The organism is Spirosoma endbachense, assembly GCF_010233585.1.
In the GTDB taxonomy this organism is placed as follows: domain Bacteria; phylum Bacteroidota; class Bacteroidia; order Cytophagales; family Spirosomataceae; genus Spirosoma; species Spirosoma endbachense.
In genome coordinates this window covers 8,829,487-8,887,157 of sequence record NZ_CP045997.1, presented here as the reverse complement: position 1 = coordinate 8,887,157, position 57,671 = coordinate 8,829,487, and the positions used below count along the sequence as shown (strand labels likewise).

At 48.1% G+C, this 57,671-nt stretch carries 41 protein-coding genes (1 of these 41 running past the window's edge); 17 read left to right on the top strand and 24 right to left on the bottom strand.

What is annotated here, in order from left to right; genetic code table 11:
• A protein-coding gene (locus GJR95_RS35835) for a TonB-dependent receptor (protein WP_162390428.1) crosses the window boundary here: on the bottom strand, window positions 1–2,031 show its 5' portion. The gene continues 1,218 nt to the left of window position 1, outside the view; the window shows 2,031 of its 3,249 coding nt (coding positions 1–2,031); the start codon lies at window positions 2,029–2,031; its stop codon lies beyond the left edge, outside the window.
• A 276-nt stretch (window positions 2,032–2,307) separates the two neighbouring features.
• Window positions 2,308–3,363, bottom strand: a complete 1,056-nt coding sequence (locus GJR95_RS35830; protein ID WP_162390427.1) for a FecR family protein — start codon at window positions 3,361–3,363, stop codon at window positions 2,308–2,310.
• 441 nt (window positions 3,364–3,804) lie between these two features.
• On the opposite strand from GJR95_RS35830, the gene GJR95_RS35825 reads away from it, so the two are divergent.
• A complete protein-coding gene (locus GJR95_RS35825; RefSeq protein ID WP_162390426.1) occupies window positions 3,805–5,094 on the top strand; it encodes a nucleoside hydrolase-like domain-containing protein in 1,290 nt (429 codons plus the stop codon).
• A gap of 239 nt (window positions 5,095–5,333) precedes the next feature.
• On the opposite strand, the gene GJR95_RS35820 is transcribed toward GJR95_RS35825, so the two are convergent.
• Window positions 5,334–5,828, bottom strand: coding sequence for a YybH family protein (locus GJR95_RS35820; RefSeq protein ID WP_162390425.1), 495 nt, complete (start codon window positions 5,826–5,828; stop codon window positions 5,334–5,336).
• 261 nt (window positions 5,829–6,089) lie between these two features.
• On the opposite strand from GJR95_RS35820, the gene GJR95_RS35815 reads away from it, so the two are divergent.
• Together GJR95_RS35815 and GJR95_RS35810 are read left to right on the top strand one after the other, a co-directional pair.
• Window positions 6,090–8,105 carry a histidine kinase gene (locus GJR95_RS35815; RefSeq protein ID WP_162390424.1) on the top strand — a complete coding sequence of 672 codons (2,016 nt, stop codon included), beginning with the start codon at window positions 6,090–6,092 and terminating at the stop codon, window positions 8,103–8,105.
• An 80-nt stretch (window positions 8,106–8,185) separates the two neighbouring features.
• Complete coding sequence (locus tag GJR95_RS35810; protein WP_162390423.1) at window positions 8,186–8,926, top strand: LytR/AlgR family response regulator transcription factor; 741 nt, start codon at window positions 8,186–8,188, stop codon at window positions 8,924–8,926.
• Between the two features lie 76 nt (window positions 8,927–9,002).
• On the opposite strand, the gene GJR95_RS35805 is transcribed toward GJR95_RS35810, so the two are convergent.
• On the bottom strand, window positions 9,003–9,575 hold the full coding sequence (locus tag GJR95_RS35805) for an RNA polymerase sigma-70 factor (protein ID WP_162390422.1): 573 nt from the start codon (window positions 9,573–9,575) through the stop codon (window positions 9,003–9,005).
• A 289-nt stretch (window positions 9,576–9,864) separates the two neighbouring features.
• Between GJR95_RS35805 and GJR95_RS35800 the strand changes: the two genes are divergently transcribed.
• Together GJR95_RS35800 and GJR95_RS35795 are read left to right on the top strand one after the other, a co-directional pair.
• A complete protein-coding gene (locus GJR95_RS35800; protein ID WP_162390421.1) occupies window positions 9,865–10,785 on the top strand; it encodes an alpha/beta hydrolase in 921 nt (306 codons plus the stop codon).
• Between the two features lie 47 nt (window positions 10,786–10,832).
• Window positions 10,833–11,816: an alpha/beta hydrolase gene (locus GJR95_RS35795; protein WP_162390420.1), complete on the top strand. Its 984-nt coding sequence runs from the start codon at window positions 10,833–10,835 to the stop codon at window positions 11,814–11,816.
• A gap of 35 nt (window positions 11,817–11,851) precedes the next feature.
• Here the strand turns inward: GJR95_RS35795 and GJR95_RS35790 are convergent, their stop codons facing one another.
• The 16 genes from GJR95_RS35790 to GJR95_RS35715 form a co-directional block, all read right to left on the bottom strand.
• Complete coding sequence (locus GJR95_RS35790) at window positions 11,852–12,805, bottom strand: hypothetical protein (protein WP_162390419.1); 954 nt, start codon at window positions 12,803–12,805, stop codon at window positions 11,852–11,854.
• Between the two features lie 271 nt (window positions 12,806–13,076).
• Window positions 13,077–14,273: a glycoside hydrolase family 88/105 protein gene (locus GJR95_RS35785; protein ID WP_232540967.1), complete on the bottom strand. Its 1,197-nt coding sequence runs from the start codon at window positions 14,271–14,273 to the stop codon at window positions 13,077–13,079.
• Between the two features lie 78 nt (window positions 14,274–14,351).
• Window positions 14,352–16,058 carry a glycoside hydrolase family 43 protein gene (locus tag GJR95_RS35780; protein WP_162390417.1) on the bottom strand — a complete coding sequence of 569 codons (1,707 nt, stop codon included), beginning with the start codon at window positions 16,056–16,058 and terminating at the stop codon, window positions 14,352–14,354.
• A gap of 4 nt (window positions 16,059–16,062) precedes the next feature.
• Entirely contained in the window at window positions 16,063–17,070 is a 1,008-nt protein-coding gene (locus GJR95_RS35775; protein WP_162390416.1) for a pectinesterase family protein, read from the bottom strand.
• Window positions 17,071–17,257: 187 nt separating this feature from the next.
• Window positions 17,258–18,913 (bottom strand): glycoside hydrolase family 28 protein, encoded by a 1,656-nt coding sequence (locus GJR95_RS35770; protein WP_162390415.1) that lies wholly within the window; start codon window positions 18,911–18,913, stop codon window positions 17,258–17,260.
• Between the two features lie 108 nt (window positions 18,914–19,021).
• Window positions 19,022–20,671 carry a RagB/SusD family nutrient uptake outer membrane protein gene (locus GJR95_RS35765; RefSeq protein WP_162390414.1) on the bottom strand — a complete coding sequence of 550 codons (1,650 nt, stop codon included), beginning with the start codon at window positions 20,669–20,671 and terminating at the stop codon, window positions 19,022–19,024.
• Window positions 20,672–20,685: 14 nt separating this feature from the next.
• Complete coding sequence (locus tag GJR95_RS35760; RefSeq protein ID WP_232540966.1) at window positions 20,686–24,009, bottom strand: TonB-dependent receptor; 3,324 nt, start codon at window positions 24,007–24,009, stop codon at window positions 20,686–20,688.
• Between the two features lie 201 nt (window positions 24,010–24,210).
• On the bottom strand, window positions 24,211–25,233 hold the full coding sequence (locus tag GJR95_RS35755; protein ID WP_162390413.1) for a FecR family protein: 1,023 nt from the start codon (window positions 25,231–25,233) through the stop codon (window positions 24,211–24,213).
• 167 nt (window positions 25,234–25,400) lie between these two features.
• On the bottom strand, window positions 25,401–25,979 hold the full coding sequence (locus GJR95_RS35750; protein WP_162390412.1) for an RNA polymerase sigma factor: 579 nt from the start codon (window positions 25,977–25,979) through the stop codon (window positions 25,401–25,403).
• A 671-nt stretch (window positions 25,980–26,650) separates the two neighbouring features.
• Complete coding sequence (locus tag GJR95_RS35745) at window positions 26,651–27,472, bottom strand: alpha/beta fold hydrolase (RefSeq protein WP_162390411.1); 822 nt, start codon at window positions 27,470–27,472, stop codon at window positions 26,651–26,653.
• A 414-nt stretch (window positions 27,473–27,886) separates the two neighbouring features.
• Window positions 27,887–29,038, bottom strand: coding sequence for a hypothetical protein (locus tag GJR95_RS35740; RefSeq protein ID WP_162390410.1), 1,152 nt, complete (start codon window positions 29,036–29,038; stop codon window positions 27,887–27,889).
• Between the two features lie 81 nt (window positions 29,039–29,119).
• Window positions 29,120–30,493, bottom strand: a complete 1,374-nt coding sequence (locus GJR95_RS35735) for an FAD-dependent oxidoreductase (protein ID WP_162390409.1) — start codon at window positions 30,491–30,493, stop codon at window positions 29,120–29,122.
• Window positions 30,494–30,529: 36 nt separating this feature from the next.
• The gene (locus GJR95_RS35730) at window positions 30,530–32,011 is read right to left on the bottom strand and encodes a RagB/SusD family nutrient uptake outer membrane protein (protein WP_162390408.1); all 1,482 of its coding nucleotides are present in this window, start codon (window positions 32,009–32,011) and stop codon (window positions 30,530–30,532) included.
• Window positions 32,012–32,068: 57 nt separating this feature from the next.
• Complete coding sequence (locus GJR95_RS35725; RefSeq protein WP_232540965.1) at window positions 32,069–35,425, bottom strand: TonB-dependent receptor; 3,357 nt, start codon at window positions 35,423–35,425, stop codon at window positions 32,069–32,071.
• A gap of 202 nt (window positions 35,426–35,627) precedes the next feature.
• A complete protein-coding gene (locus GJR95_RS35720; protein WP_162390407.1) occupies window positions 35,628–36,653 on the bottom strand; it encodes a FecR family protein in 1,026 nt (341 codons plus the stop codon).
• A 123-nt stretch (window positions 36,654–36,776) separates the two neighbouring features.
• The gene (locus GJR95_RS35715) at window positions 36,777–37,352 is read right to left on the bottom strand and encodes an RNA polymerase sigma factor (protein WP_162390406.1); all 576 of its coding nucleotides are present in this window, start codon (window positions 37,350–37,352) and stop codon (window positions 36,777–36,779) included.
• A gap of 220 nt (window positions 37,353–37,572) precedes the next feature.
• Here GJR95_RS35715 and GJR95_RS35710 point away from each other — a divergent pair, with 220 nt between their 5' ends.
• From GJR95_RS35710 to GJR95_RS35685, 6 genes are all read left to right on the top strand, one after another.
• A complete protein-coding gene (locus tag GJR95_RS35710; protein WP_162390405.1) occupies window positions 37,573–39,255 on the top strand; it encodes a sulfatase family protein in 1,683 nt (560 codons plus the stop codon).
• A 139-nt stretch (window positions 39,256–39,394) separates the two neighbouring features.
• Window positions 39,395–40,231, top strand: coding sequence for a hypothetical protein (locus tag GJR95_RS35705; RefSeq protein WP_162390404.1), 837 nt, complete (start codon window positions 39,395–39,397; stop codon window positions 40,229–40,231).
• A gap of 330 nt (window positions 40,232–40,561) precedes the next feature.
• Complete coding sequence (locus GJR95_RS35700) at window positions 40,562–40,888, top strand: PadR family transcriptional regulator (RefSeq protein ID WP_162390403.1); 327 nt, start codon at window positions 40,562–40,564, stop codon at window positions 40,886–40,888.
• Window positions 40,885–43,542, top strand: a complete 2,658-nt coding sequence (locus GJR95_RS35695; RefSeq protein ID WP_162390402.1) for an ABC transporter permease — start codon at window positions 40,885–40,887, stop codon at window positions 43,540–43,542. The genes GJR95_RS35700 and GJR95_RS35695 overlap by 4 nt, the downstream gene beginning before the upstream one ends.
• A gap of 161 nt (window positions 43,543–43,703) precedes the next feature.
• A complete protein-coding gene (locus tag GJR95_RS35690; protein WP_162390401.1) occupies window positions 43,704–44,207 on the top strand; it encodes a DinB family protein in 504 nt (167 codons plus the stop codon).
• Between the two features lie 324 nt (window positions 44,208–44,531).
• Window positions 44,532–45,644 carry an alpha/beta hydrolase gene (locus tag GJR95_RS35685; RefSeq protein WP_162390400.1) on the top strand — a complete coding sequence of 371 codons (1,113 nt, stop codon included), beginning with the start codon at window positions 44,532–44,534 and terminating at the stop codon, window positions 45,642–45,644.
• 43 nt (window positions 45,645–45,687) lie between these two features.
• Here the strand turns inward: GJR95_RS35685 and GJR95_RS35680 are convergent, their stop codons facing one another.
• Complete coding sequence (locus tag GJR95_RS35680; RefSeq protein ID WP_162390399.1) at window positions 45,688–47,058, bottom strand: TldD/PmbA family protein; 1,371 nt, start codon at window positions 47,056–47,058, stop codon at window positions 45,688–45,690.
• Between the two features lie 11 nt (window positions 47,059–47,069).
• On the bottom strand, window positions 47,070–48,710 hold the full coding sequence (locus tag GJR95_RS35675; protein WP_162390398.1) for a TldD/PmbA family protein: 1,641 nt from the start codon (window positions 48,708–48,710) through the stop codon (window positions 47,070–47,072).
• A gap of 447 nt (window positions 48,711–49,157) precedes the next feature.
• Between GJR95_RS35675 and GJR95_RS35670 the strand changes: the two genes are divergently transcribed.
• The 5 genes from GJR95_RS35670 (at window position 49,158) to GJR95_RS35650 (ending at window position 53,545) form a co-directional block, all read left to right on the top strand.
• A complete protein-coding gene (locus GJR95_RS35670; protein ID WP_162390397.1) occupies window positions 49,158–50,657 on the top strand; it encodes a DUF952 domain-containing protein in 1,500 nt (499 codons plus the stop codon).
• Window positions 50,658–50,916: 259 nt separating this feature from the next.
• Window positions 50,917–51,558, top strand: a complete 642-nt coding sequence (pyrE, locus tag GJR95_RS35665; protein ID WP_162390396.1) for an orotate phosphoribosyltransferase — start codon at window positions 50,917–50,919, stop codon at window positions 51,556–51,558.
• A gap of 93 nt (window positions 51,559–51,651) precedes the next feature.
• Entirely contained in the window at window positions 51,652–52,110 is a 459-nt protein-coding gene (locus GJR95_RS35660) for an OsmC family protein (RefSeq protein WP_162390395.1), read from the top strand.
• Between the two features lie 5 nt (window positions 52,111–52,115).
• On the top strand, window positions 52,116–52,550 hold the full coding sequence (locus tag GJR95_RS35655; RefSeq protein WP_162390394.1) for a (4Fe-4S)-binding protein: 435 nt from the start codon (window positions 52,116–52,118) through the stop codon (window positions 52,548–52,550).
• 50 nt (window positions 52,551–52,600) lie between these two features.
• A complete protein-coding gene (locus tag GJR95_RS35650) occupies window positions 52,601–53,545 on the top strand; it encodes a hypothetical protein (protein ID WP_162390393.1) in 945 nt (314 codons plus the stop codon).
• Window positions 53,546–53,556: 11 nt separating this feature from the next.
• Here GJR95_RS35650 and GJR95_RS35645 read toward each other — a convergent pair whose 3' ends face one another.
• Window positions 53,557–54,903, bottom strand: a complete 1,347-nt coding sequence (locus GJR95_RS35645) for a dihydrolipoyl dehydrogenase family protein (protein ID WP_162390392.1) — start codon at window positions 54,901–54,903, stop codon at window positions 53,557–53,559.
• Between the two features lie 175 nt (window positions 54,904–55,078).
• A complete protein-coding gene (locus GJR95_RS35640; RefSeq protein ID WP_162390391.1) occupies window positions 55,079–56,710 on the bottom strand; it encodes an ABC-F family ATP-binding cassette domain-containing protein in 1,632 nt (543 codons plus the stop codon).
• A 159-nt stretch (window positions 56,711–56,869) separates the two neighbouring features.
• Between GJR95_RS35640 and GJR95_RS35635 the strand changes: the two genes are divergently transcribed.
• Entirely contained in the window at window positions 56,870–57,535 is a 666-nt protein-coding gene (locus GJR95_RS35635; RefSeq protein WP_162390390.1) for a DUF2461 domain-containing protein, read from the top strand.
• Window positions 57,536–57,671 lie beyond the last annotated feature (136 nt).

Here is a 57,671-nt window from a genome sequence, read left to right as displayed (position 1 = left end):
CGCGGTTAACAGATACCGATCTTTATATTTGTAGTTCAGGCGACCAAAAACCGATGCCAGCGAACTTTCGACCAGACTACTGTTTGTAATAATGTCTTTGGTGTTGGTATTCAGGTTGTAAAAAAGCGATGACGAAAACGGCTGATCTTTTCCTTCTCCCGAAAAATTAACGGTTCGGTAGCTAATCATACTTGTCCCAACCATGGCGTTAAGGGAGTGATCGCTGATGATTTTGGTATAATTCAGTACGTTTTCCCAGGTCCAGTTACGGTTTTTGATATCAGCCAACGCTGCCCGCGAATACCCGCTGTTGACCCCAGCCAGTGTTGTGTTTTTCCCTTCAAAAATACCCTGCTGACTGGTAGCGATATCGATACCAAAGCTCGAACGGAGCGACAGGTCTTTCAGAATCGACCATTCGCCAAAACCGAGCATAAATATTCGACTGCTTGACGTCAGGTTGGAATAATTGTCAGGGCTTTCATCAAGAAGCGGGTTATAGACCAGCGTACCCGGAAACGGATACGTTTTGATCGAACCATCATCATTGTAAGGAATTCCCAGCGGTGAGTTTTTCTGAAGATTCCAGAAACTGGTATTCCGTCGTTGCTGCGTTGACGAATTGAAATTCAGCACCATTCCAATTTTCAGGTTATTCAGGACCTGATGGTCGAGATTAAGGTGCTGAACAAACCGTCGTAGCTGATCATATTTGAGCAGACCGCGCTCGTTGAAATATTCGGATGACAGGCGAAATTTCGTTTTTTCGTTGCCCCCCGAAATCGCAATATGGTTGTTCTGAACGCTCCCGTTTCGCAGCATTAAACTAACCCAATCGGTATTGACTCCTTTTCGGATATTTTCCAGCTGCACATTGAAAACCTTCTCATCATCGGCTGGGCTACTCCACTGACCGGCTGCCCGATAGGCCTCACGAGTCATGGCAACATACTGATCTGTATTGGTAACGTGTTGATAATCAACCGGATTATTGATTCCGTAGTAGTTATTGAATTCAACTTTGGTTTTGCCGACCTTCCCGCTTTTGGTGGTGATCAGCACAACACCATTGGCCCCTCTCGACCCATAAATGGCAGTTGACGAAGCATCTTTTAACACATCGACGGAGGCAATATCATTCGGATTGATATCGATATACGACCCATACTGAATCCCATCGACCAGAATCAGCGGCTGGTTGGAAGCATTTAGTGACCGGTTTCCGCGAATGGTAAAATTGAGGGGTGCGCCCGTTTCACCACTGCTTCGGGTCAGATCCATACCCGCTACTTTTCCCTGTAGGGTTTCCAGCGCATTGACGACCGGAGTAGACGTAATCTGGGTTTCTTTGATGGATACTACCGACCCGGTCAGATCTCTTTTTTGCACCTGTCCGTATCCAACCACAACCACTTCATCCAGCGAATTGAGATCCGGCTGCATGGTCAGCGCCAGCGTGGTCTGATTGCCAATGACTACATCCTGGCTCTTATAACCGACAAACGAAAGCGTCAGCGTCACCCTCTCAGCCGGAACACTAAGTCTGAACTGGCCTTTTGCATCGCTGGTCGTTCCCCGCGCGGTTCCTTTGATAACAATGCTGACACCGGGAAGCTTTTCCCCTTTCTCATCGGTAACGGTACCGGTAATTACCTGATCGGCCGCTTCGGGCTCGGGCAAGGCATCCTCTATCTTTGTTTCAGCATCCTGAACAATACTGTCTAAAACAATATGTCCATTAATAAGCTGATAGGTCAGATTTAGTGGCCTAAGCAGTTGGTCCAGTGCATCGCCCAGCCGCACATTGTTCAGATGGATCGTGACGGGTCGGTCAACCCCAATATTGCGGGAACTGTACACGAACTTTATCGACGTTTGCTTCTCGATCTGTCCGATAACTGTTCGAAGGCGTTGCCCTTCGGTGTGCAGCGATATCGACTTATTGAGAAGCTCCTGCGCTTTGCCGTCGAAGCCATAGGACAGGCCCACAAACGTGATAAACAAAAAGAGTTGTACAACAGATAGTTTCATAAGCAGCAGAAAAAACGGTATACGTCGGCTGCATGACCAACTCAATAGAGCTGAATCAAATTTTTTCATACCTTTAAGGGTTTGTTAAATGGACGATTTGACAAATAAACCCCTCATTCACTGGGCAGTGCAATGCCACAGATGAATAGCTTACCAGGCTCCATGAGGGATGATTCCGAAGCTGAACATGGTGCAAACATGTTCAGCTTCTTTTTTCGACAGGGGTGTAATGAATCTACATAGGCATCAGGTTTAGCGATTGTTACATGAGTTTAACTAGAGATTGGCACATCCTTTTCCACTGATCACAATGGTCGTTCCCTGCACGGTGTAGCTGGATTTTGTGGCGGCACAAATCATATCTAATTGAGCATATAAAGGAAGGTTGGATAGATCGGCAGTTAGTGGGCATTCGTTCTGATTTTCATTTTCAAGGCTGATCGTTATGCCATAGGCTTCTTCCAGCTGATCGATTACCCGACGAAGCGGAACATCATCAAACTCAAACGAGCGAGCCACCGGTTCGGATCTGGTCGGTTGAATCAGTTGAGGATGCTCGACAAGACCCGTTACAAATTGTTGATTATCGGGCGAATAGGTTGCCTTCTGATTCGGATTCAACACAATTGCGTTCGTTGTGTCGATCGTTTCAATTTCCTTTGCCTGCTTATAAACGGCTACCCGACCAGTTGCTACTTCAACAACGACTTGTTTTGTCGTTGCCTGTGTTTTCACTAAAAAACTGGTTCCTAACACCTTGGTAACAATCGTGCCGGTGTACACGTAAAACGGTCTCGATGGCATTTTTTGAACCGTAAAAAAGCCCTCCCCCATCAATAAAATTTCTCGTTTATCAGCAGCGAATGCAGCCGGGAACTGAATCGAACTTTGGGGTGCTAATCGAACCTGGCTACCATCAGGAAGCTGAATCACTTCGGATTTGGCCGACGAGTTTGTCCGTAGTTGCCATCCGGCATGGGTAATTTCCGGCTGAAACCCGTTTCCTGATTTCGTTAGTCCGAATTGCTGCCGATAAAACCACCAGCCAGCCAGGAGTACCAGCACAACTGTGGCCGCAACCGCCATCCAAGGAAAGGAGAATTGACGGACTGGCTGGCTAACCGGCATCGGAATGACCTTCGGCGATTGCGTCCGGCTCTGAATTTGCTGCCAAAGCAGAGGTTCCAAATCCTGCAAATCCGTTTCCTGCAATGGTTCTCTGTCCTTGTTTTGTACGATCCCGTACCAATGCTCGACAAATGCTTTCTCTTCCTCAGAGCATTTCCCGTCTAGATACTGTTGCAGAAGAAAACCAAATTCCTTACGGCTCATACTGAGTGGAGTTAGTCATCATATACACGACAGCTTTCTCCTATATCGACCGCAAAAGGTTTTATTAAATAGTAAAATATTTATAATAAAAATTCACTTTTGCCAAATAATTCCCTGTATAATACAAAAAATTTTAGACTAAACGAATTAAGCTTTGGCTTTTTTTACAGTTGAGTTGCGGAAAACACTCCGTTGTTTGACATATAGAAGGCGGTAGAATGGAATCGAACTGGCTTTGATCGATAAGATACCATTTTATGGGAAAGCCATCCTCCATAAGGGGTATATTACGGCAATTCCCTGCTATTTAATTAATCATACTAGTGCTTGGCTTATAGGGTTGTAATCAACCACATGACTACTACGTAAAAAATAGAAATTGGAAGAGTACTCGCTAAACCTTATCCTGACAATCAACGATTGTTTAAGGAGAAACCGACTATGAAAAAAGTGTTTTTCAGTTACCTCCTGGCCCTGCTTCCCTTAGCGCTCATTGCCCAGAAACCCGTACCGCTCAAACCGCGCATTCTCATTAGCACCGACATCGGCGGCACGGACCCGGACGATAACCAGTCAATGGCCCATTTCCTGATGTACAGCAATATGTTCGAGACGGAGGGCCTTGTTTCGTCGCCCTCGTACGGCTTTGGCACAAAGCAGCATCTCCTGACCATGATTGACCTCTACGAGAAAGACCTGCCCAAACTGAGTCAACACCAGAAAGGCTATCCTATGCCGGATGCATTGCGGGCAGTTTGCAAACAGGGCCGTCAGGGGGCGGCTCCATTTAAAGGCTACACTACGGCCACCGAAGGGTCGGACTGGATCATCAAATGTGCCAAAAAGAAAAGCGATCAGCCGCTTTGGGTACTGGTCTGGGGCGGGTTGGATGATCTGGCTCAGGCGCTGCACGACGATCCTTCGATCCAAAGCAAGATCAAGGTGTACTGGATTGGTGGGCCAAACAAAAAGTGGTGTGCTAACCCCTATTCCTATATCGCCAAAAACTTCCCGAATCTATGGTTCATCGAAGCGAACGGCTCGTACAACGGCTTCTTTTCGAATAATGGCATGCCCGATAGCCTCGATACTCGTACTTATTATGACCGATATATTCGCGCTGCCGGGCATCTGGGCAAAGACTTTAAGAACTATTACAAAGGCAACGTCAAAATGGGCGACACGCCTTCGCTGCTCTACATGATGGATGGCGACCCAAATGATCCAGCCAAAGAAAGCTGGGGCGGTAGCTTCGAAAAATTTGACCACAGCCCACGTAGTATCTTTAACCGCAACACCACCCTTACCGATACGGTAGGCGTTTATTCGGTGATGGAATTTCACTTCAAAGGACCAAAGGTCGATATTCCGGCTGATTCTGCTTGTCTTACGATGACCGTACAAGCCCAGATTGGTGAGCAAAAATGGCCTGGTCATTACCTGGGTAACGGTAACTATGCGATCATGTATATCCCCAAACAGACCGAAACATTGAGCTACACAATTAACTCAACGATTCCGGGCTTTCCTCAACAGAGTGGGAAATTTGTTGTGAACAACATCTGGCCGGGCAAACGGGGTGCCAACGATTTTAAACTAGGCGCGAACTGGTACACCGACCGGGGCGATCCATCGCTTTTTGATGGCAGACAGCAAGGTGCTAAAACGGTACTCAAATGGCGTAGTGCCGCATTACTGGATTGGGCCAAACGGTGGTCATGGTTGTATTAGGTTTGGCCGATTTTGTACTTGTTTTACTCAGCTTTCCATTGAGCCTTAGGGCTCAATGGAAAGCTGAGTAAAACATAAAGCGTTATGTTTACTATCAAATTGATTACTAGCCTTCGGTTGGGGTTTTGAATAGATGGTCCGTTCTACTGAAAATGGCCGGGCCGTTGGGCGGATAATTCACGTCAGTACCTGCGGTCGTTTAGAATTTATGGGAATGAGCACCAAGGATAACCGTACAGTTATTTCACTACAACTAGTTTCCCCTCGGCATATGTCTGCGTGATCAACGCAGCAATCTTCCATTGGCCGGCTTGTTTCTGCAAAACCACGAAATCGCTACCTTTATAAACACCACCCGGCAATTCCCAGCGACTTGTCTGATTGACCCAGGCCATCTGGCCTTGCACATGAATTTGGAAATCAGACAGACTATGTTTACCCTTGAAGTCATTCGGATCGTTTTTCATGTGGTTACCCACCATGTGCGTCATTGCCTCCCATCCACGCGCGACAATAAGTTGACCTTCAATCGTATAGACCTGGTAAAAGAGGTCTGGTGATTTAACAAAATAAGCCGAAAAGCCAGTCAAATCGCGTTGACCAAACGCGTCAAATGACCTTGTTAAAACCTGTTGAATCGCGGTTTCCTCACCGGATTGTTGCGCGAACGTAACGGTTGTCGGGATGATTAGTGAAGCCACTGACAGGAGCACAGAAAGCAGAATCGTTTTCATGGGTCTTCGTATTTTTTGTGGTAAGTGATTGAAAAGTTCAGGCCATCCCTGAAATCGAAACGAAGGTATTGGTGCATCGGACCCTGTGCCACTAACCTTGGATGAAGCGTAGAAAAGACTATGTAGACGACGGCATTTCTGCGTGAATAGCTTCCCTCAATAATCCGGCTATTGATCAGGCAAAAGCTGCCATTCACAGGAAAGCAATAGGGTTGATGCAGGCAATTATCGATATTCGAAACTATATTTATCAGCCTGTCAATGAGAGGATTTAAACTGTTGTTAATTGGTTTACTGCTGAGTCGGCTGGCGATTTGCCAACCCATAATTCTCCATGGTCAGCCTGCAGCAAAGCAGGAAATCAACATCCGTCAACAAACCTGGTTTTACGAAGATCCAGCCAGCGATACACTTCAGGCCTTTGCATCCGTTCGACATCAGCATTTTGTTCCCCTATCCGTATCAGCTGTTCCAATGCTCCTTGGTCATAACTATCACATCAAATCGACGCGAATTATCTGGCTCCGTTTTCAGCTTGTAAATACCCACCCTACCGATACGGTACGTCTCTGGTATGAGCCCGGTACGCACGCCATCAGTACGCTTTATGATTCGACTGGCAGACTCATGGCACAAACAGGACTCTTTCGACGACAATCAGATAGCTGGCCTGAGAATTTACCCTTACGGGTTTCTCCCGAAAAGAGTATTACGTATTATGTCCGGCTTATCGATTACATCCGGGTTTTCGCAACTGAGTCTGATTTACTACGTACGCCGTTAGGTTATTCGGAAAGAAAGGTAACAGAAGCCAGTCGAACGAAATGGCTTTTAATTGCCATGGCGATGATTGTAGGTTGTTTGTTACTGATGAGCTTATATACGCTCTTTCAATACTACCTCAATCGGGATCGTGCATATTTATACTATGCATTTTATGCAGGCGCTGGTTTTTGCTGGATCGCAAAATTTGCCGACGCTCGGTTCGCATTGGGTTTGGCACCCGTTGATTTGCCTCAATTATTTCATCCGACCTGGATATCCATATCCTATTTGGTTAGTTTTTTCTATGCGCTTTTCCTGTCAAAACTAGTAAATCTCCGCAGCGAGCAGCCAATGATGTGGCGAGTAGTTGTCTTGCTCATGGGCGTCCTACTTGCGCAACAGGCAATGGCCTTTATCGAATTAGTTACCGGCCCTTGGTTTTATTACAATACGTACTATTTATTCAGCGATCTATTGGGTGTTTTTACAGGATTATTTCTAATTGTAGCGATTTTCCGCAGTCAGAGTCCAATGAAAAAGTATCTGCTGGCAGGTGGAGTCAGTTTATTTATTATTTCTATCTCACCTCTACACGGATTCATATTAGTTACCACCTTACCGGCTAAAGCCAGTGAGTTTATTAACTATCCTCCTTTCTTTATGGCATTGGGACTAGTCATTGAACTATTCTGTTTTGCGCTCGCCCTAGCGTACCGAAGCCGTTTGATTGAGATGGAAAATGCGTCATTACACGCTACGTACACACAGGATTTGGAGCGCAAACTGTCCCAACGTACCAAAGAAGTTCAGGAGAAAAGCCACTTGCTGGAAGAGCAGCGAATTCGTCAGCTTGAATTAGGTTTCGAGCAAAAATTGGCCCAAACCGAGATGGCAGCCTTACGCGCTCAGATGAATCCTCACTTTATTTTCAATTGCCTGAACTCCATTAAGCTCTACGCTACGGACAATAACGCAAAAAAAGCAGCCGAGTACCTCAGCCGATTTAGTCGATTGATTCGACTCGTTCTGGAAAATTCTCGTTCCGAACGGATTACGTTGCAGAACGAGCTGGACGCCTTGCAACTGTATCTGGAAATGGAAGCCATGCGTTTCAAAGATAAACTTCGCTTCCAGATTGACGTACACCCGTCGATTGACACCGAATTTGTCGAAATACCGCCCTTATTGCTACAGCCTTATGTTGAAAATGCCATCTGGCACGGACTGATGCAAAAGCACGAAGGTGGCAACGTATCGGTCCGAGTAGAGCACCTTCGGGACGATTGTTTGCAGATTACCATCACCGACGATGGAATTGGGCGAGCCAAGGCTGCCGAGCTAAAAAGCAAATCGGCGACACCCAAAAAATCGTTTGGCATGGACGTAACCAGTGAACGCATTACCCTGATCAATCAACTATACCAAACGCATACCCAACTCCAAATTCACGACCTCATGGACTCCAATGGCCAACCCGCCGGAACGGAGGTGGTGCTGGAGATACCGATTTAATTGTGAATGATTGAGTGATAGAATGATTGACCCGTCCGCTATTCAATCACTCTATCACTCAATTATTCTATCACTAATATATGCTCAAAGCGATTCTCATCGACGACGAACCTGACTGCGTGGAGCTTCTGGCCCGCGAGCTGTCCGAGTACTGTCCACAAGTGCAGGTGGTTGGCCGTTCGACCACTAGTGAAGATGGCTTGCGGCTAATTCAGATTCTGCAACCGGACATCGTATTTCTGGATATTGAAATGCCTCGCATGAATGGGTTTCAACTATTGGAAAAAATTGGCACTATTTCCTTCAATCTTATTTTCGTGACGGCCTATAACGAATTTGCCGTTAAGGCGTTTCGATTCAGCGCGCTAGACTACCTGCTGAAGCCAATCGATACGCTGGATTTACAGGAAGCGGTTCGAAAAGCAGAACGTCAGCAACGGGTAGACAGTCGCCAGTTGGATATGCTGAAAAGCCAGTTTCATAGCCGTCACTTAGCCGAAAAGATTGCAGTGCCTTACCAGCAAGGGGTAATTTTTCTGCCCGTTAGTGAGATTATCTACTGCGAATCCGACAGCAATTACACCAAAGTAATTGCGATACAGCATCGCCAATATCTACTCACACGCACGCTTCGGGAAGTGCAGGAAGTCCTGGAGGAACGGAATTTTTTGCGGATTCACCGCCAATACGTCATTAACCTCGATCAGATTAAGCTCTTCATGAAAGGTGAAGGAAGCTACGTGGTTATGACCAACGACATCAGCATTCCGGTAGCCCGCAATCAGAAAGAAAAATTAGTCCAGCGGTTTGGCTGGTTGTAAGCCTTTCGCCTACAATATTTACTTCATCTTCCTTAGTAGGTGGGCGACTCATTCTTTACAGAATGCAAATTCTATTTTAACAGTAATAGAGCACAATTGCCAGCACGAAGTAATCCTGAAGTAAAGGTCGAAGTAGTTTGAGCGCCAGACTGATGTGGTATTCGACGGTTCGTTCGGGAATGCCTAGTTGCACTGAAATTTCTTTCGCTGACTTATACTCCAGGCGATTCAGCCGGAAAATCTGACGGGTTTTCTCCGGCAGGTCATTCAGTTGCTGTTCAACCGTAGCCATCAGATCGTTCAGGGCAATTTGTTCTTCCGTAGTCTGTTCATTCGACGAAAAACTTTGCGCATGTTCAACGTACTTCTCACGGATCAGTCTCGCCCTGAACAGATTGATAATGGCGTTTTTGAGGGAGATATGTAAATAAGCACCCAGATTTTCGATGACCAGGTTTTCTCGCTGCTCCCATAACCGCACGAACAAATCCTGAACCATATCTTCGGGGCTATCCGTTGATGGGAGTTTGTTTCTGGCTATGGTGAATAACTTCCTCCAGTGACGCATATAGATTTCCTGAAAAGCGGATTCATCCCCTTTTTTCAGGTAAATCAATAAGGCAGTATCAGGAAGAGTTTTATAATCCATTTAAGCCCCTGGTATTACTGGAATTTGCTTCTAAAGTACATAATTTTATATGCATAATGATTTTATGTCTGTCCTATTGCCCCTGTTACCCTGTTCAATTCAAAGGCAGAAAAGCCAGTTCCTGCCAGCATAAGCGACGTTGCCATTACCCAATTAAGCTCGGGAACGTTCCCGGTAACGATTGCGTAAAATGTCACAATATTTCCTTTGCTAAATCTAACTGGCTTCTTTATTCTTGAACAAGTTTTCCTCCTGCCAGGCATTTACCGCCCTATATCTCCCCTTCCTTATGCGCAAAATTATTTTACTATTTATCCTTCTTTTAACCTCAGATTTCTACGCAACAGCCCAGGAGTTTATACCGCTTTGGCCAATGGGTAAAATGCCAAATACAAAAGGTGTGTCACTAAAGGATAGTATTGCCAATGAACGTGTTTACCGGGTTGGTACGCCAGGAATGTACGCTTTTTTCCCTTCGACCCAGGAGAATAAAGGAGCGGCCGTGGTGATTTGTCCAGGTGGTGGTTACGAACGTCTGGCGTATGTGATTAGTGGGTGGCAATTGGCGAAATGGTTCAATACAATGGGGATCAGCGCCTTCGTCCTCAACTATCGACTACCGAACTCGCCCGATCTGAAACAGCGTGAACTGGGACCGCTTCAAGACGCTCAGCGAGCGATACGATTTATCCGCAGCAATGCTAAAAAATGGAGAATAAAGCCAGATCGAATCGGATCTATGGGTTCATCAGCCGGAGGTCATCTGGCAGCACTGCTGGCAACCAATACGACCGATGTATCGGCCATTGGCGATTCAGTCAGCCGTCAGTCGTTCAGGCCCGATTTTGCCATTCTGGTCTCGCCGGTCATCACGATGGGCAACTATGCACACGCGGGCAGTCGAAAAAATCTGTTAGGGCCAAATCCCTCCGCCGATTTATTGAAAGCTTATTCGCTGGAAAACGCGGTAACCTCCACCACACCGCCCTGCTTTTTGACACATGCCTACAATGACACGGTTGTCGATCAACGGAATAGTTTGCTGTTTTATCAGGCATTGATTGACCAGAAAATTCCGGCCAGTCTCCATATATTTCCACAAGGTGGCCATGCGATTGCCCTTCGAAACAATCCGGGATCAACGCAACAATGGACAACGTTGTGTGAAAGCTGGCTCCTGGAAATGAATTTGATTTCAGATTCTAACTAGCACGTAAAGCTGTCCAAACCAGTCATTCCCGTCCTGACCAAACTTATATGAATCGCCCTTTTGTTTTACTCCTGATCACAGCCCTTTGTACGACCGTTACTTATGCCCAATTAAAACCGACTGGCGGAAAAGATACGTCATTTACCGTACAGGGTTCTTATTTGCGTGAGAAGAAATACCACCCCGAGATTACATTGGCCGATTCAACGCTGCCAGCCGGAATCCGGGTTGATAAAGCCATTACCTTCAGTACACCCGTCGATGGAAGAAATCTTCGGTTGGATATTTACGCTCGGCCAGCCGCTTCCGGGAATGCTCGTCCGGCAGTTGTCATGATTCATGGGGGTGGCTGGCGGTCGGGTGATCGGTCGCATAATAACACCCTGGCTGGACAGCTGGCAGCCAAAGGATTTGTGGCCATTCCTGTCGAATACCGGTTGTCGACGGAGGCTTTATACCCGGCCGCCGTTCATGATGTGAAAGCGGCAATTCGCTGGGTTCGGGCCAATGCCAAGAAATACGGCGTTGACCCCAACCGAATCGCGGTGCTGGGCTTTTCGGCGGGTGGCCAGTTAGCCGCTTTGGTTGGTACAACAAACGGGCAGGCAACGTTTGAGGGATCAGGGGGCAATGCGCGCTATTCAAGCGCCACTCAAGCCATTGTCGATATTGATGGAGTGCTTGCTTTTATTCATCCCGAATCGGGGGAGGGCGATGACTCGAAATCGATATCGGCGGCTACGTACTGGTTTGGTTATTCCAAAACGCAGCGGCCCGATTTATGGCAGGAAGCCTCGGCGCTTAACCACATTGACAAGCATACTCCCCCGATTTTATTCCTGAACAGTTCGGTGGATCGTATGCACGGCGGGCGTGATGATCTGATAAAGAAACTGAACGACCTGCGTATTTATTCAGAAGTGCATACGTTTCCCGACGCACCCCATACGTTCCTGTTTTTTGATCCCTGGTTCACCCCGACTCTGACCTATATCACTGACTTTCTGAATCGCGTATTGCCAGCAAAATGAGCCAGTTACAGTGCTTTATAGAATACACGTACCCATTAATTCGGCACCAGCCGTCCCTGAGCATCCTCTATGTGCAATCGGTTCAGATCCAGTCCGTCCAGGACTAAAACACCCTGTATAGACGACTGCTGTTTAGCATCCTGTTTCCACGACCAGACCAGTTTACCAGCCGGAGTGTATTCCAGAATCTGCGTACCACTGGCTCCGTGATCTGGCCCGTGTCCCTGCCAGTTTGCAACTACCCAGTTTCCATTCGTCAATATCTGAAAACCAGAAAAAAAGTGAGGATTGACATCGGGTGGGCCGCTTATGCTATCAACAAAAGCTCCTTTCCTGTCGAATTGCTGGAAATTAGCCGAATAACCTCCGCTCACCAATGTATTGCCGTTACCGAGTCGCTGGGCCTGCCAGGCATGCTGCGCTTTGTCCTGTTTCGTCAGCTGAGCCTGCCAGGCGATAGAACCATCGGGTTTACCTTCAATCACCCGGTCATTAGAAGTGAGCAGGAAATTGCCGTCGGCCGTTTCGCGAATAAGCCGGACATACGTAAAGTCTGGATAATTAATGGTTCGTTGCACCGTCTGTTTCTGATCCAGTTCAAGCAATACGATGCCTTTTTTCCCCTGCCAGTTTAAACCCACCAGCATTGTATGGCCATTGCGTAAGCGCCGGGCCGCAATCGTTCCGTCGTATGTGGTCAGCTCGGCTACTTTGTCTCCCGTTTTGATATCCCGTTCTTCGTAGCCCTTACCGGTGCCGATCATCACTCTCCCCTGCCCTATCAGTTGCAGATCCCGACCAGCCGGAACGGCCACAAAATAGTTTCGTTCGGGGTGAGCCAGATTGATGTAATTCAATTTGGAGAGTCCCTCATCGCGTAACAGCATCTGCCGGGATGCGTAACTACCGTTGGAAGGCTGGGCGGCACAATGCAGATACAACAGCAGTAAAAAGGCGGAGAGCAAGCTGGTGGTGAAATTCTTTTTCATGCGTTAAACGCGTTGCTTATTCGGGTAAAGTATAAGTTGAATCCAAAGCTATCAAATTCAACACTGATATGAATGATCAATTCTCACAATGAAATACATCAGCCCAGAAAAGGCTTCCTTCTGCCGATGTACTGTGATGTCGGTTACTTATAACCGACATGGTAGGTTTCTTAAAACCTACTTATATCTGACACCACAGCACAACGCCACGGAGACCGCCACTCGTCAATACGGGGCCACCACTTTAGGGACCCGTATATTATTCCTTCCTCTACTTTTCGCCCTCAAACTCAAGCGCCAGCAGGATAAAAGGGCCAACAGATTTGGGGTCATTATCCCGTTTCGCTTCCTGACAATAGTATTCGTAAGACCCATCGCGATAAGGCGTGCCACCCAAACCAGCTCCTGCACAGGCATCCGTGATCGTTACAACACCCGTAGGCTGTGTTTTGATAAAATGCGTTAAAATGCCATTGTACCCCTTTTGGGCAACGTCTTTGTATTTCGGGTCAATATAGCCCTTCCGGGTAGCTTTCATCAAAAAATAGACAAACATGGTCGAGGCCGACGATTCAACGTAATTGCCATCCTGTTTGCCGACGTCCATCACCTGATACCAAAGCCCGGTTGGCGAATCCTGATAGGTCGCCAGTGTTTGCGCCAGGTTCCGGGTAATTTCCAGAATCTGTTCCCGCTGAGGATGATCTGCCGGAAAATAGTCGAGCACATCCACTAAGGTCATGGCGTACCAGCCCATGCCGCGCCCCCACACGTGCGGTGATTTGCTGGTTTCCCTGTCCGCCCAACGCTGCTGTTTGCTTTCATCCCAACCGTGGTAATAGAGCCCAGTTTTCGGATCTTTGTTGTGCACGTCAATTAGCCGGATTTGATTGGCTACGTCAGCAAATAACTCGGGTTCATTGAAAACCTGCGCGTACTGAGCCAGAAACGGCGATGCCATGTATAACCCATCGAGCCACATCTGGTGCGGGTAATGCTTTTTATGCCAGAACCCGCCCTCACTCGTACGCGGATGCGTGAGCATCTGGCTGCGTAATAGTCGGATGGCTTTTTCATACTTGGGGTCATGCGTGCGCTCGTATAAGGCAAACAGAATTTTCCCGGAGTTAACAGCATCGATGTTGTACTGACTCAGGGTGTAGGTTTTTATGCTACCGTCCAGATTGATCATATCGTCGGCGTATTCCTTGATATAATCGTAGTATTTTTCCGTATGGGTCTGTCGCCACAATTTTTCAAGCGAACTGCATACCAACCCGTTACAATAACCCCAGCGGGGTACTTTCGAAAAATCAAGCATCCACCCTTTCGGATTCCGGCCCATATCGGAATCTGCCATACGCACCGACCAGGGCACATTCGTTTCAGCAGATGTTCTGGTTTGCTGCGCCAAAACGGATGCCTTCAATGAGGCTAGCAATACTACCCAGAGAAAAAATAGTCTCACAGGATGTATTTGTTTGGCTTTTTTAACGTCTTCCATTCGAGCGGTTGTATTGAATGACTAGGGGAATCGGGATATTGATCATGGATTTTCCGTGGGTACGGATTCGACCCGAAACCAGTCGAAGTCGGCATAGCCCGAATCGTTGATCTGGGTGGTCCGGGTACAGAAGATACCCATTTTAGCGCCGATCCAGCGCCCTACTTCCGCCTGAAACGGATCACCGGTTTTGGTAAAATTCTGCCCGTCAAGACTGTAACTGAACTGGCACCTGGCCCCCTCAGTCACCACCACACGGAGATATACCGGACTTCCGGCGTTAATTTTAGCAATCACGGTTTCGACTTCCGGTTTTCCTTCCGACGCCTTTTTACAGACGCCATACACCAGGTTGACACCATCCTTACCGCTTTTTAGAACTAGATTCGCATAGCTTAAACCCATGATGATCAATCCAGTCCGTTCGTTTTCCAGCTTCGGATTCGGCTTAAAGGTTAGCTTCGTGGTTGCCATAAACCGCTCGGCCGGAAACTTCTGCAACAACAGGTTTGGCACATCCCAGTTGTTTTTGATTTCCTCAGGTGCCTTGTAGGAATATAGTCGCAGAAAACCCTGGTTGCTTGTCGTTCCCCAGGTACCTTTCGGATTGGCCTGCCACTGCCACTGGCGTCCCAACATCGTTGAACTGAACTCGTCCGATTCGACGGGTGTACTAACTGGAAATTCTTTGCCCGGCGACGACCCTGCTATGGTTGGTTTTTTATACGTTAATACGGGTTCTCCTTTGCCATCGCCGTCGGCATCAATACCGATAACCGGCCAGTCGTTTACCCACTTCATCGGTTGCAGATGCACAACCCGACCGTAGGCTTCCTTATCCTGAAAATGCAAAAACCAGTCTTCGCCGGGCTTGCCATTGACCGGCTTCGTATCGACCCAGGCCCCCTGATGCGGGCCATTGATCGGGCTTTTACCCTGGTCCATCACCACTTTTCGTTCGTATGGCCCATAAATTTCCTTTGACCGGAGCACAAGTTGCCAACCCGTAGGCACACCACCCGCCGGGGCGAAGATGTAGTAATAGCCATTGCGTTTATAAATCTTCGGTCCTTCGATGGTTGGGTCCGTTTCGTGACCGTCATAGACGATGACGCCCTCATCCAGCACTTTGGTCCCTTCGGCATTCAGTTTTTTGACGGTAAGAATGCTTTTTATACCGGCCCTGCTACCGGCCCATCCGTGTACCAGATAAACCTGCCCGTTGTCGTCCCAAAGCGGACAAGGGTCAATCAGCCCCTTGCCACCCTCCACCAGTACCGGCTCCGACCAGGGTCCAGCCGGGTTGGTCGCTTTAGTCAGGTAGATCCCGAAATCAGGGTCCGGGTAATAGATGTAGAACTCGTTGTTGTGATAACGGATAGCAGGAGCCCATACCCCATTACCGTGCTGGGTTTTCTCGAAATGCTCGAATGGCGGCTGACGTTTCAGCGCGTGGCCAATAAGGGTCCAGTTGACCAGATCCTTCGAGTGCAGAATGGGCAATCCCGGAATGGCATCGAAACTGGATGCGACCAGGTAATAGTCGTCGCCCGACCGGCAGGCATCCGGATCGGAATAATCCGCGTTCAGGACCGGGTTTTTGTACGTTCCATTCCCTAAATCGGCGACCCATACCTTCGAAACATAGGGCGTTTCAGCCTCGGTTGAAGCCGGTTTCGGTCGGGGGGTCTGGGCTACAGCCGTAACTGTTGACAGAAAAAAGAAACTAATGATGCGTACCGAATTCATACGTTTAGGGACGGGCTGCGTTAGGCAACCAGACCGATTTTTCAGAAAAAATGGTTGCTAGTGTATAGGTGCTGGCCTCTTTATCCGTCAAATTTTTTGACCATACTGTCCGTTTCGATGAATTCCCTCCGGCTCCGGTATTCCCGTATTCAGCATATAATACGGTCTTTTCATTGGCCGGATTACCCCAGTTGTCCCAACCTACGGGCAAAATATGGTCACCCATATCGGTTCGAATGAATATCGTTTTGGCATTCGGTCGCCAGGGACGACCCAGATAGACTTTTTTAGCGGCCTGGTCGGCGATCAGTTTGCAATCAAAAAAAACGAATCCGTAGCGCTGATACCCTGGTGTAGCCGCTGCCGTAATGAATGAATCGGACAGGCTTTTGATCGTGCACGATTGAAAAACGGAGATCGATTTCCCGAAAATAAAGTCGGTAGTCCCTTCAATAAAACAGTTTTCGTAATACTGGCGACTCCCTTCAGCAGCGGCATACAGCGTATCCTGATTGCCGGACAGGATGCAGTTTTTGCAGACAAACCGATCACCCTCCACATGCAGTGCGACAGCCTGCCCAACACGCCCGGCGGTGTTTCGGATGGTCAGGTTTTCCAGAATAATATCCGGTGCGTCGACCAGCACGGTATAGGATGTATAGGTACTGTATTTGTCTTTACCGGTCCAGTCGTTGCCCCCAGGATAGGCTTTACCCGAATAGTCGTTGCCGGTGATCACAACGCCTTCTTTGCTTTCCCCAATGACATGAATGTTGGGTTTCCAGGAAGGAATGACGAGTTTTTCGGCGTAGACGCCATTTTTAACGTAAAGTGTTACCCGAACCTGTGAATGATCGCGAAAGCTATTGACTGCTTCCTGAATGGTTTTGAAATTGCCGCTCCCGTCCTGAGCAACCGTAAACGAAGACGGATACGTAGCGGGTGGCGTTGTCTGGCTCCATACATGACTTGTACAGACCAGCAGGCAACTAAGTAGAAGCAGTTGTTTCATTTGAGATTAAATAGAACGTTTAACAGGCCCTATACTCTTTCTAATTTCAGCTGTTTGATAGACATGGTCGAACACCGGCCAGATAAGCTGGAATCCTGTCAGAATGAGGTCATAAGTGGTGGGATAAAAACGAAAAGGGCCAATAGCACGATACCAAATTCTCCGAAAAAGGCTTCGGTTTATGACCTCATTTTGTTGAAGACAGGATCAGATTCTTTTCCAGGGCACCCTTGTTAAACTCCGCCCTGGTCTGGGCTTTAGCAACATCCGTGTTTTTCACCTGAATGCCCTGAGTCCGTTCGCCATTTATAGAAAACAGTAAACTGGCCTGGGGATCGTATTGGATCGTGTCGAACGTTAGATCACTGCTGTTGTCAACCAGAATAACGGGCTTTGTGCTTTTGGTGATCAACTGTACATTTTTGAATCGAATACCACTCGCATCGATTAACTCTACGCCCTTATCCGCCTGAAGCACCAGCCTGTCCATCGTAATATTTTTAACCGCCATTTCGGGTAAACCACGGATAAAAACGCCCTTTTTTGCGCCATGACAGACAATGTTCTCAAAATGCATATCCCGGAAAACGGGCGTACCTTCATTGACGATCGGGCGCTCGTCGCGCTCACTATCAGTAGCGAACTTGACGAAATAATACATGTCGAAGAAGATGGCTTCCTGCGCAATGTCTTTCATGAAAATATCTTTTGCATAGATATGCTCGACTACGCCACCCCGCCCCCGTACCGACTTGAAACGCAGGCCCTTATCGGTACCCATAAACGTGCAGTTGTAGACAAAGATATAGCGTGCTCCTCCGCTCATTTCGCTACCGACAACAAAACCTCCGTGCCCGTTATAGACCGTATTATTCCGAATAATACCATTCTCGGTAGGCATCCCGCGTTTACGTCCTTCTTCGTCCTTTCCTGATTTGATACAAATGGCATCGTCGCCCACATCAAGTGTACAACCTTCGATCAGGAAGTTCTTGCAGGATTCAATATCCATACCATCGCCGTTGTGCGCGTACTCCGGATTCTTGGTGGTAACATTTCGAATCGTCAGATCCTGACACATCAGCGGATGCAGGCACCAGGCGGGTGAATTCTGAAACGTGACCCCTTCCAGCAGTACTTTTTTGCAATTGGTCAGCACCACCAGATTCGGTCGCAGCACGTCCTTCATATCCGCAAAATCCTGAGGAGTTTTCCCGGCAACCAGCAACATGCTTCGGTTTTCGGTACTGGCCCGTTTGAACTGCTCACTTGGATACCAGGTTTTACCATCCTCTTTCAGAACACCACCCGAAGCTATTTTTTCCTGCCACTGGCTTTCGGTCAGCTGCCCTTTATGGACGGCTCGCCATACGTCTCCATTTCCATCGACAATGCCCTGACCGGTAATAGCCACATTTTCCAGATTGGCACCTGAGAGGGGGGATTGATTGCGGGCTGATCGTTTGCCTTCGTAGGTGCCTTCAACCAGGGCGTATTGACTTTTATCGGTCGTAAACAACAGGGTTGCTGCCTTTTTTAGATGCAGATTGACGTTACTTTTCAGTTCAATCGGCCCGGTGATCCATAAACCAGCGGGTACCAGCACCACACCGCCCCCTTTTTGGCTGCACGCCAGAATAGCCGCATTGATCGCGCTGGTGTTCAGTGTAACGCCATCCGGCTTTGCCCCATGCGCCATAATCGTTACCGTATCCTTCCGAAAAACGGGCTGGGCTATTTTCGGAAGATTGGCCCAGCTATAGGCTGGAGCGGTTTGCGCAGAAGCAGAAAACGGAGCCAGTATTGAGAACACAAGGCCCAGGAATCGATGATTTTTCGTCATAGTTTTATCATTCACCAGCTAGGCGATAGTACGCTGATCAGTAGGATTCAGATGATTTACGCGGATAAATTCATTCTGAATCCTACTGATCAGCGTTCCCTGTCTATTCTATTGATAACCCTGATTTTGGGTAAACTCCGTTTTGTTGGTAATAGCATCCAACTGCGTTTGCGGAATAGGCCGTAGCACATGATAATCCACAATATTGACCGCATTATCAGGCGCATCGGCACGAACACGCTCCAGCAGCTTTCCGGTTCGTTTGAGATCGAACCAGCGAATCTGCTCCCCTGCCAGTTCACGCGCCCGCTCATCCAAAATGAAATCAAGCGTTACCTGGGCCGAAGCAATCTGCATGGCAGCGGCTTTACCCGGCTTGGCCGCCCGTGACCGTACGGTGTTGATGTAATCGGCAGCAGCCTGCAAATTACCCAGTTTCATTTGGGCTTCGGCCGCAATCAGGTACACCTCGGCCAGCCGGATCACGAATACATCACGAGCGCTTTGTGCTTCATTCAAACTAGCCCGCGTCGGGTCCATAAACTTCGACAAGGTTGGGTAGCGCAGGTTGTCTTTTACCGTTCCGTTGGCGTTATAAATCTTACTTCGGTCGTAGGTCTGGTACTTCCGGGTTGCTTCAAACGCATCGGGAATTTCTTTTTTCGTGCAATACACCGCCGTATCACCCAGGTTCATACCCGCCGGACGCGAAGTGGCGTTAGCAAACCAAACCTGCTGAAACGAACCTTCGTAGCGGGCATCCTCATCGCTATACAGATCGAGCAGGAACCGGGTTGGCATGTATCGGTTGAATGGCCGCCCGTTGGCAATATCGCGTGTCATGCCCGGCCGATCGTCGTACTTCATCAAAAACAGCAGATGCCCATTGTTGCTGCCCCGGCTATGGCCATACGGATTGAAGGTTGTGTTTACGAGATCATTGATGGCCAGGTTCACGGAGTAATCGACGACATAAATGGCCTCTTTGGTCTTCATATTGCTCATTTTCCACAAGTCCGCATAGCTGGCTTCCAGTTTGTAGCCGTAATTACCCGTCAGCACGGCCTGCGCCATTTCCAGCGCTTCTTTGTTCATGCCGCGAGTCAGATACATTCGTGCCAGAAACGCCTGAGCAGCTCCCTTTGTCACTTTACCGTATTGAGGCTGCGTAGCGGGCAGGTTGGCTACGGCAATCTTCAGATCCTCGAAAATCTGGTTGTAAATGGTTTCAACGGAAGTCCGGTTAGCCGTCGCCACAATACCGTTCGTTTCCTGGGTGGTGAAATGAACACCACCCCAGGTTTCAACGATATGCCAGTAATAAAACGCCCGCAGAAACCGTAGCTCCCCTTCGCGAACTGGCCGTAAAGCCGCCGATAAACCTGCTTTATCGATGCGGCTAATTCCCCCGTTACACAGATTAATGGCCGCGTAGAACTCCCGCCACTCACTCGTAAGGGCCGCATTACTGCCCTGAAGGTTCAGGTATTGGGTTAAATCCCGATAGACCTCGCCCGATCCGCTCGTCCAGATATCAGTGCCAGTTTCGGCAATGTTATACCCTTCTTCTTTGCCATACCACCAGCGTTGATACGTATAGGCGGCATTGACCAGTGTTTCAAAACCTTCGGGCGTTGTGTAGACGGTTTCGGCGGTTAACCCACTGGGGTTATATTCTTCCAGCACATCTTTACACGAAAACAAGGTTAGCAGAGATAGTGCCAGTAACCCCGTTTTTTTGACAATGGATAAGTTCATAATGGGTTCAGGGGTTATAGGTTGACGTTCAGACCAAATACGTAGAGCTTTGTCATGGGGAAGTTCTCGGAACCACCCCGCTCAGGATCGTAGTTCAGGTTGGTGAAGGTGAACAGGTTTTTGCCCGTCACATACAGTCGAACGCCCCGAATGACCTTTGAGCGCAGGATGTTGGCAGGTACGTTGTAGGCCAGCGTAATGTTACGAATCCGGGCATACGTACCATCCACATACCCTAACGTAGAGAGGTATTTCAGCCCTCCGTTTTTATTGGGCCGGGGATAGGCATTGGTCGGATTTTCGGGGGTCCAGTAATCGAGTCCTGCTGTGCTGTTGCCAACGCCCTGTTGATCGAAACGGGCCGACCGGTCAGAATTGATCATCTGTCCGATGCGGGCATAGAGAAACACATTCAGGTCGAAGCCTTTGAATTTGATGGTGTTATCGAAACCACCACTCCATTTCGGACGGGGCGTTCCCAGGATAATCCGATCGTTCACCGCATCGATTTTACCATCGCCATTCTGGTCTTTCACTTTGATTTCTCCGGGCAACTGGGTGGGCGAAAGCTTGGCCGCGGCATCCGCTTCGGAGTTCTGCCAGATACCCAGTTTTTGGTAGTCGTAAAAGACATTGATGGGCGAGCCAATGAACCAGCCGTTACCAATGTCGTTGCCACCCGTTACCAGCTCCGTAATTTCTTCCTTGTTTTTGGTGAAGGTGACATTGCTGGTCCAACTGAAATTTGACGTGCGGATGTTGGTACTACCCAGCGTGACCTCAACACCCCGGTTACGCGTTTTACCGATATTCTGCTTAACCGTCGTCACCCCGGTCGTTGGTGGTAGCCCACGATCCAGCAGCAGATCAGACGTCCGGGTATCGTAATAATCGATCGACGTATTGATACGACCATTAAACAGGCCAAAGTCCAGACCGATGTTTTTAGTATTGGACAATTCCCACCCTAATTCTGCATTCCCTACGTTCCGCGAGAACGTGTAGGCTGGAACCGGTACTTCGTCATATCCAAAGGCCAGTCGGGTCAGCGTTGTTTGGGTTGCATAAGGACCAGATGGGTCATTACCGGCAACGCCATAACTGACGCGAAGTTTCAGGTCGCTAAGCCCTTTCAGGCCCTGCATGAATTTTTCTTCGATAATTCGCCATGCGAATGCAGCCGAGGGGAAGAATGTCCATTTATTGCCCGTTGCCAGTTTAGAAGAGCCATCTTCACGGGCAGTCAGCGTAAGCAGATACCGTTCGCGGAAGGAATAATTCAACCGGCCCGCAAATGAAATGAGGTCATTCTGCGAATAGGCGGAGTTGATCTTGATTTCTTCCGTTGCACTACCCAGCGAGTAGAATAACTGCGATGGAAGCAGTTGATTGACGCCCGAAGCCGCTGCGTTATCGGAGGTATTCCCGATATAGCTGGCAATACCAGTGAGCGTAAATGCGTGTTGGCCCATACTTCGCTGGTAGGTTACTACATTTTCCCAGTTGAGGCTACGGCTGCTACTGGTATTATAGGTAGCGAGCGATTTACCGGTCAGCGATCGATCGATGGATTTAGGCGAAGCATACGAGCCATCCCGGATCGAAGCCAGATTGACACCCACCGTAGTCCGGGCGGTAAAGCCCTTGAAGGGAGTTAATTCGATATAACCATTGGTTAAAATCCGGGTTGTCAGCACCGAGTTATTGAACACGTTCGGTTGCTCGTCCGACAGCGGATTGGCCGTCTGCCCATCCAGCATGATGTAGTTGAAATTCCCATTGGCGTCATAAAGAGAACCCAGCGGACTGATTTTATTCGCCTGATTGAGCGGGTCGCGCCGGACACTCTGGTTGTAGTACGTAAGCTGGCTCTGTAAGCCAATCTTCATCCAGTCAGTAATTGTATAGTCGACATTCAACCGCCCGGTATAGCGTTTCAACTCGTCTAACTTCAGAATACCTTTTTCGTTATAGTAGTCGACGGATACGTACGACTTCAGCCGCTCGGTACCTGACCGTATGCCAATCTGATAATCCTGTTGAAGACCATTGTGAATCAACGCATCCTGATAATCAGTCCAGTTGCCCTTCTGTAAGGCATCATACTCGGCTACGTTCGTAAAAATAGAGGCATCGTCGGCCGGGCTTTTCCAGACACCAGCTGCCCGCCAGGCTTCCCGTTTGAAATCCCGAAAGCCAGTGATGTCCATTGCTTTCGGATACATAGTCACCTGCGAGATACCCGAATAGGCATTAAATGAAATGTCGGGTTTACCAGTTTTACCTTTTTTAGTCGTAATCAGAATAACCCCATTGGCTCCCCGCGACCCATAAATGGCAATTGATGAGGCATCTTTGAGCACGTCCATTGTTTCGATGTCGTTGGCATTGATATCTTCCAGGTTGCTGTACTGGATACCATCGACAATAATCAGGGGAGCATTATTTCCCCCAATGGAGCGATTCCCGCGTATGCTGATATTTACCTTTGCCCCGGCCTGCCCACTGCTCCGGGTAATGTCGGCCCCGGCAATTTTGCCCTGAGCGGCTTCCAGTACGTTGGCGGTCGGCACTTCTTTCAACTGCTCGCTTTTGAGCTGAACAACCGCACCCGTCAGGTCTTTTTTACGCACGGCCCCGTAGCCGATCACGACAACTTCGTCCAGTGCGCTCACATCGGGTACCATCGAAACATTGATCGTCGATTGATTCCCAACCGCTATGTCCTGGCTCTGGTACCCAACAAACGAAAATGTTAACGTCACTCCGTCGCCATCGGGTACCGACAGTTTAAATACCCCACTGGCATCCGTTGTTGCCCCCCGCGTCGATCCTTTTACCACAACACTGACCCCCGGCAAAGCAGCCTGTTTTTCATCGAGGACTTTTCCTGTTACCACATGGTCGGCCGCTTCAGCACCCGGAGTTGTCACTTGCGTATGTCCATCTGAATCGGACTCCAGCACGATCAATCCGCCAACCAACCGATAGGTTAGTTTTAATGGCTTCAGTAACTCGGTCAATGCTTCATTCAGGCGCTTATCCGTCAGGGTAATGGTGACCGGATGGTCTACATTGATCGTTTTTGAGCCATACACAAACCGGGCGGCCGTTTGCTGTTCAATCTGTGTTAGCACCAGCCGAAGCCGTTGTCCATCAGCCTTTAGCGTAACCGGTCGGCTCATCAATTCCTGACCATGACCGTTAAAGGCAATTGACAAGCTGGCACATGCCGTAATCAGGATAAATTGAACAATAGAGAAGTTCATAAACCACCAAAATGCGTAGACCTGTCGGCCCAGAGAGCCATTATTACGTACAGGTTCTCTTTTTTTCATAGATTTAAGGGTTTTGTTACATGGAGATTTGACAAAATAGTTCTCCTGTTGGGGCAAGATTCGCGGTCTGTCCAACGAGAGAGCAAGTGGGCGCTGGTTCATGTTCACAGCATGGCCAGCGTCTTTTAGTGAAAATCAGTGATCTGGATAGGTTCGATACATAGGCTGAATGGATTAATTATTGGTTCATCAATAGGAAAGCTAGTCGCTACATCCTTTTCCAGTTAGCAGGATGGTTGTTCCTTTCACTTCGTATTTCGCCTTCAGCGCAGCACAAATGATGTCTAACTGGGTGTAGAGCGGTTGATCGGTTAAATCGGCCGTTAATGGGCATGCCTTCTGGCTATCATTTTCTACTTCGATGTTGATGCCATATGCCTGTTCGAGCCTAACCAGCACCTCTGCTAAAGGCGTGTCGTCAAACTGAAAGGAGATCGGCTTCTGCTCCTTTTCAGAGGTTCGTATAACCAGCGGGGAGTCGACAAGGCCCGTTACAAAATGCTGTTCTTCTTCGAAAAACGTAGCGGTCTGGTTCGGGCTCAGGACAACTCCGTCGGTCGTTGCCAGTTTGCGGGGCGTTTCTTTATAAACAGAAACCCGCCCCGTTACCACTTCAACCCGCACCTGATTGGTAGCCGATTGGCTCCTGACAAAAAAGCTCGTTCCCAATACCTTCGTAACTACGCTACCCACATACACATAAAAAGGTCGGGTTGGCATTTTCGCCACTGAAAAGAAGGCATCCCCCGTTAGGTAAACCGTTCGGTTTTCGGTCGCAAAATGGGTTGGAAAACGGAGTGAACTATGAGCAGCTAATTTGACTGCACTCCCATCTTCAAGGCGGATTACAAGCGGATGAGTGGAGTTATTGGTTCGCTCAACCCAGTCGCCCTGAACAAGTGAAATCAGTGAATCTGCGGGATTGACAGGACTACTCTGACGCTGTGCAAAATACAACCAACCGACCAAAAGCAGCGATGCCGCAATACCGATCCATCGAAGAGGAGTGCTCCTGAACGGAATAACCCGCCCTGGTTCGTCCTTAGGCATCTTACTCTGAATCTGGTCCCACAGACGGTTTTCCAGCTCGTTCATGTCAAGCTCCTGCCCCGACTCTTCGGTATCAATCAAGCCATACCAGTGCTCTACAAAAGCCTTTTCTGCGGGTGTACATTCTCCACGAAGGTATTTCTGTAAGAGTTGCCCAAATTTTTTTCGGCTCATGACTCGGTAGCAGTGGGTTTACAATACCTAAGTCAAACAACCACGCCTAAAGCCGCAAATAATATTATTGAATAGTAGAAAATTACAATACTTAAAGAGAAATAGAGCAAATATTATTTAAATAGTACTATATAGCTATATTAATTTAACCGGTCGTCGGCATGCTGCTATATGTAAAGTAGCAGGATAATACCCGGCAACAGGTAGTCTCGCAGGTAGACCCGCAGTGCTTTAATGGCTTGACTTAAGTGATACTCAACCGTTCGTTCCGGTACTTTTAACTGGGATGATATTTCCTTGACGGATTGATATTCCAGGCGGTTTAGTCTAAAAATCTGACGTGTCTTTTCAGGAAGATCATTCAACTGCTTTTCAACGGCTTCCATCAGTTCATCCAAATCCATCTGCTCTTCGGTGGTCGATATTGCTTCCTGCAGATGGACATAGGCGTAGTCCGCGTATTTTTCGTGAATCAGCGTCGATTTTATATGATTGATCGTGGCATACCGAACAGCCGTAAACAGGTAAGCGTCCAGCCGCTCAATCCGCAGCTCGTTACGACGCTCCCATAACTTCAGGAATATATCCTGCACCAGTTCTTCAACCGCATCCTGCGAGTCGATTTTACGGCGGGCAGAGCTATACAACCGTTTCCAGTATCGCTGATAAATCTCCCGAAAAGCAGCCTCATCGCCTGTACGAAGACGAATAAGTAATATTTCATCGGGTAGCGATTTAAGATTCATTCGTTTGCGGCTGTCAAGTATAATAGATTTTGACTATTTCCCAGAAACAGCCTGACTGTTGAGCAGTTAAGCTATTTGTTACCTGACTATTAATCTCAGTACTTTACTTAAATTTACCAAGCATAAGTTTAATTATTTCTATGCAATCGTTACCGGGAACGTTGCCGAATAGTAGATACTGCTATTTTTTAGTCTAAAATAGTTTCACGCAAATTTATCAGTAGTCATTTCCACCGCCATTCATCAGTTCAAAAAAATTGTATTTTTCCATGCCATAGCACTTACAATCAAGTTAGGATAATTGAGTAGAGATACCTAACGTAGATTCTTCTAATAGCTTACCTAAACAGCACAAACAAGTAGCTATTCGGGGTATCAATCAACATGCATTACATAGGAAAAAATGCAGTGTTGTCGATACAGAAAGGCTTTACTTGATGGTGGCTTGCCGTGAAATGGCAACCCCCAAAGAAGATCCGGAAATTGGGGCTTACTTACTTTTTTTGCCGCAGAAGTCGGGCAGAGAGAATGGATTGCCGGGAAACTGTACTTAATCCTGACTTGCCCGGCGAATAGTTCTGATTTTGAAAAACTAACCAATCGAGGAATCTATCAACAGAAACGATGATAGATTCCTCGATTTTAACAGTATACTCTAGCCAATTGGCTCATTATGAGTTAATAAATGCCAACAGATCGGCATTAATTGTGGCCGCTTCGGTAGCTGGCATTCCATGAGGAAATCCGGGATACGAAATGAGTTTCCCATCTTTTAACAGCTTTACAGCCCTGGCTCCGGTCAGAGGGAACGGAACGATCTGGTCATCCTCACCATGCAGAACAAGTACCGGCACATCCACACTCTTCAGGTCTTCCGTAAAATCGGTCTCTGAAAAAGCCTTGATACAATCGTAATGGGCTTTTATGCCACCCATCATACCCTGACGCCACCAATTATCCCGAATGCCCTGCGATATGGTTGCACCTTCCCGATTGTAGCCATAAAAGGGTAGAGTAAAATCCTGAAAATATTGGGGTCGTTTTGTGGCAGTACCTTCCCGGATCTCATCGAATATAGCCATAGGAATACCATCCGGATTCGCTTCGGTTTGTACCATAAGTGGTGTAACTGCACTGATAAGTACCGCTTTAGCTACCCGTCCCTGTCCATATTTTGCCACATAGCGAATCACTTCACCACCCCCGGTCGAGTGGCCAACGTGAATGGCATCTTTTAAATCAAGCACGCGTGCCAGTTCAGCCACATCAGCAGCATACGTGTCCATATCATGTCCATCTGCCGTTTGCGACGATCGCCCATGTCCCCGGCGGTCGTGTGCAATCACACGAAATCCCTTATTCAGGAAAAACATCATTTGGCCATCCCAGTCATCGCCTGATAAAGGCCATCCGTGGTGAAAAACAATCGGTTGCCCCGTTCCCCAGTCTTTGTAATAAATCTCGGTACCGTCTGCTACTGTGATCTTGCTCATGTTTTTTGGTTTTAATTATGTGTGATTACTTACTTAGGGATTTGCTTTTGCCTGTCATATACACTAGCTGGAAGTGCCCTTTTCAATCGTAAAACCAGAGCCCCATACGAGTTTTCAATCCCGGACATGTACACATTCACTAAGTAGGTAGAATGGCTGCGGGCTAAAAATAAAGCATTAAAGTAGATAAACTATATAATTAATAGAAAAATGACTTTGGGCCATTTTGACCATAATCAGGCTGGTCAGATCGTACTGATAATGTCCGTCAAATCAAGGCATTGGGCATTTTTAACCCTGATGTAGCAGAAAAGATGGGATGAGAACTGATCGCTAATGCTTGTATCGCATCGCTCAATCAGCGCCATAAGTAGGATTACAAAGATGAAAACGCCGGTCAATCTCTTAGGTCTGTCACTTTTTCAGTTTGTACTCTTCGATTTGTTTTTCGATTCGCGCATCGGTGACCGCTATAGCGTCTAAATAGGCAAACGCTTTTTTTGCAATTAATTCATTCTTATCTGTCAGGAGTTCAGCTATCGTTCGGCAAGTGTCGATGTCGGCAACTTTGTGTTTTCTGAATAGATCCAATACGTTGCTTATCAGCTCACTATTCAACGATTTCAAGTCATCGGCAAAGGCTTTTTTTACCTGAACGTCAAGCATTGGTGCTTCCTTGAATTTGCCAATGATAAGTTTTTTAAGTGCGTAATTTGATTCTCTGAACTTCGTCAATAAGGCAAGCTGAATGGCTTCTGACTTTAAATCACCAGCACTGAAGGCATAAATAGCGCGCTCGGCCAGGTTGTAATCGGTGGCATTGATAAATCCCAACAGTACTTTTTGAAGCGCTGGCGTTAGCTCCACAAATCCACGAATATGGTTTAATGCCCAGATTTTATCCGTCAAGTCAGGACTATCCAAAACCGCCAGGATGAAGTCAGGCGACAATGACTTTTCGGTTAAACGGGCTACATCCTCCTGGGTTGATCCATAGACAACATGCCACATTTTATAGGTGGTATACGCGGCCCCTTCAACGACATAGTCCAGTACATTCTTCGCCGTAGCCGACGACACGCCATCGACTTCATTTTCCTTATCTGCGGGCTTTGTCTGAGGGGCCAGTTCGGCATACGATAACGTTGCCAGGGGCGAAAGCGGATCAGCCAGCAGCTCACTCATCCGCTCATATTCAGCCGGTGTAAATGGTTTATGCTCAGCTTTACTCAAAAACTCACCTTTCGGAAGTTCAAATCCTAAATAACGCCCTGTGCTCGTCCAGTATAGGTTAACCTTCAGCAACCGACACTTATTATCGAAGCATACGCTCGTCCTGACTTTCCGAAAATAAGCCATCGGGTACCCTTCTTTCGAGCGGACCTGAAACAAGGTATCGTTTGCAATAGAGTCTTGTGAAGCAGCTATAAATGCCAGCGTCGTGTCTGGTTTTCGCGAAATTGCTGGTGTACGAAAATACCGGATTTGCCCAGCGCTTTCATAGACCACTGCCAGAAACGCCATCACTAAACTGACAACTAATCTTTTGATTTTCAGGGCGTACATAGACACATTGCGGCAGACTAAAACACTTTCTTTAGTCTGCGAGAATACAGACTAAAGAAAGCTTTTCATTAACAAAACTGATCAACCTTTTGAGCTACTCCCAGGTACAATTCCGCCGTGTTCTTCCAGCAATTTTCGAAGGTCACTCATGGAAACGTCCAGCGGAGTTTTGTTCTGCAAATTGGCCAGTACAGCCGCGGCTCCGGCTGCCTGTCCCATACCCATACAGGATGCCTGTACACGAAGCGCCGAATTCGCCAGCCGGTCACTACTAACACACCGACCCGCCACCAGAAAATTCCGGCTGTTTTTCGGAACAAGAGCCCGAAGTGGAACTGTTGGCACAATTCCTTCGGCTAAATGATCGGGAACGACGCCATTTTCGTCATGAACATCGATTGGATAGTAGGAATAGGAAACCGAATCATCGAATACTTTCCCGGTCACGTAATCAGCCTGCGTAATTTTATAATGACCGTCGATCCGGTAGGTTTCCCGAACTGCCGTTTCGTTTTGTACATCAATTAGTTTTGTTTTTTCGCAACCGGGTAGGGTTCGCAGAAAGCGCAGCGTTTGAAGCAGGGAAGCCCGCCCTTTTATATTCGCAATGGTATGGGTTTCGGAGGTTGTGGAGTCGGCACCCAATACATGCTGAATATTATCACCGGCACTTCGCAACAAGCCAATTATATTGTTACGAAAATCAGTTTTCACTAACTCTCCTTTCTGGATAGCTTCCTGATATCGAGCCTGTATCAGCTTAACATCCAGCGAATTAAAGTCGTAACCTCCTAGTTTAAACATCAGCGTACCCGGCTGGGTAACCGACTCTCGCAGCACATCAAACCCCGCAATGGACGTGGCATACGCATTTCCGGTGCAGTCGATCAGCTGATTACAGGTTATCTGGGTCATGGTGCCTTTACCGACCGTTTCGACGACCCAGTTGTTTTTTTGAAAAGTAATCTGGGTAGGTGTCTCATAAAAACGGATCTGAACACCCGCTGCCACGCATTTTTCTTCCAATAACATAGCATACAATTGCCCATTCAACCGAACCTGATGTTTGGGGTGGTTTTTGCCATGAGGAATCGAAAAATTAGGTAATGTATCATCATTGAGGGCTACGGCTTCCTGCACCATTTCCCAGCCGATTCCGCTGATAATCTGCTTGCCCCAGGCGAAAAAAATACCGGGGAAAGCCACTCCGCCCGTGGTGGTGGTTCCGCCAAGCTGGCTACCGTTCTCCACAAGGATTGTTTTGCGCCCGGCCCGCCCTGCCTGAATGGCTGCCACCACGCCCGCCGTTCCACCACCAATAACCAGAATGTCGGCTTTTAGAGTTTGCTTCGTGAGCTTATAGGGTTCTTTCAGGATTTCACCCGTTGCTAATGTAGGAGAGGCAGCACCCAGCGACATAGCGCCCAGCGTTGCAAGAGCTGATCTTCTTTCCATAACAGTTCGTTTGACTAGTCAAAAATGGATAGGTGCTTAATAGCCGGGATTCTGATCCTTTGTTGGATCAAGGCCTTTGTTGTAATTCATTTCTGAAACCGGAATTGGCCACAGGAGGTGTTTATCAGCAACCGTTTTCCCCGTTGCGGCCAGAATAGCCTCCTTTACTTTGCCCGTTCGTTTGAGATCCAGCCAGCGCTTCCCACCCAATTGAAATTCATAGCTCCGTTCGGTTAACACTAAATCCAGAAACGTGGCAGCGTTGTAATCGGCCAGGTTGAAGTCGATCGATGAAGCAACGGCAGGAGCCTTCCCATAGGCCCGGCGGTGCACCTTGTTCAATGCTTCCATACCCGCTGCCGTAGGTCCGTTACCGGCTCTACTCGAAGCCTCTGCATAGATCAGCAATACATCCGAGTACCCGTAAACGGGATCATCATTACCTGCACCCGACTGAGAGACAGCAAGTTGATCGGCAAATTTTGAACTAACAAGTGTATTGGCTCCCAAACCAAAGTTTATCAAATCCCACAGTCCTTTCCGAAGGTCGTTCGGATTCCAGGCTTTATAATAGGCACTCGTCACATCAAGATAAAGTACGTAAGCTCCTCCGAAATTGAACAGCTTCGTGTCTGGATGATTGCTTATCCAGAGCATGTAATTGCCCTGGTTGACCTGACGGGCGTATTTCAGGTAAAAAATCTCTTCGGTAGTCGATACTAAGTCAGGCCCCCAAACTTTAGTCTGAAAATCAGTTTTTGTGGTCGTGGACACAAACGAAAATTTATTGGATTTAATCACTTCATCGGCTTTGTCTCGTGATTCCGCAAACTTGCCAAGGGTTAAATACACATCGGCCAGCAAGGTTTTGGCCGCCCATTTGGTGGGTCTTCCTGCTACAGCCGGATTATCGGGAAGATTTGTTTCGGCTTCGGTGAGGTCGGCGATAATCAAATTATAGACCTCATCAGCGGTATTTCTTTTCAGGTCGATGGCATCCATTGTGCTTTCTGTACGGAGCGGCACACCCGCCCAGTTGCGCACCAGCTGAAAATAATTGAACGCCCGCATAAACTTTGCTTCCGCTACATATTTGGTAACATCCGCTTTACTGATCGACTTACCGGTGGGTGCATTTTTGATGACCAGATTGGCATTGCGAATGCTTAGATAAAAGGCCCTCCACAGATCGGACACGCGCGTAATATTGGCATCATCCAAACCCTGAAAAACGTGAAGTGGGGCCCAGCTTCCCCGACCGTTCGCATAATCGGACTGGCATTCTAGGGTTGCTTCGTAAACCGCATAATTGTTGCTCCGCAAAGGGGAGTAAATCAAATTCGTAGCCGTTTCAACTTCCGTGGCGGTGTTGAAAAAGGATTCCACAACCAGTGATTTTGGTTCTTCAATGAGTGATTGCTCACAGGAAGAAAAAAGACTAAGGCAGAAGACCCCGAGAATACCCCAGCGCTTACCATCGAGAGGCTGTTTGGGCCGATTTATAAGGGACATTTTCATTGTAGTAGCTAATCAGGAGAATGAGTTTTTCGAATGGGAATGAGAACTTGGGCTTCGCTAAAAGCCGGCACGAAGACCAAACGTGATCGTTTTCGCAACGGGGTAACTGTAGGAGTCTACCCCCTGTGTCGTCGAGTTAGCATCCCCTTTTGAATTCACTTCGGGGTCCCACCAGGAATACTTCGTCAGGGTCAGCAAATTTTGTCCACTGGCATACAGCTGGACTGTTCGCACCCATTTGACACCCCAATTCTGAAGCGGGAAATTATAGGCTAACTGTATGTTTTTAAGCCGGACGAAAGACCCGTCTTCTATATATCGATTCGAAACCCGTGCATTAACACTGTTGCTAATAATTGGGTATTTGGCGTTCGGATTAGAGGTTGACCAGTGATTCAGATAAACTTCGCGGGGCATGTTCAGGCCAAAGCCATAATCGATTGTGCTTCCCATTGCACTGGCGTTAAATAGATCATTCCCCTGAACGCCTTGCAGAAAGAGCGTTAAATCGAAGTTTTTGTAGGACATGTTCGAATTAAAGCCAAAAATGTACTTCGGATTCGGGTTGCCTATATAGGTTTTATCCTTGATCGTGATGCTTCCATCACCATCGGTGTCCTTGTATTTTATTTTCCCTTTATCATCGTAACCATCTTCGACAAAGCCCCAGAACTGGCCTAACGGCCTGCCCTCACGCAGAATATTCGTCACATCATTAATGACAACCACGCTAATAGTGCCGCCCAGAATATCCTGTCCACCGTATAGCTTTACGACCTTATTTCGGTTAAAGGAGACGTTTGCGTTGACATCCCATTTGAAAGCGCCGGTTAGAATCCGAGTGTCGATCCCTAATTCAAGGCCGCTGTTCTGGATTTCGCCAATGTTTTTAATCGTCGTGGTGTAGCCCAGCGAAGTCGGCAGCGTTACGTTGTTGAGCAAATCGCGGGTGTTTTTGATGTAATAATCAGCCGTTAACAGGATTCGGTTAGCCAAAATCCCGAAATCAACACCTATATCCTTCTGTTCTGTCGTTTCCCATTTCAGGTTACCCGGCAAGTTTGTATTCGGCCCATAAGTGTTATAGAGGGCATCGCCAAAAACGGTTTTACCCGAATAAAGCTGATTCAGCGTGGCATAAGCGTTAATGGCCTGACTGCCCGTAAGTCCCCAGCTTGCGCGTACTTTCAAATCGGAGATGAATGTGTTGTCCTTCATGAACTCCTCATTGGATACGCGCCAGGCCAGGGCGGCTGAAGGGAAATACCCCCATTTATTGCCCTCGCTGTATTTAGAAGAACCGTCTCTCCGGATGCTTACCGTTGCCAGGTATTTACTGTTATAGGCGTAATTGACCCTGGCCAGGTAAGACAATAACACCGATTTAGAGTAACTGGAACTCGGTATGCCTGGTGTTGAAGCCGATGCCAGGTCATACGTTTCAGGCGTATTACTCAGAAAGCCTACCCCACTCCCCGACAGTCCGGTGTTCAAAAAATCCTGATAGGTGAAACCGGCTACGGCCGAAACGGTATGCTTTAAATTGATGGTTTTGTTGTAACTGATCGTGTTTTCACTCAAAAGGCTGGTAAATTGATTGGTACCAACGTTGGCAACTCCCGTCGAATTCACAAAATTTCGGGTCGTGTAGTTGTCGCTACGATCGTCGCGGTTTTCAACTCCGCCCGACACTTTGATGGTTATCGACTCAATGGGCTTAAAAATCAACGATGCATTGAGCAGGGCAACATTGGCCTTTGTCTGGTTGTTTTGTTCGTTGATAAAGTTGAGGGGATTGATGAGGTCAGTCGCCACAAAGGGATAGGCGATAGCCAGTGTCCGGTACGTACCATCATCGTTATACGGTGTCAGCGTAGGTGGTGCCGAAATAGCCCCAGCAATCATCGAGTTTCCCCGACTTCCTCCCCCACTATCTTTTCGGCCGGTTTGTAAACGGGTCAATGTCCCACCAAAATTGACACTAAACTTGTTGCTGACAGCATGATTGATATTAGCCCGCAACGAATACCGATTATAGTCGCTACCCTTAACGATACCATCCTGATTGAACACACTTCCCGATAGCGAAAACTGCGTTTTTTCGTTACCTCCGCTGATGTTCAGCGCCGTCGTTTTCATTGGGGCCTTCTGAAAAACAAGGTTTTGCCAGTCGAAACCCTGCCCAAATGCATTGATCTGATCCTGCGTGAAGTAGGGCTTCTGTTTATCGTTAGTGGCCTGCTCATTGTAGAAGGTCGCATATTCCTGGGCGTTCATTAAATCCAGCTTCTTTCTGAGCGTTTGTGAGCTATAACTGGTCTCAAGATCTACGCGTGTTTTGCCCGCTTTACCATGTTTTGTCGTGATTAACACCACGCCATTAGCACCCCTGGAACCATAAATAGCTGTAGCTGAGGCATCTTTCAGAATCTCCATGTTTTCAATATCCGCATTGTTCAGCACCGTCGGGTTACTGCCCGATATTGGAAAACCATCGACCACATAGAGCGGTTCGTTGCTGCCCTGAATGGAGTTCGTACCCCGGATACGCACACTGACTGATGCACCGGGAGCGCCCGTATTTTGCAGAACCTGCACCCCAGCGGCCCGGCCTGTCAACGCCTGCAAAACATTCGTGGCCGGATATGAATTGATTTCTTTGGATTTGACCTGCGACAGGGAGCCGGTAAGATCACTTTTCTTAACGGTACCATAACCGACCACGATCACCTCATCCAGCGACTTATCATTCGGCACAAGTTGAAGATCAATACTGGCGCGATTGCCGATAGCGATTTCCTGATTCAGGTAACCCACAAACGAAAAGACCAGTGTGATGGCCCGGCCATCGTCCGGAATTGTGAGTTTATATTTCCCCTGAGCATCCGTGGTAGTGCCTCGGGTGGTGTTTTTAACCACCACGCTCACACCGGGCAAACCTTCGCCAGTTTCGCTTTTAACGGTGCCCGAGATCTGCCGGTCGGCTGCCTGCGCTGGCTCGAATGACGTATTCCGGGGAAGTAGAACCGGAGTTGTAGGCTGAACAGCCGGGCGCACACTGAGCAGAATCTGCTTTTTCCCGACAACTTCATAGGTTATCGGCAAATTCCTGAAAAGCTGATCCAGTACCGTAGACAGACGCTGGTTCGAGATGTTAATCGATACGCGCCGATCTGCCTGAATCTGTTGTGGAATGTAGGAAAAGGTGACCTTCGTTAGCTTTTCAATAGTCGATAACACAACACGAATCTCCTTATCCTCAACGGATAAGCTAATGGGCTGCTCCAGTAAGGCCTGGGCTTTTACTGTCCGGGCGTAGGTTATGTTCAGGAACAAAACCATACAAAACAGTTGGGCAATGGTAATACGCATAAGGGTACGTGCGTAGGCGTGACTGAGTCGAGGTAATTTCATACCTTTGATTGTTTTTGTTTACAGGATTTAGACAAAGACAAATGAGCCCCTACACATCTGACGAGGATGCAACGGAATACGAACCGAAATGGGGCTTTTCCGGTCGGTGATGCTTGGACCCATCGCCGACCTTCTTTTTTTTAGCGTCCGGTTACTTTCACTTCATAGCATTCAGCGTTAACATTCATTTTCTTTTCAGTCATTAACAACCTGACCCACTAATGACGATCTGCGCATCGATGACCTTATACGTAGCTCCCAGCAGCTTACAGATAATCGTCAGTTTATCGTACAAATTTTCCTGATCTAACGAAGTCGTTATAAAGCAGTTAGCCATAAGCTCTTCGTCATAGACCACATCGACGCCGTAGGTTTTCTCAATAGCCGACATGATTTTGGAAACCGGCGCATTCTGAAACGTGAACGAAGCCAATTCCTCATTACGAATCACCACGAGGGGTTTCTCGACCAGCGTTTTCACCAACCGATGTTCCTGCCCCAGATACGTTACCTGCTGATTGGGAGTCAGCACCACACCAATGGTTTCAGGATCAGACTTTAGTTTAGTCTGGGTTGCTAATTGGGGCGAATAGACCGACACCCGCCCTGTTCGCACGGCTACCGTTACGTTCCGATCGGTTGGGTACGCTTTAATGCGAAAACTCGTTCCCAGAACTTTGGTGATCAGGTCATGTGAGTAGACCAGAAACGGCTTATGCGGATTCTTTCGCACCTCAAAAAAAGCCTCGCCAATCAGCGTTACTTCCCGTTTGTTGCCAGCGAATTCAATCGGGTACCGGAGCCTGCTACCCGGTTGCAACGTAACTACGCTCTGATCGCTCAACACCAATTGCTCAGGCACTGCCGATGAGTTAATTCGTTCTGTAAACGACGACTGCGTTTCCGCTATCTGCTCCTGCCTCCCAGGAAGTTCAAGCGTTAACCGACTGACGAAATACCAACTCAGGCCACCAATCAGAAGCACAACCGCAGCAGCTACCCAATAGGGCCTTGCCTGGAATCGTTTGACGGGCGCTGTTTTTACAGTCCGGGCGGCAAGCATCTGCCAGTTTTGGGCCAATAGCTCTTTCTGCTCATCATCCGTTGAGGGTAGCGCAACCTCAGAATCCAGGGATGCAAACCATTGATCGAGTAGTGCCCGTTCTTCGTCGGTGCAATCGCCCTTGAGGTATTTTGCCAGTAGCTCCTGGTAGTTGGTGCTGTCCATCGGGTTGAGTCATTCGTTCGTATCGGCGGTCCGACAAAAGGTATAGACGAATAGCTCCAGAAATCCCCTAAGGTTAATCAGGCTTTTTTTAGATTATTTTTCATTTCGGAAAGAATTCGATGCCTAGGAGAGCAGATACAGAACCCAGGCCGTCATGAAATCGCGCAGATTCTGACGCAAAAAAGTAGTGGATCGGGAGAGGTGGTACTCAATTGTTTTTTCTGACAGGTTCAAGCGCTGAGCTATTTCGCGAATGGTGAGGTGTTCGAACCGATTGAGAATGAATATTTCTCGGGTTTTCTCGGGGAGTTTCGCCAGAGCGCTTTGGATCGCTTCGGATAGTTCGTTCAGTTGAACGGCTTCCATCGTAGCAAAGGTTTTGGCCGGGAAAAAGCGCTGGAGCTGATCCAGATAGTGCTCTTCCTGAATATTCCGGCGGATGTAGTCGATCATCAGGTTCTTGAGCGATACGCCCAAAAACGCCTGTAAATTAATGACCCGCAGCGATTCCCGTTTCTGCCAGATCATCACAAAAAGCTCCTGTGCCAGTTCTTCGGCAACTTCTTTACGGCGAAGTTTACGGTGAGCGATCACATACATTTTATACCAGTATCGATCATATAACTCCCTGAACGCCTGCTCGTCATCTTCTCGGAGTAGGGCCAACAATTCGTTGTCGGTTAACAGGTGCAGGGACATTTTTGACAGGATTTGCCTGTAAAGTTGAAATAAACCTTCAAATACTTCAACATTTCGTTTTTTTTCTTGAAGTTATGCCTCTTCCAGAAAAGCATGAATAATTATTACTCATCATGGCTATTTCTAACCCGGAAACCCCTTTGGTTTAATTGAACGCCCTGATCGACTTGAATTAAGGCATTTTTCGTTTGGATCTGCGCTTGCGCGAACTAGTTCTTGTATGAAAAAGTTAGCTATTCTTCTTCTGGTATTCGGTGGGATTGCCATGTCCTTCATGCAGCATCAACTGAATCAGCCCCAATCGGCTCAGGTTACACCTGCTCAGCCAAATATTCTCTGGATTACCTGCGAGGATATGTCCCCCCATCTGGCTTGCTACGGCGACAAAGAAGTGAAAACGCCGAATCTCGATCAGTTAGCGGCAGAGGGCATTCGCTTTACGCATGCGTATACAACAGCCGGTGTCTGCGCACCCAGTCGCTCGGCAATCATCACGGGTATGTACCAGAACTCCATCGGTACACAGCACATGCGAACGCTCCAGCCGGCCCCCTATCCCCATAAGTTTTCGCCCGTAAAGACCTACTCCGCGGTGATTCCTCAGGATGTTCACTGCTTTCCGGAGTACCTACGTAAGGCGGGGTATTACACGACCAACAACGAGAAGCAGGACTATCAGTTTTTACCGCCGGTGACGGTCTGGGATGAAAGCAGTAAAAAAGCGCACTGGCAAAACCGCCCCGGTCATAGTGATGGAACGGGTAAACCATTCTTCTCGGTGTTTAACCTGATGATCACCCACGAATCGCAAATCTGGATGCGTGAGAACGAATCCTTGCTGGTTCGTCCTGAGGATGTAATCGTGCCCGCGTATTATCCGGACACCAAAACTGTCCGTCATGACATAGCCCGGCATCTGTCCAATGTAATGCGTATGGATTCAATTACGGGAACGATTATCAAGCAGCTCAAGGATGACGGCCTCTACGACAACACGATCATCTTTTTCTATTCCGATCACGGCGACGGGTTGCCGTTCGTGAAACGGGAAGTTTTTGACCGGGGCCTGAGGGTGCCGCTGATTGTTCGAATCCCAGAGAAATTTCGGGTGAAAGGCAGCAAACCCAAAGGCTCGACCGACGACCAACTCATCAGCTTTGTCGATTTAGCCCCAACTGTGCTTTCCCTGGCCAATATTCCTCTCCCCGACTACTTGCAGGGTCAGGCATTTCTGGGCGAAAAGAAGGCGGCTACACCCCGGAAATACATCTTCGCTGGTCGGGACCGGATGGACATGCCGGTGGATCGGGTGCGAACCCTCGGGGATGGTCGGTATAAATACTACCGGAATTTTATGCCCGAAAAGCCTTATTATCAGGATATAGAGTTTCGATTGAGTATTCCTATGATGCGGGAAATTCTTCAGCTGCGGGATGCCGGGAAGCTGAACGCGACCCAGATGATGTGGTTCCGCAAGACCAAGCCAGCCGAAGAACTGTATGATACGCAGACCGATCCAAACGAGTTCATCAATCTGGCTGACAATCCCGATTACAAAGCTAAGCTAGTCGAATTGCGGGGCCAAATGGATGCCTGGTTGAAAAAGGTCGGTGATAAAGCCGCAATACCCGAAGCCGATATGCTGAAACAAATGTGGAACGGCGGATCAGAACCACCTCAGACAGCTGAACCGAAAGTAGTTAAGTCAGGAAACTCAATCAGTATTCGTTGCGCCACGCCAGGAGCCTCCATTGGCTACATTCTTAAACACGGCCCCAATCAGGCGGATAGCTGGCACGTATACGGCGGAGAGAAACTGATGCTTCAATCCGGCGATTCGCTCCGGGTGGTTGCTCAGCGAATTGGCTACCTACCGAGTAAGGAAGTGAAACTGAAAGAATAAAAAGTGCTGTAAGCATACACAGTCTTTCCATAATTGATATTCGCTGATTCAAGCAGGACTTTACTCAATTCAACACGGGTATACTGGTCCTCTGCTCTGGCTCCATCTAGGTTTGTACCAAAAACTACAGATCCAGATCATGAAACAGCTTCTGCTTACTGCCCTATTTAGCATACTGACACTGGGCTTATTTAATTGTAAAAAAACAGATGTCGATGCACCCGCTCAGACGGTTACCGGCTGCAAACTCACTCAATTAGACCGCGGTAACGGCAACAAACATATTTACGAGTATAATGCCGCCGGGTATATCTCCCAGATGACCATTCATTTTCAGGGCGCAAGCGGCACCGGGAAAAAGGAAGTTTATGTCTATTCGTTTACCTACAACAGCGATAATCAGATTACGGGGGCCAGTATCACCATCGACGGCCAAAAACCAACGCAGATAACTGACTGGGGTGTAGGCGATGCAGTCAGTTTTAAGTGGAACAATGGAAAACTGACTCAGGTATTGGATCAGTTAGGTTCTAAGACCATTCTGACTACCACAGTTAGTTATGATAATCAGGGGCGGATTGTTCGGCTTAAGGCAGAGCCGGTTCCTGAATGGGGCGACCCATTCGAAAAAGAATTTATGTATGATGCGCAGGGCAACTTTAAATCGAACTATTATGAAGGTGGCGATTTGATTCAATATGAAGCAATTACGATTGACCCTGCCACTAAAAGTGCAGAATCGTTACAGGCAGCGCATGGCCTACCCTACGATATATTCAATGTCAATCCCTGGCGGGCCAATACCAGTCAGCAAATAGACGGCTATGAACTCGACAAGGCAGGCAAATTCGCTTTAGCCTACACGGTAAAAACGACAAATCTGGTAAAAAACAGTGCTAATGTGGCCACTTCACAGACCTTCGATGATAACGGGAAACAGCGGATAATGACCTTCACGCTGGCCGATTGTCAGTAACAAATTCATATCTGACAGTAGCAATACGCTCTACTGTTCAGAACACACAAGCCCGGCAGAAGTCGGGCTTTGTTGTTTAACGACAGGTAGCACACAATCTGCATTCAGGGTTTGTAACTCTAAACCCATTACCCATTTTATTACTGCTTTAACGTTCGTTTACCTCCTTTCCCGATCTCTTGCAACACGTCCACAAGCGTACAGAAATTGTCCATTTCTGGACAAAACAGGAAATTCAAAACGCCCCAAACAGGGCTAAATAGAGCTGGAAGGGATTATTTCTACTTTGGCAGGACATTTGTTCTGTATATGTATAATAAATCTGGTGTTATGAAAGGAACTTACTTAGGCGAGTTCGAAGAAGTCGTCCTGCTGGCTGTGGCTATCCGTTCAGGCGATGCCTATGGAGCCACAGTTGTCAATGAGATCGAGCAGCAAATGAACCGGGCTGTCAATTTGGGAGCGGTGCATTCGGCCTTGAACCGACTCTACGAAAAAGGGCTGGTCAGCTCCCATATGGGCGGAGCCAGTCAGGAACGGGGCGGACGCCGAAAACGGCTCTACTCAGTGACCGCTGCTGGTCGACGAGCCCTGGAGGAGGCTCGCCAACTCCGCAATCAGATGTGGGAAGCGATTCCAACAACCACCTGGGCATGACTAAGCCAACAGAACCGCAACCACCCCGACCCGTCGGACCGCGCTGGGCTACCCGGCTCCTGCATGCATTTTGTGCTCCTCATCTGGTTGACGAAATGGCAGGTGATCTGGATGAATTGTTCCAGCAACGAGTCGGCACAATTGGCCTCCGAAAAGCGCGGCTTCGCTATATCCGGGACGTACTGAGTTTGCTTCGCCCGTTTGCCCTTAAACACAAACCAACTGTCCAACACTTCAGCAAGTACCCTCAACACTCATCCTTTCATCCTGACATGATTCGAAATTACCTCAAAATCGCCTTTCGTAATCTAGGCAAAAACAAGATCTATTCCTTTATCAACATTGGCGGGCTAACTGTGGGAATGACTGTAGCGATGCTGATTGGGTTGTGGATCTATGACGAGTTGTCGTTCGATACCGATCACCTCAACTACAACCGTATTGCCAAAGTTATGCTGCAACAAACGGTTGAGGGCAACACGTCTACCAGCGAATGGGTGCCAATTCCTTTGAGCACTGCCCTGAAAAACGACTACGGCAGTGATTTCAGCCACATCGTTCTGACTCACCAGACCGGGGAACAGATTCTGGCTAACGGTACGGCAAAACTCACGCAAAAAGGGTATTACGCAGAACCGGAATTCCTGGAAATATTACCCCTGAAATTACGACAGGGAGCAAGATCCGGGCTTAACGACCCAGGCTCTATTCTGCTTTCGGAGTCTTTGGCCAGCGCCCTGTTTGGAAATACCGATCCGATTAATCAGCTCGTAAAAGTCAATAATAAGGTAGCGGTTAAAGTGGCTGGTGTTTATCCTGATTTTCCGAACAATTCGGAATTCCGTGATGTGGCTTATGTGCTGCCATGGACGCAATTTGTGGCCGATCAGGAATGGGTAAAACGGGTTGAGGATAACTGGGGCGTAAACGCATTTCAGCTCCTGGTCCAGCTCGCTCCCAACGCTGATCTTGATAAAGTTTCGGCCAAAATAGAATCCGTTAAGGCCACGCACGCCAAGGATGAAGCCAAATTTAATCCCAAAGCTTTTCTGCATCCGATGAGCCGATGGCACCTTTATTCGGAATGGGAAAACGGCGTTCCGGTCCGGGGTCGTATTCAATTTGTCTGGCTGTTTGGTATTATTGGCCTGTTTGTACTTTTACTGGCCTGCATTAATTTCATGAATCTTTCGACGGCCCGTTCCGAAAAACGTGCCAAAGAAGTTGGTATACGAAAGGCTGTCGGGTCCGTTCGCAGTCAGTTAATCGGTCAGTTTTTCAGCGAGTCATTTCTGGTTGTTTTCTTCGCTTTTGCGCTGTCGCTGCTACTGGTACAGCTTGCTCTGCCCTGGTTTAACGAAATCGCCGATAAGAATACCAGCATCCTGTGGAATAATTCGCTGTTTTGGGCGCTTGGCATCGGCTTTAGTTTGATCACAGGGCTGGTTGCGGGCAGTTATCCGGCATTTTACCTATCCGGTTTTCAGCCTGTGAAAGTACTTAAAGGCACATTTCGGGTCGGTCGTTTTGCGTCGATGCCACGTAAGGTGCTGGTTGTGACGCAATTTACCGTATCACTAGCGCTTATTATCGGAACCATCATTGTATTCCGGCAGATCCAGTACGCCAAAAACCGACCGCTCGGCTATGACCGGAATGGTTTGGTAAGTGTCCGGATGAATACGCCGGAACTGATGGAGCGATACGGTATTATCCATACTGAATTGCTGCAAACCGGAGCGGTTGTGAGTGTGGCCGAGTCAAATAATCCTACGACCGGCGTTTATTCGAGCGATAACCGACTGGACTGGAAAGGCAAGGACCCGAATCGGCCGGTCGATTTTAACGTGGTGACCTGCACCCATGATTTTGGCAAAACCGTGGGCTGGCAGATCAAGGAAGGACGCGACTTTTCGCGCAATTTCTCAACCGATTCCACCGGTTTGATCCTGAACGAAAGCGCGATCAAGTATATGGGCCTTAAACACCCGATTGGCGAGCGGATAAAATGGGCGAACGAAACCTATACCGTTATTGGTGTCATTAAGGATCTGGTGACCGATTCACCCTTCGAGCCGGTAAAACAAACGGCTTTCAGGTTGAATTACGAATGGACTAATTTCATTACGATCCGGCTGAACCCGAAGATGAGTGCCCGCGAGGCCCTGAATAAGATTGAGCCGATTTTCCGAAAATACAATCCCGCCAGTCCTTTCGATTACAAATTCGTTAGCGCCGAACAAGATCAGAAATTCCGTGCTGAAGAGCGCATTGGTAAACTCGCAACCTTGTTCGCCATCCTGGCTATTTTCATTAGTTGTCTTGGTTTGTTTGGGTTAGCATCGTTTGTTGCCGAACAGCGTACGAAAGAAATTGGGGTTCGTAAAGTGCTGGGTGCATCTGTCTTTAATCTGTGGCAGCTCCTGTCGAAAGACTTTATCGTTCTGGTCCTGATTTCGTTCCTGCTTGCTTCACCCGTAGCCTATTACTTCATGAGTGGCTGGCTAAAGCAATATACATACCGCTCTGACATATCGTGGTGGATTTTTGCAGTATCAGGTCTGGCGGCCATTGGCATTACGTTAGCAACCGTATCGTTTCAAAGCATCAAGGCAGCGCTGATGAATCCGGTCAGGAGCCTGCGAAGTGAGTAAGTTTTTAGTAGTCGAACTACAGGAAAGCACCGTATGAGCAGCGGTGCTTTCCTGTGCATTGGCATCCGAGTATTGTACTGAAAAATCGGTTAAGCTCCCCGATTATTCTAAACACTTCATCGGCTAATTGGTAGTTCTATGAACTAGAACGAATCATGCTCATGGCTCAACCACATAAACCTGATACCGATACAAACACGATCTTACGCAATCAATTAATCACGTTGCTACAGAAAAGTGAAGCACATCAATCGCTTGACGCTGCCATCAAGAATTTACCCGCTGAATTACGAGGGGTAAAACCGGAGAATTTACCTTATAGCATCTGGCAACTAATTGACCATATCCGGCTGGTACAGTGGGACATCCTTGAATTTTCCCGTAATGCCGACTACCAGTCGCCCCCGTGGCCCGAAGGCTACTGGACCAAACAGGTGCAGCCCCCGGATAACTCGGCCTGGCAACAAGCTCTGGACCAGATTCAGCAGGATCGGGATGCTTTTATTGCTTTGCTGGCCGACCCTGAGTGGGATTTGTTTCAGCCGTTTGCTCATGGCGACGGGCAGAATCTTCTTCGCGAGGCTTTACTGATCGCGGACCATACGGCCTATCATGTGGGTGAAATTATTATTATCCGTCGGCTACTGAACGCCTGGCCACGCTGATGAAACGCATTATAACCTTAGCCCTCTTCATAAAAAGCCCCATTCAGCCAGTAGCCAAACGGGGACCTGCATTCTACTTGAAAGTCCTGATTGAACAAAAACAGGATATTGTATAGACTGAAAACAGGCCATAAATCCCTAGTCTGGCTGGCCGAAATCAATTACTCGGTAGTTATATTTAGTAAGCGTAGAACAATTTAACGTGCAAATCCCCCGGCTTTTTAGCTTCGGACTTTCGATTAGTGATCAACTGGAGTCATTGTCTGATCCGAAAAACGGCCTACTGGAAACAGTAAAGCAGCCAGTTTTTCTGCTTCTAATGCCATGAATCGATGTACTCCTCCCCTCGCCCGTTTATCCCGGGCACTTGCGTTACTAGCTCTTTGCTCTCTGGTCGGGCCACTTTCGGTAGTTGGTCAGGCTAACTCCACGAAGGTGGGTAAGGTCGAGCGCATTAAAGTGCATGGCAAAGGGCTGGAAGGGAATCTGGCCGGCGATTCACCCGATCGGGACGTCTCGATTTACTTACCGCCCAGCTACCAAACCGATAGGAATCGGCATTACCCCGTTATTTATTTTCTTCACGGGTTCACTGACAGCGACGACAAATGGTATGGCTTTACCAAGCATTGGATCAACCTGCCCGCTACTATCGATAAAGCGGTAACTGAAGGAAAATCAGCTGAGTTTATTGTTGTAACGCCCAATGCCTACAATCGCTATTTCGGGAGTATGTATTCTAACTCGGTTACGATCGGCAATTGGGAAGATTACGTGGCTAAAGAACTTGTAGCCTACGTCGACAACCATTACCGAACCATTCCAGAGGCAACCAGCCGTGGATTAGCCGGGCATTCGATGGGCGGTTATGGTACGATCCGAATCGGTGAGAAACATCCCGAGATCTTTTCGAGTCTGTATCTGCTTAGTCCGTGTTGTATGCTTCCGAATCTGACGGCTACACCAAATCCTCAACAGGCGGCCAAAATGGAAGGTATTAAAACGCAGCAGGATCTGGAAAAGGCTGATTTTGGTACGAAAGCCGCTTTTGCATCAGCTGCGGCCTGGTCGCCAAGTACCAGCCAGGAAGAATTCCATCTGGATCTACCCCTGAAAGATGGGCAGCCCCAGCCTCTGGTTATGGCTAAATGGGCTGCCAATGCACCGTTGGTAACGATCGATCAGTACATCTCCAACATCAGGCAGTTAAAGGCGATCGCTTTCGACGCAGGCAATAAGGACGCCAGTATAGCCGCCAATAACAAACTGTTAGACGGCGTATTAACCAGCTATGGCATTGCCCATACGTATGAGGAGTATGAAGGCGACCACATCAACCACATTGCCGATCGAATTGAGCAAAAGATGCTCCCTTTTTTCACCAATAACTTAACCTCCGACAAGGCTGCCGGTTCTCGCTCAGCGAAAAAGAAGTGACAAGGTCAACGTTGAATCTCATTCAGCATCGTTCCGACCAAACCTAGATAGCATCCGACAGGCTGGTAAACGTAAAATCCCTGGCTTTTACGGGTGGTATCATGTTGCCATTCATCCGCACCGGCGTACCCAGAGCCTCAATGTTGTTCAGTACAATAACTGCGCTTTCGTTGAAACGGAAGTTTTTGACCGGAAACTTGATCTGACCATTTTCAATATAGAATGTTCCGTCACGAGTTAATCCTGTTTGTAATAACGTTTTCGGATCAACCATCCGAACATACCAAAGGCGGGTTACCAGAATACCCCGCTCGGTACTTTTGATCATATCGGCCAGCGACTGATTGCCGCCCTGCATGATAAATCCCGACGCGGGCGGAGTGGCTTTCACGCCTTTTTTATCGGCCCAAAAGCGGGAATAGCTCATGTTTTTAACAACCCCTTTCTCAAACCAGGTTATTTTTTCCTGAGGCCGTCCATCACCAACACCCCCTCCACCCAGAAAATTGATCGCTGCAAACCCTCTTCGTCCATCGCCAGAAAACGGTTCATTTGGCGCTTCGGGATTCGTCGGATCGGAATAGATCGTAATTCGTTCGTCAATAAGCTTTTCTCCGAGTCGGGTTCCACCTCCTTTTTTGCTCAGAAAACTTCTTCCTTCATCGGCCAGACGGGTGTCCATGCCCGACATCATGCTCTGCAATAACGTGCTCATGGCCGTTGGCTCCAGAATGACGGTATATTTACCGGGCTCTATGGCTCGGGCACTGGTAGAAGCCAGGGCTTTTTGCATCGCAATCTGGGTGGTCTGTGCGGCATTCAGTTTCGCTATATCATTAAAGTCGCGGGTTACGTAGCCCGACCCTCTGGCATCGGCCGTTCGAACGGTAACCGAGAAATCAACCGAGGTTGCCTTATTATAACCAAACAGACCTTTGCTGTTGGCAATGGCCGAAAAGCCAGTTGAATCCTGTAAAAAGCCAGCAGCACTTAAGTTCTTTTCGACACACGCTTCCACACTATCGAACGCAACCTGAGCCCGATACTCCGAATCCATTTTGGCTGTATTTTCAGAATACATGGGCGTCTCCAGATACTTCTGTGGCCCGATCATGGGCATGTATTCCGGATTTTCAGGAGCCAGCCGGGCGATTTCTTCGGCTCGCCGAACGGTTCGTTCAATTGCCTGATCACTAAACTCATTAACCGTAGCCGAACCTAATCGTTTGCCGATACCAGCACTGATCAAGAGTGACATATTATCAGCTTCGCCCCCGGAGGAAACGCTATTGAGCGCATACCGGATGTTACTGGTCCGGCCTCCGTTCAGACTAACACTCATTTCATCGGCTTTGGAAAAGGATAAAACCTTATCGAGGATTTTCTTTGCTTCTTCTTGGGATATAATAGCCATGGCGTTGAGGTTTAGATTTTCCGTGAGGTATTGAGCACGTTTACTCCATTGAAACGGGCTGTCGAACTGCCGTGCGAAACCGAATTGATTTGAGCGGGCTGCCCTTTGCCATCGAAGAATGTTCCACCCAGACGGAAGTCCCGTTCATCACAAACTTTTACGCATGAGTTCCAGAATTCCTGTGTATTGGATTGATACGCCACATCACGAAGCATCCCGGCAATTTGCCCATCCTTGATCTCATAGAACAACTGGCCGCCAAATTGAAAATTATACCGTTGCTGATCAATCGAATACGACCCATCTCCAATGATATAAATTCCTTTTTTAACATCCTTGATCATCTCATCGACTGTGAGCCGCTCCTTTCCGGGCGCTAACGAAATATTCGCCATTCGCTGGAACTGAACGGTACTCCAGCTATCGGCATAGCAACAGCCCTGCGACTCTGTTTCGCCTAACATGTGCACCTGATCGCGAATGGCCTGATAATTGACAAGAATGCCATCTTTAATAATATCCCACTGCTTGGTCTTCACGCCTTCGTCGTCCCAACCTACTTCGCCCAGCGAGCCGGGTTGGGTTTTGTCGGCGAAGAAGTTTACCTCTTTGCTACCATAGTTAAAATTCTTCGATTGCCACTTGTCGATCGTAGCAAACGACGTACCAGCCAGGTTGGCTTCATACCCCAATACACGATCCAGTTCTGTAGCGTGCCCAACCGACTCATGAATAGTTAGATAGGTATGCGATGGATCCAGCACCAGATCGTATTTACCAGCTTCTACGGTCTTGGCCTTCAATTTCAGTCGGGCCTGTTTGGCGGCAGCCGTCGCGTCTTCGAGCATGTCGTAGCCTTTGTTGTAACGCGTGGTGACCCCGGTCAGTCGGTCGGCAGGAGCGGATTGAAGGTAGTCGTAGCTTCGGCCCATTGGCGCACTCAGCGAATCTCGGGTGGCCATCAGCCCACTCGCTTTATCGACGGCGGTAACCGTGAAATTTGGCCAGATCCGGTGAACATCCTGATCAATATACGAGCCGTCGGTCGACGCGAAATATTTCTGTTCATTGATCATAAACAACACGGAATTAACAAAATCAGCACCGTTGGTTAGTGCCGCGCCATTGACCGATAACAATAGATCTGTTTTTTCTTTAACCGGGATCTCAAATGAGTTTTTCTGAACAGGTGTCTTCCAGGATACTTCGCCAAAGCCTTTCTGAGGTGCGAGCTGCACTGGTTTTTTAAGTAGCTTGGCATGGGCTTTAGCAAAAGCGACAGCTTTCTCGGCCGTTCTGGCTACTGCTTCTTCGCTTTGGGTATCGCCGATGGCCGCAAAACCCCAGCAACCGTTCGCAATAACACGTACGCCCACCCCAAAAGACTCCGTATTGATGATATTCTGCACTTTGTCTTCCCGCGTCATGACGTATTGGTTCAGGTACCGCCCAATCCGGACATCAGCATACGTGGCTCCTTTGACCGTAGCGGCATTCAAAGCAGCATCGGCCAAACGTTTTTTAATGGAAACATCCAGACCTGGCTCCATTAATTCTTCAGCGGTAACAGTGCGGGAATAGGCGGGCAAGGTGGGCAGTAAAATCCCGGCAGCCCCTACGGCCATGAGTTGATTAAAGTCGCGACGATTCACTGTGTGTTTCTCCTATAAGTTAAGCAAAAGAGTGTTCAGCTTCAGATTTGAAGCAGACAAGATCAATTCCATCAAATTCCATTTTAATCCTAATTTATAGAATATAATATTGATTATTTTCAAAAAACATATTTTTAATTTTTACTATTGTTATAATTAAACTATTTATCTATTTAATAATAAGCCATGAAGTTTGGGCCTGGTATAGGAACTCACCAAGTAAACCAGCAGCCGACTTTCAGGTACTGTTCCCGGATATTGGCTTAGCTGGTTTTCAGCATAGTGAAGCGTTATAAGCACCGAAGATAAGGTGGATAAACGCGTCTCGAAAAGCCTTCGAAACCCCTCTCAAAATCGCCAATTTGCCTGCCTGCTATAGATTTTACGAATAAACAAACCTACATTAGACGTAAAACCAGCAACGAGTTATTGTCTGTGGTGGAGCGAATGCGTAAGAAAAATAGAGTTACCTGGCTCTTCCTGTTAGGTCTGGCAACAGCTTTGTCGGTTAGTAAAGCCCTGGCCTCAGAAACACTTTTTTATATTGTAAAGCAGTCCGATTGGCTTACGTATGCCAACAAAGCCTGTTTCGCTCCCCCATCCCTTTCCAGAGATGGCTTTATTTCACTCCTAACGCCTGAACAGGTAATGCCTACCGCCCAGGCGTTGTTTCAGGGACAGAAGGACTTGCTCTTACTTAAAATTAATTTATCCTCGGCTGATCCGCTGTTGAAGTGGGATGAACTGGCTGGAAACGAAGCGTCTTTGCCCCGTTATTACGGCGAACTTTCCCGTAGATTCGTTAAGAAAGTCGAGCGCTTCCAAGCCCGAAAAGACGGCAATTTCAGTTTACCCAATGAGCCCTTAACGAAGCGCTTAATGCCGCAACTATTTCCAAGAGGGCTTATCAGCAAATTCCTTACCTATCAGCACTGGCAGAACACCGATCGATTCCATCAGCTACAGGTTGATAACTTTCTTCGACCCAAAGTTCAGCTACAATGGTGGTATTTTGACTTTTTTCTTCAAGACGGCAGTTCGATGGTGTTGACCTTTATTCCTCAACATTGGTGGCAACCAGCAGACACGAAAGAAAAGAAAGCCGTTTTTACCATATCGCTCAAAACCCGACAAGGCATTGTTAAACGATTCACAAGCATCATGCCTCAGTCGGCGCTTAAAACGGCCGCCGATCATCTGGAAATTCCGGGCTGCTTACTCATTCAACACACGGGCTCCAGTACTGATAACCACTACCAGATTCGAGTCAATTTCCCCGAAGTATCGGGCGTTTTTGACATCAGGCCAACACAACCTCCGTTTGCCGCTTATCCAACGGGTGTCATGCCGGGTGTTCTGCAAACCGTTCTTAGCGGGGTACATATTGGAGCGCCAAGCTTTAGTTATGTTTCTCAAATTCCGAGCAGCAACGTGTCAGGATCCATTTCGTGGGATGACTATCAGGCTAAAATCGAGGGTCAGGCCTATCATGAACAAGGTCGCCTGAACGATACGCCGGAACGGCAGCCAGCCAGTTGGACCTGGTATCATTTCTCGGGCAGTGGATGGAATATTTTCGGCACCCCAGGTAGTTACATTTACCTTCAACGGGGCGACGAGATTTTACGGTCTGGCTTTCATCTGGTCAGTCAGCAGTATACGTTGCAGAACCGAACGTTTAGTAGCCCCGATCACGCTAAACTCCTGACTGGTGGAGAAATTAATTTTCGCCATGAAAAACTGGCGTTTCAGCTCAAGCTTTCGGGATCTTCGTCTAAAACATTAATTTGTTTCCCCTCTTCTGACCCCAATCAAGTCTGGGGAACGGTTGAAGGGCCAGCTACACTTTTAATTTCCGACGGATCAACGACGAAGTTACTTGACGGCCGAATGTTTCTGGAAACCTGCTCCTGGGAAGTCTACGATCAGAAAAAAGACACCAAATAGGGTGCGTAAACTTCTATAAAACGGGCTTCTTGCTGATGGCCCCAGAATTGTTGTCCGTTCAGGGTTTCATTCGTTTTCCTCCGGCAGTTTGCGAATGATGGCGAACCTTTCGGGATAAGAGTATACGGTTATAAAGTTCAGTTACCGCCCGCTCTGGATAAGGTCTATTTCAGGAAAATTTTCGACTGGCTCAGGAAAACAAAGGAAGAGGTATGCGTTCATTTTCCTACTTTTGAACCTGCTACTTTTTTTGTTACTCGTGAACTCATTATCAATCCAACAAACCGTTGCCCGCCACTTACTCGCTGTGCAGGCTGTCCGTTTACAACCTAACTCACCTTTTACCTGGAGTTCGGGCTGGAAATCACCCATCTATTGCGACAACCGCGTTACATTGGCTTATCCGGAAGTCCGTACATTCATTAAAAATGCCCTGGCCGATCGCATCCGGCAGGAGTTTCCAACGGTAGACGTGATTGCAGGCGTTGCTACGGCGGGCATTCCACAAGGCGTTCTCGTTGCCGACGCCTTAAACCTTCCCTATTGTTACGTCCGGCCCGAGCCTAAAGCACATGGTATGGGCAAACAGATTGAAGGGCGATTAGAAGCCGGACAGCGTGTGGTGGTGATCGAAGATCTGATTTCAACAGGCGGCAGTTCGCTTAAAGTGGTCGATGCACTCCGTGCAGCCGGGGCTGATGTGTTGGGGATGGCTGCCATTTTCACCTATGGTTTCCCGTTGGCCGCCCAGAATTTTGCCAATAAAAATGTCCCGTTAGTCTGTCTGAGCGATTATACTAGTTTGTTATCCGAAGCACAGGCACTCGACTACATTCCGGCCGAAGCACTGGCTTCACTTACCACCTGGCGCGAAAACCCAGCCGAATGGGGAAAAGAATAAGGGAAAGGATTCGGTTTACACACAGAAAGCGCCAAGCCCAATAACTGTAAACCGAATCCTGTAAACCAGTAACCGTAAACCACAACCCGTAACATGGCCACCATCACTGCCCGAATCGAACGGTCACCTTATGAGACTCATCTCTCGACCAGTTCGCAAGTTATTGTTGTCGACGAACCCCACGAAGCGGGTGGTCAGGATCGGGGTATGAGGCCGGGAGAATTACTGGCAGGATCGCTGGCATCCTGCACGGTCATAACCCTGCGCATGTACGCTGACCGTAAAGGCTGGCCCGTCGATTCGATTGTTGCTCACGTCAGTTACACGTATGACCCGGTAGGAAAGCGGTCTTTATTTTCGATGAAGCTGAATTTAAACGGTGACCTGAGTCAGGAACAGCGCGTCCGGTTACTTGAATTAGCGGATCGATGCCCTATTCATCGGGCACTGGGAGATCCTATTGACTTTGAGACAACGCTCGTCGACGATTTAAGCCCAAACCATCCCCCATCTACCAGCGTTGAGTTACTGACTGAAGAGCCTAATTCATAACGACTATGAGCGAGAGCCCGGAAATTACAAAAACCAATAGCAACGGCGAGATTACCGTTGTCTGGAAACCTGCGGTCTGCATTCATTCAAAACTCTGCTGGACACAACTAGCCGAGGTATTCAATCCTCGTGCACGACCCTGGGTCAACATAGAGGGAGCTGGTACCCAGCGCATTATTGAGCAGGTTGACCGCTGTCCATCAAAAGCATTGAGTTATTTCCGCAATGAAGAGGCAATCGAGCCAGAAGCTATACTGGCCGAAAGCCTGGTGGAACCGTTGCCCAATGGCCCGTTGCTGGTATACGGTAATCTTCGAGTGAAAGACGCAGACGGTCACGAAACGCAAAAGAACAAGGTTACAGCCTTTTGTCGGTGCGGTGCCAGTAGTAACAAACCGTATTGCGATGGTACGCATCTAAAAGTTGGATTCGTGGGATAAACCCGGCTGTCCAATAAGCCACTCCCCGATTCTGTAAATCCAGCGGACGTATGATTGCTCAAAAAATAGCAGAACGAATTGGTCGGCCTGACCTGATCGACGTCCTGGCAAACGAGCTCACCAGTTCAGAACTGACCTCCTTGCTGTTGGATGTATTTGACCGCAAAGCTCAACAGCTATCACCCGCTGAGCTGTTGCGGGCCTACCAGAGCAATCGGTTTGTTAAACCTGCCGATATCGATGTCGTTGGCCTACACGCCCTGGAAAGCCAGATATTTACCGTTTTTAATCAATTTGACTTCTCACCAGTGGAGTTATCCCCGGTAGCTCCGTTAGGAAGCTGCTCCGTCATTTCTACTACTGGTCAGAAAAAAGTGCTGTCGGCTACCCGGCAAACGGAGGTCGTTGCCGACGCGACCAACGCACTCGCACTGCACGTTGCAGATGCCCGGCTGACAAAGCGAAAGTCAGCTCATTTGGCTCCGGAAAAGCTGCGATTCAGTACAATTCATCGTCACCTTCGGACCCCTACATTGCCCGATATACCTGGAATGCGATCGCATTTTAAAATTGCCTGTTTCGTTTTGGCTGGCCGCGATTCAGGTAGCCATCGATTCGAAAAAGAAGCATTAGCCGAGCATGTAGCCATGATGACGGCGCTTTTTCGCGATACGTTACACATCGACAAGCTGACGTTTCGGTGCTATCCACGCAAAGGTTACGCCGACCCGGTTGCCTTCGTGACTAAACTGGTCGACTATGTAAGGGAACAACAGGCCGACGTTCGTATCGAGATTCCAGAGAATGTTGTTGGCGACAATAATTACTACAAGGGGCTGCAATGTAAAATTGTGATTGAACACAATGGACAATCAATTGACATCGGCGATGGCGGTTTCGTTGACTGGACTCAGCAATTGCTTCAGAATCGGAAAGAGCGCTTATTTACAGCGGGCATTGGCATTGAAATGCTGTATCGATTACTCCAGTCATAATTGGCTCTTAATCAGGGCAGCATGGAATTTATATCTGACGCATGAGTCGGGTAAGCGAATAGCATAGCACCTAGTGCCTTAGCCGGAATCTTGTGCTTCATGGCCATCGCAAACAGGTTAATTACGTCTTCACTGCCAGAACCCAGCAAATGTGCTCCTACGATCTGATCCGTTTCGGCATCAACCAACGTTTTAAAGCCCGTAATCGGCTCATTGATTCGGCGGCTTACGTACCAATCGGCGGTTTCCTGAAACATGACCTTTACCGGAAGCCCTTGCTGTCTGGCCTGTTCTTCGGTCAGACCGATAGAGGCTAGTGGTGGCCCGGTAAATACGGTTGTTGGCACCGGATCGTTTGTGTAGGTACGCTGATTGCCATTCAGGATATTGTGTGCTACAATACTACCTTCATACGACGCCAATGGCGTAAGTGGCAATCCTTTGTCGGCCACGTCACCACAGGCATATACTGCCGGATTCGATGCGCTTTGAAGGTATTCGTTCACCATCACGCCCTTCTTACCGATCGCAACGCCAGCAGCATCCAAGGCCATTTCGGCCACGTCGGCTACCCTGCCAGCAGCATGAACGACCAAATCAGCCTCTGCCGAGTAGCTTTCACCACCGTGCTCATAGTGAACCATTAACCTAGCTGGCGTTTTTTCTACTTCGGTTACCTTTGCTTCCAGCACGATAAAAATGCCGATAGCACGCATGGCTTTGACCAATAAGTCAACCAAATCAGCATCGAATCCTTCCAGTGGTTGTTTGCCCTGATGAAGAATGGTCACCTTGGCCCCGGCACGCGCGGCAATATGCGCAAACTCGAAGGCAATGTACCCCCCGCCCACCGTCACGATCTCGTTAGGCAACTCCGCGAGTTCCATAAACCTGGTACTGTCAATGAGGAGCTCTTCGCCCGGAATGTTCAGAGTTTGCGGTCGTTGACCGGTAGCAATAACAATATGGTTAGCCGATAACTCCTCATCACCGACCCGAATTGTCGTTGCCGACAGGAATGTAGCTGCACCATGAAAAAGCTGAATGCCCTGGTCTGTAAATTTCTTCTCGGTCTTTTCGGGGATCGAATCGGTAAATGTTTTTTTAAATTGAATCAGGTCAGCCCAGTTTATGGTAGCCGTATTTGTGATTCCTCTTCCGGTCAACTGGGCAGATCGAGCCACGATTTCGGCCGCACCCACCAGTACTTTCTTCGGATCACATCCGCGCTGTGAGCAGGTACCGCCAAAAGGTAATTTATCAATAATAGCGACAGATTTACCGGCTTCACGGACCGTTTCAGCGACGGTCTTTCCGGCAGACCCAGTGCCAATAACAATAAGATCGAATGACTGCATAGGAATGGTGCATGATAGTTTGCTAATGTATAACTGCAATCCGGTCGAATTGTCTAAATCAGTCATTCGCCAATAGCCGTAGCACGGTTTCTAACGAACGATGTGCAAAAACAAAAACGGGTAATCAGGGCTCTATCCCCAATTACCCGTTTTCAGAATTACCTGTATTAAGTACTTATGCTACTGCTTCGTAGAGTTCCTCCCGTTGAGCCTTCACGCGATCATCGGTGAGGTATTCGTCGTAGGTCATCAATTTGTCGAGGATACCCGCCGGCGTAATCTCAATGATGCGGCTGGCAATCGTCTGCACAAACTGGTGGTCATGTGAGGTAAATAAAATCGGACCTTTGAAGTCGATCAACCCATTGTTGAGCGATTCGATAGATTCGAGATCGAGGTGGTTGGTTGGCTCATCGAGCATCAGAACGTTCGCACCCGACAGCATCATTTTCGACAGCATACACCGCACTTTCTCTCCTCCACTCAACACCGTCGCTTTTTTCAACGACTCTTCGCCCGAGAATAACATCCGGCCTAAGAAACCCCGAATAAAGCTTTCGTCTTTTTCGACTGAATATTGCCGCAGCCAGTCGACCAGGTTCAGATCCGTCTGGAAGAATTTCTCTTTTTCGGCATCCGTCGGGAAATACGACATGGTAATGGTGATGCCCCAGCGGAACGTACCCGAATCGGCTTTGCGTTCGCCCGCCAGAATATCGAGCAGGGCCGAAACGGCGAGTCCGTCGCGGCTATACAGGAATATTTTATCCTGTTTATTGACCGTAAACGACAGATTTTCGAACAATTTCGTACCGTCTTCGGCCGTATACGTCAGGTTTTCGACCGTTAGAATCTGGTCGCCAGGTTCGCGCTCAGGCTTGAAATTGACGTATGGATATTTCCGCGACGACGGCTGAATATCTTCAATCGTCAATTTTTCGAGCAGTTTGGCACGGCTGGTTGCCTGCTTCGACTTCGATGCATTGGCGGAGAATCGACGGATAAACTCTTCGAGTTCTTTCCGCTTATCTTCGGTCTTTTTGTTCTGATCCTGCCGTTGTTTCAGAGCCAGTTGACTCGATTCATACCAGAACGAGTAGTTTCCGGCAAAGAGTTTAACCTTGCTGAAATCCACGTCCACGATCTGCGTACAGACCTGATCCAGGAAGTGGCGATCGTGCGATACAACAATGACGGTATTGCTAAAGTTAGCCAGGAAGTTTTCGAGCCAGCTCACCGATTCCACATCGAGGTTGTTCGTCGGCTCATCGAGCAGCAGCACATCAGGGCTACCAAATAAGGCCTGAGCCAGCAGTACGCGCACTTTTTCGGAACCATTAATATCCGACATCAGGGCGTAGTGCAGGTCTTCTTTTATACCCAGACCCGACAGCAAACTAGCCGCATCTGACTCCGCATCCCAGCCATTCATTTCGGCAAATTCAGATTCGAGTTCAGCGGCTCTTTCGCCATCGGCATCCGTAAAATCCTCTTTGGCGTACAATATATCTTTCTCCTGCATAATGTCATACAGGCGCTTATTGCCCATGATAACGGTTTGCAGGACCGGGAATTGGTCGTAAGCGGATTGATTCTGGTTCAGCACCGACATCCGTTCGCCGGGCGTCATCGTCACGGTTCCGGTTTGAGGTTCGATTTCGCCAGACAGAATTTTCAGGAAGGTTGATTTACCGGCTCCATTTGCTCCGATTACACCATAACAGTTACCGGACGTAAATTTTATAGTGACGTCGTCGAATAACACTCGCTTCCCATAGCGTAGGGAGACGTTTTGTACCGATACCATGCGTTGATTTCTGTTCAGATTGAACGACAAAGATACGAAATTTTAGCGGGAAAAGGGAACCTCTTCAAGCTTCTTGCCGAGGAATGGATTCTGCATAAATCTTCGCCTGGTATCTGGCTAAATTACGTAGTTTTGCCCGATTGACTCAATGACAAACTCATGCTTAAAGCCACTACCCTTTCGTTTCTGACCGATCTGAAAGCGAACAATAACAAACCCTGGTTCGATGCCAATCGCCCTGCTTACGAAGCAGCCAAAGGCGACTTCATTCAATTTGTCACTACCTTGATAGATGGCTTAAACACGATTGATCCGGCTATTTCTGAAACACCCCTTCAGGCTAAAAGCTGCATCTTCCGCATCAACCGCGATGTGCGTTTTTCGGCCAACAAATCGCCTTATAAAACCAACTTCGGCGCGTGGTTCAACAAGGGCGGCAAGAAACTGGAATCAGCAGGCTATTACTTCAATCTGGAGCCGGGCAGAAGTTTTATTGCAGGTGGACTTTATATGCCGGATGCAACCATCCTGGCTACGATCCGACAGGAAATTGACTACAATCTGGCTGAATTTGAAAGCCTGCTTATGCAACCAGCCTTTACAAAACACTTCACTGGTTTGAATCGCGGAGAAGCCCTGCAACGGCCACCCAAAGGCTACGCAGCCGATAACCCAGCCATCGAATACCTTAAGTTAAAAAGCTTTACATCGAGCCATAATCTGGTCGATGATGCGTTGACTAAATCCAGTCTTTCCAAACGGACGATCGACGTATTTGCAGGTCTCCAGCCGTTCGTGCAGTTCCTGAACCGGGCGGTGGGGTGAAAGTAGTTATATAGTACTCCCCCAAATTAGGACCACTAGCTAAGTTGAAAAACAAGCTGTAAATAGTGGTTCAAAATGAAAGCAAAACGCAAGCAGCACTCGCCTGCCTTTAAAGCCAAAGTGGCTCTGGAAGCAT

What these genes read in the sequence shown, in the direction of transcription:
- GJR95_RS35830 (WP_162390427.1), bottom strand. Translation starts at nt 3,363, where the DNA reads ATGAGCCGTAAGGAATTTGGTTTTCTTCTGCAACAGTATCTAGACGGG.
- GJR95_RS35825 (WP_162390426.1), top strand. Translation starts at nt 3,805, where the DNA reads ATGAAAAAAGTGTTTTTCAGTTACCTCCTGGCCCTGCTTCCCTTAGCG.
- GJR95_RS35820 (WP_162390425.1), bottom strand. Translation starts at nt 5,828, where the DNA reads ATGAAAACGATTCTGCTTTCTGTGCTCCTGTCAGTGGCTTCACTAATC.
- GJR95_RS35815 (WP_162390424.1), top strand. Translation starts at nt 6,090, where the DNA reads ATGAGAGGATTTAAACTGTTGTTAATTGGTTTACTGCTGAGTCGGCTG.
- GJR95_RS35810 (WP_162390423.1), top strand. Translation starts at nt 8,186, where the DNA reads ATGCTCAAAGCGATTCTCATCGACGACGAACCTGACTGCGTGGAGCTT.
- GJR95_RS35805 (WP_162390422.1), bottom strand. Translation starts at nt 9,575, where the DNA reads ATGGATTATAAAACTCTTCCTGATACTGCCTTATTGATTTACCTGAAA.
- GJR95_RS35800 (WP_162390421.1), top strand. Translation starts at nt 9,865, where the DNA reads ATGCGCAAAATTATTTTACTATTTATCCTTCTTTTAACCTCAGATTTC.
- GJR95_RS35795 (WP_162390420.1), top strand. Translation starts at nt 10,833, where the DNA reads ATGAATCGCCCTTTTGTTTTACTCCTGATCACAGCCCTTTGTACGACC.
- GJR95_RS35790 (WP_162390419.1), bottom strand. Translation starts at nt 12,805, where the DNA reads ATGAAAAAGAATTTCACCACCAGCTTGCTCTCCGCCTTTTTACTGCTG.
- GJR95_RS35780 (WP_162390417.1), bottom strand. Translation starts at nt 16,058, where the DNA reads ATGAATTCGGTACGCATCATTAGTTTCTTTTTTCTGTCAACAGTTACG.
- GJR95_RS35775 (WP_162390416.1), bottom strand. Translation starts at nt 17,070, where the DNA reads ATGAAACAACTGCTTCTACTTAGTTGCCTGCTGGTCTGTACAAGTCAT.
- GJR95_RS35770 (WP_162390415.1), bottom strand. Translation starts at nt 18,913, where the DNA reads ATGACGAAAAATCATCGATTCCTGGGCCTTGTGTTCTCAATACTGGCT.
- GJR95_RS35765 (WP_162390414.1), bottom strand. Translation starts at nt 20,671, where the DNA reads ATGAACTTATCCATTGTCAAAAAAACGGGGTTACTGGCACTATCTCTG.
- GJR95_RS35760 (WP_232540966.1), bottom strand. Translation starts at nt 24,009, where the DNA reads ATGAAAAAAAGAGAACCTGTACGTAATAATGGCTCTCTGGGCCGACAG.
- GJR95_RS35755 (WP_162390413.1), bottom strand. Translation starts at nt 25,233, where the DNA reads ATGAGCCGAAAAAAATTTGGGCAACTCTTACAGAAATACCTTCGTGGA.
- GJR95_RS35750 (WP_162390412.1), bottom strand. Translation starts at nt 25,979, where the DNA reads ATGAATCTTAAATCGCTACCCGATGAAATATTACTTATTCGTCTTCGT.
- GJR95_RS35745 (WP_162390411.1), bottom strand. Translation starts at nt 27,472, where the DNA reads ATGAGCAAGATCACAGTAGCAGACGGTACCGAGATTTATTACAAAGAC.
- GJR95_RS35740 (WP_162390410.1), bottom strand. Translation starts at nt 29,038, where the DNA reads ATGTACGCCCTGAAAATCAAAAGATTAGTTGTCAGTTTAGTGATGGCG.
- GJR95_RS35735 (WP_162390409.1), bottom strand. Translation starts at nt 30,493, where the DNA reads ATGGAAAGAAGATCAGCTCTTGCAACGCTGGGCGCTATGTCGCTGGGT.
- GJR95_RS35730 (WP_162390408.1), bottom strand. Translation starts at nt 32,011, where the DNA reads ATGAAAATGTCCCTTATAAATCGGCCCAAACAGCCTCTCGATGGTAAG.
- GJR95_RS35725 (WP_232540965.1), bottom strand. Translation starts at nt 35,425, where the DNA reads ATGAAATTACCTCGACTCAGTCACGCCTACGCACGTACCCTTATGCGT.
- GJR95_RS35720 (WP_162390407.1), bottom strand. Translation starts at nt 36,653, where the DNA reads ATGGACAGCACCAACTACCAGGAGCTACTGGCAAAATACCTCAAGGGC.
- GJR95_RS35715 (WP_162390406.1), bottom strand. Translation starts at nt 37,352, where the DNA reads ATGTCCCTGCACCTGTTAACCGACAACGAATTGTTGGCCCTACTCCGA.
- GJR95_RS35710 (WP_162390405.1), top strand. Translation starts at nt 37,573, where the DNA reads ATGAAAAAGTTAGCTATTCTTCTTCTGGTATTCGGTGGGATTGCCATG.
- GJR95_RS35705 (WP_162390404.1), top strand. Translation starts at nt 39,395, where the DNA reads ATGAAACAGCTTCTGCTTACTGCCCTATTTAGCATACTGACACTGGGC.
- GJR95_RS35700 (WP_162390403.1), top strand. Translation starts at nt 40,562, where the DNA reads ATGAAAGGAACTTACTTAGGCGAGTTCGAAGAAGTCGTCCTGCTGGCT.
- GJR95_RS35695 (WP_162390402.1), top strand. Translation starts at nt 40,885, where the DNA reads ATGACTAAGCCAACAGAACCGCAACCACCCCGACCCGTCGGACCGCGC.
- GJR95_RS35690 (WP_162390401.1), top strand. Translation starts at nt 43,704, where the DNA reads ATGGCTCAACCACATAAACCTGATACCGATACAAACACGATCTTACGC.
- GJR95_RS35685 (WP_162390400.1), top strand. Translation starts at nt 44,532, where the DNA reads ATGAATCGATGTACTCCTCCCCTCGCCCGTTTATCCCGGGCACTTGCG.
- GJR95_RS35680 (WP_162390399.1), bottom strand. Translation starts at nt 47,058, where the DNA reads ATGGCTATTATATCCCAAGAAGAAGCAAAGAAAATCCTCGATAAGGTT.
- GJR95_RS35670 (WP_162390397.1), top strand. Translation starts at nt 49,158, where the DNA reads ATGCGTAAGAAAAATAGAGTTACCTGGCTCTTCCTGTTAGGTCTGGCA.
- GJR95_RS35660 (WP_162390395.1), top strand. Translation starts at nt 51,652, where the DNA reads ATGGCCACCATCACTGCCCGAATCGAACGGTCACCTTATGAGACTCAT.
- GJR95_RS35655 (WP_162390394.1), top strand. Translation starts at nt 52,116, where the DNA reads ATGAGCGAGAGCCCGGAAATTACAAAAACCAATAGCAACGGCGAGATT.
- GJR95_RS35650 (WP_162390393.1), top strand. Translation starts at nt 52,601, where the DNA reads ATGATTGCTCAAAAAATAGCAGAACGAATTGGTCGGCCTGACCTGATC.
- GJR95_RS35645 (WP_162390392.1), bottom strand. Translation starts at nt 54,903, where the DNA reads ATGCAGTCATTCGATCTTATTGTTATTGGCACTGGGTCTGCCGGAAAG.
- GJR95_RS35640 (WP_162390391.1), bottom strand. Translation starts at nt 56,710, where the DNA reads ATGGTATCGGTACAAAACGTCTCCCTACGCTATGGGAAGCGAGTGTTA.
- GJR95_RS35635 (WP_162390390.1), top strand. Translation starts at nt 56,870, where the DNA reads ATGCTTAAAGCCACTACCCTTTCGTTTCTGACCGATCTGAAAGCGAAC.